Here is a 52661-nt window from a genome sequence, read left to right on the forward strand (position 1 = left end):
CCAATAATCAGCAATATGTAGTAGCTATTCCCCTTGTCTAAGTTCGGTAGGTACTAATACCGGTTGATGGAGTGTCCGATCCCAGTACGGTCCGCGTAGGGATGCCATCACCTTGGCGTAGTCCCCGGCAAGCAGCTGCGGATCACTGTTCTCAGGCATAGCTCTTAGGGACCAGTCGCACTCATTTTCGTCGATGACCTCGACAGAAACGCCTGCAACCTGCCCACTCCCAACACCTCGGCGCCCCCCGACCTGCCGGCAGTGGGACAGTAGTTCGGCGATACCCGCTTGCTCGCCAACGCAGTAAGCAGTGAGGGTCGCCCAAATGACTGGGTATTGGTAAATGGAAGTCTTAAACGGACCGCCAGCAATGTTTGGTTTCGCCGCTCGCAGCAGTAGAAAGCCCTCATCACGGTGCTTTGCCGCCGTTGTGATGTTGAGTCGCCCCGTCTGCATCGAATTCTGCGATTCAAGCTCCCTGGCGTAAGTGAATGCGGAAGCCTTGAACACCCAATCACCCTCGCCGGCGCTGTACTTATCCAGGGGCAGGTCATGATGGTAGTCCCTAGGGTTTATGCCTTCGCCAAACTCCGCCCTGGCCTGCTCCACACGAAGGGCGCCGAGCAGGGCGTCCAGGTGGAACAGGTCACCAGGTTCGACCATCGGGGTGCTCAGTCGGATGGTGACCTTCAAGAAGTCCATCAAGCCTCCTTGGCACTTGCAGCAAACTGCTCAAACTCCGCCTTGCTGAGGCTGTCGAGTTCCTCGGCGATCGCGTCGAAGTAGGGGGTAAGGTCCTGGCCGGAGAAGGAGTTTTGGCTCCAGATTTGCTGGCCATTCAGGGTTACGCCATCAATGACAAAACGGCCGTAGTCTTTAGCGTGTCCGCCGGCAATTCGTAAGTTGGTGATGTTCGACAGGGCAAGAAGAATGAGCCCTACCTGGGCCTTGGTAGGCTGATCGGCGTTGATGCGCCAGAGCCATTTCACACCGCCAATAACGACTTCGTGTGCGTTGAACGCATTGAGTCCACGCTTGGACTCGCTGGCCTCACCAGGCTCCTCGCCGCCTTCCTTACCAGCCTTCGCCTTTTTGGCCTTGGTCGTCGCCAGCAGGTTGGTAATCCAGTTATTGGCGGCCTGTGCCCCACCTTCAATGACCGCGGCATCCTGTGCTTCACCCAGCGCAAGCACCGGGTCGTTGCGCCGTGTCCAAACCACGTCGGTGATCTGGCCGCTGACAGAGTCGTTGATGTAGTCGGAGCCGATGATGCGTTCGGAATTGCCGTGGATCGGGTACAGGGTGTCGACCATGAGGCGGCCCTTGAGCATACGGGGGCCGCCACCGAAAAGGCCGATGAATGGGTGGGAGCGCAGCGCAACGGTTTCATCGAAGCTACTCGGAACGCCATCAGGGTTGCCCGTGGCGCTGCCTGAATATGCGGCAGCGTAAGCCCCGATGCTCAGCTGAGCAGCTTTATCGAGCAGGGCAGGCTGAATCACGTACTCCAGCATGGTTCGACGGAGGAGGTTGCGCATGGTGTTGCCCGGCACTACCGGAAGATGAACCGGCTTTGCGACCCCGTTCGAGTCTTCTGCCACCACTTTCAAGGTGCGGGCGCGAGTCACCGGGAACCGCGGCTTATCCAGCGAGGGGTTGAAGGTGCCATCGAGGCCGATGTAAGCGCCTTCAGGGGACGCAGAGAAGATCGGAGTGATGTTGCGAATGATGACTTCGATTTGCATGTGGTTGTCCCTTAAAGCTTCTCGATGATTTTGGCGGTGATGCATTCGGGCATTTCAGGCTGTGGGCGCTTTGAATGCATGACGTAGGCGAGTGCCCAACGCTCACCAGGTGTCAGGTTGAGCATGAAGTCTTGATCTGACTGGCTCAGCAGTTCTCGGCCGGCGGTAGTGAGAGAGCCGTGGTTCTGGTTGGCGGCCTTGCGATCCAGGAACAGTGGAGTGGTCCATTTCTTCAGGCCTTCGTTCATCGCATCGGATATCGCCAGGGCTTTGCGCACAGCCTCAGGCCGAACAGTGAACAGGTGATTCCCGTAACGAACACGGATGATCCGGTTGTCCAGGGTGATCGGTGTCCGCCAGCAGAGGTGCTGCATGGTCGAGGATGAGTGCATGACCAGAAATGGCGCCGGCGGGGGAGTGGTGAAGAGCCAGGCCTTGTTCGTGTCCTTGCTGATCTGGAAAACCCCGTCCAGGGTGATGAGCGCGTAGGAAAGCCCATTGAGCATGGCCTTCTTTCTGAGGATGACGCAGCGCCAGCAGATGCTTCGCGACGTGGCGGCAAGGCTGCGGGTGTCACTGAAGAATTGCCCGGCGTTCGACGGTGAGTAGAGGTCTCCTCGTGCGATCGGACGAGCGCAATGGCTGCAGGCTGTGGTCTCTTTACCCCAGCTCAACAGGCCGTTGTCCGGGCCGAGCTTGAACACCTGGTCTACGACATCACTCGGGTAGCGCATTGAAGGCCCCCGACAGTTGGTAGGTGGCATCGAAGTGGCCATTGCCCTTGCTCAGCATGTAGCCAGCAGTCCAGATGCCGCTAAACCAGGCGTGCACATCAAAAACAGCACCTTTCAATCCGAGGTGGGCGACCTGCGATCCTGGGTTCTGCTTTGCAGCAAAGGTTCCTTTGGCCCCCATGAATGCAACCTCCAGATTTGGCGGCAGCAGCACGCCAACGGCATCGGCCTGGCGCTGGATGGACCCCAGGAAAAGGCTTTCGATGTGACGCTTGCCAGCCTCGTCCGTCAGCAGCCGCGCAGCATGCTTTTCCTTCTTCTGCACAACCATGCGAGGAACTGTGTAACGCAACGCGTAGGGTCGAGGCTCAACCGCTAGGGACAGCTCCCGGGATCTCGACTTGATGATCTGCTCGGGCTTATGCCGGCAAAGGGCGGCATGAATCAGTGGGGCGGCATCATTGACGATGCAACTGCCAGCCTCGCCAAAACCAAGAAGGCAGAACCCGCCTTGGTACCGGCCGAATTGCACCGGCGGAAACTCAGTTTTCGAGATGCTGGTGCCGGGGATGTAGTTCATCAGCGTTGCAACCAGGGCAGGCTGAATTCCATTCATCAACTCCGCGACCATAGCTCGCGCTTGATCAGGGTAGATGCACTCGCCTAGATCGAAGAAGCACTGCAGAACTCGCATTAGGGTTACCTGTTGTTAATCTGTGCGTTAAATTAATAACACGTTTTAAAGTAGAGCAAGCCCTATGGAAGTAGTTCGAGTTGGCGCGGTGAATCCCCCTGCTGGAAATCGCAGCCAGTGGGCCAGAGATCAGTTATGCAGGGCGCTTGATCTGGACCTCGCCCCGTTGCCAGTCCCGATTCACGAGGTGGAGAGCTTCACGGCCACTATGAGCCCCGCGCTTAGCCTGCAGCTCAGAGATTTGGCCCTTAAGAGGGACCTAACTGTTCCTCGCCTGACGGCAGGGCTTCTTAAGGCTCTTGAGCAGCACCAGCAGGCAAGCCCTGGCGCCCAAGCAGAACCGACTGCCCATGAGCCGCTGATCATTGGGCAGGAGCATGTCCGGGACGTACTTCATCCCTTGCTTGAGAAGAGTGCTGCCGGGATGGAGGCGGGCAAGATTGTGTTTGCTGAGGCCGCAACGGGAACCGGCAAGGGCCGGATGATTGCCTCCCTGGCTGCCAATGCAGCTGCCAAGGGAGATACCGTGGTGATCAGTGCGCCACTGGCTGTTACCTGGCAGCTTGTCGAGGCTCTGAGCGCGATCCCTGAGGCATGCTCAGCCGGGATTACGATGTCACTTGGCCGACCCAACTTTGTATCGCCAGAGCGCGTCTCTGACTGGGCGTCGGACAATGGTCGCGAGAAGCTTCTGGAGTGGGTACAGGCCGGAGGAAAGCCCCTCACAAGCCGCACCATAGAGGCGAGCGCAGTGATTGATCACGAGCTTTGCTGGATGCTTGAGGATGCGCTGGCGCTGGCCGAGGACATGCCGGTCGATGCTCTGATGTTGTCCAGTGAGGACACTGATGATTGCCCGGCCCAGCAGCTCTACCGGTCGATGCGAGGCAATCACACCGAGGCGGGGATTGTCCTCTGCTCACACTTCATGTTGGCCAATCACGTTCGCTTAATGCACCTGCGAGGCCTGATCGAATCAGAGGAGGAGGAGGCTGCTTCCCTCTCTTTGCCGCAGACCATCGACACGCTCATCGTTGACGAAGCCCATTTGCTGGAACAGGCATTCGCCTCGATTTTTAGCCAAACCCTGCGAGTGAGGCCGTTACTTCGAGCTGTTGAGGGGCATGCGGCAAAAGGCAGAAAGGTCGCTCTTGCCGCCTTGAATGCGGTTGAGGATGCGATCGGTCGCGCCGTTCGCCAGTCTGAGAAGGCCTCAAGGGTAGGATGTCAGCTTGCTGATGTTCCAGAGGTCGAGGCCTCCCTGCGGACGGCGCTGACAGCCCTTGAAGGCATTAGCCTAAAAGCCATGGATAGCGGGCCGAAGATTGTCATCCGCTCAGCGATTCGAGCCATGAAAGATGCTTTGTCGGGCCGGACACGATTAAGCATGGAGCTGACCCCCATTCGTTACTACCCGATGCTGGTCTCCGGGCGGGCGAACCTTGGGTGGGCGCTTGAATCGCTCTGGAACTCATGTGTCGGTGCGACCCTGGTATCAGCCACGCTCTACTCCAGCGATGACAACCCGATGCTCACCAGGTGGAAGCTGGAGGTCCCGCCGGCTCGCGCCATGTACCTGCCCTCTGTTCATCCGGAATGGACTACTACCCCCGTGACCTACAGGCGGGCAAAGAACACCATTGCGCCTGAGGACAACACCCCTCAATGGGCCGACGAGACAAGCGAGCTGGTTCTGCAAGCGGCGGAACAGGCCGCCGGCGGCACCCTGGTGCTGTGCACCTCCTACCTGAACGCTGAGCAGCTGCGTGAGCGCCTGCAGGATAGGCTGGGTGAGCGGTTGGTGATTCAGTCTCGGTCTGCCAGTGCCTCGATGTGTGTTTCACAGTACAAGGCACTCTACCGAAGCGGGAAGCGACCAGTATGGGTTGGGCTTGGAGCTGCCTGGACCGGCATCGATCTGTCGGATGAACTGGTTGAAGCCGCAGATGATGCCATGCTGAGCGATCTCGTGATTACCCGGCTGCCTGTTGGCCTGAATAGGTCGCTCACGCACGAGCGGCGCCACGCCATTGCCGGCTTCAAGATCACGTCGCTAGAGGGGGCATGGGCCTTGCGGCAAGGCCTCGGCCGGCTTGTCCGGCGCCCAGGGGTGCAGGGGAAGAACTTGTGGGTGCTGGATGCGCGGCTCAGCAGTAAAGAGCCCTGGGTTGCCCCCTACAACAAGTTGCTTTCACGGTACCGGCTGGAGGCATGACCTTCTTGCCGGTGCTTCTTGCATGTCCGGCACCCTGTCTTAGGATCCTCTGCATCATTCCTTCTCTGATGCGGAGTTTCAGATGCTGGCGCTTGATTCGGTTGTAGCCCTGCTCGATGGCCTTGCTGGCGCAACCCTGGGGCCAGATCAGTTCTCTGCCGTGTGCCAGCTGGGCACCGCCACCACCGACAAAGCCAGCGGCTTGCTGGTGGGTACCTTGAAGACCGACCTCGGGGTGATGGAGTTGGCCATTTGCTGGGAGGCGTGGCCACAGGCCCGGCCTGAGCACGGCTGGATCGTTCGCGAAGCCCCGCACCGGAGCGGCGCCTTCACCCGCACCCCTGTTCCGGTGACTGACGATGGCGAGGCCCTGGATCCCTTTTCTGATGACCTCTCGGGGCTGGCCTATGACTTCTGGTCCTATCAGGACATTGACCGATGGATTGAGCTACACCTTTGGTGCTGGGGATTGTCGAGGGTGTGAAAGAGAGCCATGGGCAGAGGCTGTAGAGCTCTGCCGGGGCCTAGGTCTCTTCTTGATCGGCGTGTATCCATTCATGCGGGATGTAGAGAGTTACACCGTAAAACTCCCCAGCGATAACCGGTACTCCATCTGCGTTGTGCGGGCCTAGCGGCCTCACGGCGTGGACAATGTTGAATGGGGAGGAATGCTCCCCGTTCACTTCATTAAAACCGGGGTATCCTGCGATACCGTACGAGTTCCAAGCCTCGGACAAGTGGAAGCGCTCAATCTGGCCCGCTCCTACAGCGCCGGACGGGTAGATCAACTCACGACCTGCAGCGTGGATTGCCAGGTACTCCCCATCTGGGATCGTGAAGTCAATGAACGAGTCCTGCCCCCTGGTGCGGGTTAGCTCGGCCTTAAACTGCTTGTCGTCAAAGTAACTTCTGAGTTCGTATAGGCCATCGAGAGCCTTAATTCCTGGCGACTCATTGTTGACGATGCCTCGAAGGTGATACATGTCGCCTTCGTTATCCGACCCTGACCAGAATGCGCCTCTGTATAGAGCGCATGCGAGGAAGTCCAAGGCTCCTACGAAACGGGTCAAGTAGATGAAGCTGGATTTTTCCCAGAGGTAGGAACGAAGCGCATAGCTGCGGTGGCGGCCAAGCTCCAGTGCTCCGGCCTTGATCTCGTCCCCGATGTGACGGACATAGGTCATCATCCATGGAATGCTGTCCTTGCGCAGATAGAAAGGCTCTGCGGCAAGAATCCGCAGCGCCAGCTCGATGAACTCTTCTAGCGACTCAACGCGCTGCTCCTCGGCAAAGGCTTCATGGATGACTCGCTCTGGGTTCCGTCGAGTAGGCGAGGGCGCTGTCTCCAGCTTGTAAACCTGCAGCGGCTCAACCTCGCGCCACTCTCCGCTCATGCACTGATATCGCACGGTGCGTTCCTTCTCTGTCATCCCGGCGTTATCCATTCTGCTCATGCCTTCAACTGGCCCTGTTTCTGGCTTGCCTTCCCGATCCGCATCAGAATGTCGGTGTTCCTATGCAGGCGGCTGCGGATTCTGGCGATGTAGAAGGTCCCGATCGGAGTGGCGGCAAGCGACCACATGGCCGGGAGCAGAGTGATGGTCAAGACCAGCATTGTGGAAAAGGTTCCGCTCGCGAAAAGCATGGCTGACCAGCGCAGGCCGTTGTCCTTGATCTTGCGCAGGAACAGAAAGTAACAGGCGCCGATTGACCACACGTAGAGCATCGCCAGCATGCCGAGGGCGTCCGCGCTAAAGCGTTCATCCTGGGTGAAGCCCCAGATGAGTGAGGTCAGGGGCGTCATCGAGAGCAGGCCAATCGCGATGTCTGCTTTCATGACCTTTTTCCGGGTCGCCTCGACAAACTCCATGTCGACTTCTCTGCCGGGTTCGTTCTGCATGCTCATATTCACGCTTTATGCCTTCTCGACCGCCAGGTACAGGCGGTGGGACTTCTCGATATCGGTGGCGAGGGCGGGGTCGACCTTGGCCTCGTCGGCGAATTCGCGCCAGCGGCGTACAGCTGCAGCGACCTCCTCGATGACCTTCTTTGGATTGAACCGGGAAATCTGCTTGGCGACCTGCTGAAGGTCCTCAACAGTGAAGTCGTCCCGCTTGCCGTTGGCCGTCATCTGGTGCTTGCTTGTCCATTCGCCCTCAGGGTTATAAGACCAGCACACGTCATAGGCAGGGGCGAGCTTCCAGACGCCGTCCCTCCAGACCATGAACGAGATATTGCGGGTGTGGTCGTCCTGGTTGCGGGCGATGATGTTGAACACCATGCGGCGATACAGCTGGATTTGCTCGTCGCGGGTGAGCTCCAGGTCGCGGCAAACCATCAGTGCAGACTCGTAGCTGTACGTCCCCGGGGAGTTGTAGTCAGCTTCGTCCATGGCGCAGAGCGTCTGAACGTGGATCTTGTCGCCATCCTCCATGCGGTCAAACCGGCGCGTCATGAAGTGTGCACGCGGGCCTTCCTCCATCAGGCGGCATTCGGTCATATCCAGACCGGCAGCCTTGGCCATCAGGTGGTAAGCGTACTCAACTCGCCCGAAGCCTTTCGGGTCACCGAGTTCGCTGGCCTTGTCGCCAACGTCGAACTTCAACAGCCAGTAGCCGTAGCCCTCGGGAGCTGGGACCTGGCCAGAGCAGATCTCGCCTGTCTCGTCATTGATCGAGATGATCGCCTTGGCTCTGGCGCCGCCGGCGGAGGAGCCGATCTTGAACAATTGCTGCAGGGCTTCGTCGTCCTTGCCGGCAGCCGGGTCGATTTTGAGACCGTCGAGCTGTTCCTTGCGTTGGGAAAGTATCTTTCCTGCCAACTCGACCAGGGCATCAAGCTGGATCTTCTCGACCTTGTTGGCGGTCTTCACCGAAGCCGGCCTGTATTCCAGGGCACCCATACCGCGGCTACCGATATAAAGAAGTCGCTCAACCGGTGAGAAGGTTTTAGGGTCGCGGCCGGTCGAGGCCAGCCAGCTGTCGATCACCGCATTACCGAAGTCGTCGGGCAGGGAGTCGGACAGGCAGGGCGGGAGGCGTTTGAACGCCTTTTCAGCTAGGGTCGCGAACTCGTACACCTGGCCAGGCTCGGCCAGCATTGTCAGCGGTGCGATCTGGAGGCCGATGGTGCAGAAGGTTGGGTCGAATTCAAACGTACCCGTTGGTGCCGGCCGGGTTTCGTCCCAGAGCACGGTTCCCACCTTCTGGTCCCATATCCATACTTCAGCTGTCTTCGCCATCTTGGCTCCTGCGTGTCTTCTTCGGTATCAGTAGTGTTGAGCCTGGTGATCCCTTGCTCACATGGACCGCTGTGTTTCGGGCGGTGGCGCGGGCACTCCCGTAACCAACAGCCCTGATTCTGGTCAATGACTTCTTCGACTTAGCCACGGCAAGCGGGCTTACGGGCGGCGGCGTCATCAAGTGGGTCAGCAGGTCGAGGCTGCCCAGCGCCCGGAGGGTCGAGATAAGGGTCGCAATGGTGCCTTTGCCCTTTTCCAGCTTCTGCAGGGTTGGCGTGCTGATGCCGACCGAGTTCGCCAGGTCATCCTGGGTGATGTTCTTGCGCAGGCGACGCTCACGAATAGCCTGTCCTATCTGGACTGCGATAGCGTCGTCTGACATGCGCATTGTACGCATAACAGAAAGCTCCTTTTGTATTAGGTGCCTTGATAGCCTACAAGGAAAAGGAATGTTTGCTTTGCGGTGTAGTATACCCGCAGCAAGCTAGAACGGCCAATGCAAAGAAATATTTGTATACGAGGCTCTCTTGGCCTGCAAGGCAAAGATTCGTTTGTGTTGATATGGTGCGGAAATGGCTAGAAGGACGAGATTGCCGGATTGCAGTTTCTGCAATCGGTGAGAGGGTGGACTCATCGCGACCGGATGTGCGGTTGCAGCCGCCTAAACCACCTGATTACGGAGCCGCCCCATGAACACTGCAACCCAAATTCGTCTCGGCATGCGGAGCAGTACGTGCCCGGTCACCCACTCGCCATCGCCGAACGTAACGCGCAGCTTTGGGGCTGATTTCCACATCAGCTACAACCCGCGCAGTTCCGCGTACGGAAGCGATACCACGGCCATTGTTCTGCAGGAGCGGGTCTTCTTTGTGCTCAACGGTGATCATGCTGAGGCGCTGTGCACTGCATCGGCTGAGCATGGCGTTAAGGGCTGCATCGACTACTTCGCCGAGAACATCACTCGCGCAAACGACAAGAGTGAGCACCTGATGGCCGCCGGCCTGCACAGTGATCCCTTTAACCTATTGCCGACCACCCTGGAAGTCATCGGCCAGGAGGGCGTAGATCGCATTGCTGTAGCAGTACAGGCAGAGTTGTCGGCGGACCTGGGTCAAAGCTAGGTCCTTGAAGCGGCGATAACGCTATGCGTCAACACGCTACAATCCTTGGGGGCTGAGAGAAGTAGTCCGCTTCGGGCCATTAATAATGGGCGCTTAAACAACTGGATCACGCGTAAGGACTCGGAATGAATGGCCTATCAATAATTGGCTTAGCTATTTTGATTTTCATAGCCTCGCTCAAATTTGGAAGCGCTTTGCTCTTTATAGTTGCGCTTGCCGTTGGCTGGTTTGGAGCCATTCAATGCCCGCCGCCCAGAGGAGCGGATCGTGAGGGCTATCGCGGATGGCGAGCTGGCCATCGACGCCGGAGGTGACGGTTTTCTCTGGCAGCACGAGGATCTGCTTGTGCATTTTCAGAATGTCCGAACTGGACAAGAACTCAGAATCCAACAATGAGCCCGCCATGTGCGGGCTTTTTAATTTGTGGCGCAAGGTGCGAGAGGTCGATAGAAGCCGGTAGCAGACGGGCCCCAAAAATGGGCCGAATTAAGGTGTTGCATATTCGGAGAAGCGGGGAGAATGAATTCAACTCCCCGACTGAGCTACCCCCAACAGGGTTGATGCAATGACCGTTACCTGCGCCGACACCAAACCTTACCCTGCAGCCGATACCGGCTGCGGTGAAGGTGCGGGTACGACGGAGCGCATCAGCCGTGAGCAGCTACTTGCAGCACTGGTCACCGGTGGCAAGGATTTTCGCAGCTGGTGGCTCAAGTCGGGCGAGTTACTCACACAGCATGAAATCAGCGTCAAAGACCTGATGGAGGCTGCGTATATGGCCGGTACCGTCCGCGCTGGTGCTGCACCAGGGCAGTTGTCCGCTCCTCCCGTCCCTGCTGAGGGTCATTTTACGGGGGTGAAGCACTTCGACATCGAGCCCGAGGTGTTCAGCAATGCCGAGAACGGCGGTCGTTACGAGGTGATCGCCACTGCGATCGGTGAGGGTTCGTTCCAGAACGTTGAGATTTTGGTGTTCCGCTGCCTGGACACAGGCTTTTATCAGTTCCGGACACCGACCGAATTCGAGCAAGCCATGGTGCTGGCCGACTGCCCCAGCGGGGTCGTCAGCAGTGAGTGAGTCGCTGAATACCGCATCCACCATAAGCGGGTACTATTCCACCCGTTCGGTTGATTCGGGGTTCGCCATGGAGATAACACCATTCGGCCAGGCAGTTCGCTTGGCCCGGCTAAAGGTCCGCAAGCGTCTCAATGAGATGGCTGCGGCTATGGGGCTTTCAGATTCGTATCTGTCTGCCGTGGAGACCGGCCGCAAGCCGGTGAACGATGACGTGGTCAGCAGGGCTATCGAGTACCTCACCTCCCTGGACGGGAAGTTCGATGGTCGGGAACTGCGCGAAGCTGCTGACCTGACCCGGGGAACTGTCTCGATAGCGGGCCTGTGCCCCGAGGCCTCCGCCCTCATGGTCCAACTCTCACACCGATTCGCGGCCATGGGCCAAGAAGCGCAACTGGCCGAAGCCAAGCGGATCCAGCAGAAGCTGGGCATGGGTGAAGCCGCTCACAGGAGAACCGAAGCACATGTGTGACCAACCCAAGGCCCCGGTGATCGTGGCCCACATCACCTACATCGAGTGCCCGCACTGTGATACCCCGCAGCAAGGGTTCATCAACGACCCACGTGGCGGCAAGTTCACCTGTGAAGCCTGCCGGCAGGATTACCAGGTACCCGAAAACGCCGAAATTGACTTCGGCTGAGCCAATCCACCTGAAGGAATCACCGTGTCCAATTCGAACAAACCACTTCTGACCCAGTACCTGACCCCGGAAGAGGCGGCCCTGGTTGAGCACTTTCGCGCCCTGTCGCCAGATGACCAGGCCGGCGCTATGACCATGCTCGGCTCGATGGCTCAGGTCTTCCGCGTAAAGACACCTGACACGGCCCCCGGCCGCATGCTCCACTAAGCGCCCCTGATAACCCGGATCGGACATCCATGATGATGGATATGCAGTGCTCACACGCAGACAAGGCCGTTGGCTTTCTCCGCGAGATAGGCCTGTCCGTTGACATCGTGCCTGGGGCGACCGGATTCATCGAACACATTGCCATTGTCGAGGGCGGCCTGCAGGTCGACCCACGAGCACCCGCGTCCGGCCTGCTCCATGAAGCCGGCCACCTGGCCACTATCCCGACCAGGTTCAGGGGCTACATGAGCGGGAGCCTGGGCGCTGGCATGAAAAGGGCGTTTGAGGAGCTCGACCAGATGGGTCTTGAGCCTGATGACCCGCTTGCGCGGGCTATGGTGCAGTGCAGTGATCCAGAGGCGACAGCCTGGGCCTGGGCAGCCGGGAAGGCGCTCGACATCCCTGACGAAAAGATCGTGCAGGACCATGAGTACGAAGGGACTGGTGCCTGGATCCGTAAGTGCCTGGCCGCTCGCTCGTATCTGGGCATCAACGGCATGTCTCACGCTGGCTTTTGCGTCCTGCGGGCCACACCTTACCGGCCTCTGCCGGTGTACCCGGAGCTAGCGTTCTGGCTCCAGCCTTGAACCCTGAACCCGTTTAGCCCCTTTTGCCCGCTGATTGACGTACGGGACGGTGGTGACGCTGCCATTATCGCGGCTCATGATTGCGCCGTTTCGGTGTGGAGCGAATGGCCAGTTGCTGTCGACGATTGGTCTGGTGGGAATCCTCAGATTGAATAGCCCGTCTACGTCCGTTGAGATGTGAGGCGTGAGGTCAATGACGCCGGCCAAACGGTATTCGGGATTGAATGGCTCAGTACTGAACGCTAGTGCCAGAGGGTAGGTCTTGAATGCCGAGATCCAAAGCGGCTCGTGCTTGCCTCCAAACACCATGTGGTACAGGTCCGTCATCATCCCTTGGCGGTGGAAGGGATAGAGCCAGAGCAGGAATCGAAGTTCATCGTGCAGGCCAGCTTCGGGATCGAGCACAAACCTACGAAGTTGGCGAACTCTGTGGTGGCGACCGGATGTTTTGTCATCGAGCGCCAGCAAGTGGCCGGCTACCGCCCTCGCTACCTTCGGCTTTACCGGCAGGCTGGGATCAAGCTCGGCACCTCGCACAGTGGGCGGCGCTCCCTGGCTGCTCGCGTACTGGCTGCGACCGGCGATGTGGAGACGGTGCAGACCATCCTGGGCCACCAGCATCTGGATCACAGCAAGCCATACCTCAGCGTTGATCAGAACACCATACGCCGGGCATTCGAGCTGGCTTTGACTTAGGTTTCGCACCCTTACGGGGCGGGATTAAGGGGTTCCAAGCTACTGGAGTGTGGGAAAATGCTGGGACTTAGTTGGGATTTCGACCGTGGCCGTTATCCTCTGAGCATATTTCGCTGATCCACCTGATGACACGCTGGATTACGGCTGATCATGGCCTTGCGTTTCGGGCGACCCGTGAGACGCTGAACCCATAACGAATACCGAGGAAACCACCAGATGGCCACGAAGACCACCGGAGCTGAGCTGAGAGCGTTCTACAACGACGATGCCTATTGGCAGAAGTCGGATGACAGCAAGGGCGACGATATTTGGCACGAAGAGCTTGTGCTTGAGGTGAACGGGGTTGAGCAGTCCGATGACTACTCCATCAATGAAGACCTCAAAGATGAAGACCAAGTGAAGATCATGTACGGCCATGTGCTGTCCAGCCGCGACGACTTCGCTGATCGCAGCTTCGAGTCGTTCTTCAAGGCCTGGCGCAAGCAGCAAAATACGGTCTACCTCTCCGTCGCCGTACCGAAGGACAAACTGGACGCCGTGCGCGCTGCAATCCTCGCTGCCGGTGGCAGCGTCAAGTAACTGAGTTCGAGGATACCGACCTGCGATGAAAAAGCTAAAGCTCACTCAGGCCCAGCAGCGTGTAATGCACTGGCTCAGTCAGGGCTGGGGCGCTCGCGTGTCGAGCGGCGCTGCGGTTGAGGTCAACGGCGAGCGAGTCTGCAACGTCGATACCATGACCGTCCTGGTCCGCCTGGGGCTTGCTGAGCGCGAGTCCCGGCCTCCCTGCTGGATGGCAACAGCTGAGGGCCGAAAGCTGAGCCCCAACTACCGCCCCGACCAGGGCGAATGAAGTTCGAGGAAACCGACATGGAACAAGAGAACAAAGAGCAACAACCGAACGAGCCAGCGATTCACCGTGGTGAGTGGTTGGTTTTTGGCTTTGGCGCATTTGTTGTGAGTGGGCTTATTGCCCTGATGCTCCAACTGAAGATGCCTGATGCACCTATTTACCCGGTGATCTTGGGTGGCGCTCTGCTGATGATGTTCGGGTTTCTGCGCTCGGCAAAGCCCCGTGAAACTACTGGTAAAGACCAGCCTGAAAAGTAACGAGGAAAACGCCGCTGATCATCAGCCCGCCTCGTGCGGGCTTTGGCAGTACCAGGGTGCGGGTTTAACACCTTGAAATTTACGGAGAGCATAATGAAGAAGAAAGCGTATGGCTTGGGTGTATTTGGCTTCGGAATGGTTGCCGTTGGCCAGATGGCCCCTGGACAGTTGGATGACGCCCCTATAAGCGGCTGGCAGTTTGTTGTGGTCACTTTGCTTATGTGTGCGACCTTTTTTTGCGCCTACAAGTCCTTCGGCATGAAGGAGGATGTTGCGGACACTCCGAGTTAGTGGAAATCTCCATGGCTCTTGCCCGTAGCACGAATTTCATTGTCGGTAGCTCAGTGATCGGACTGCCGTTTCTGTGGTACGAGCACCCGATGGAAGTGCTCGGCCCGCAAATCTTCTATTCGCTGGCCGGATTGATATTGATCACCGCGCTCACTGGTTTTGCCCTCTGGGCAATCGACCGTGAATAGTTCAAGGAAACCGCGATGAAAGCCCAGATCTGGGAAAGAACCATAACTGAGGTTGAATGGCCGCCATTGCTGGCTTCCAAAGCGTTCATGGCGAATCTGATCAAAGCCATTGAAGACATGCTTGGCAAGAAGCTGCTGCCCGGAGAATCCTTGCTCATTAAGAACTGGCCGAAAGAGGCCCATGAAGCACTGCTGCCAATGCTGCCGGAGCGCCTCGCCGGCGGCTTTGATCTGTCGGCCTTCCGTGCCGATGGCTCATGCCCATATTTGGATGAGACAGAGGGTTTCAGGGTACTAACCGGCTATGAGGTTGCAGGTCCCGCAGGTTATGACGAAAGCCAATTGACGCCCTACGGAAGCTTCAAACAGCGCGGCCCCTATGCCGACATCGTCTCGATCTTACGCGTACCGCTACCCATTCGCCTTGACCGAACCCGTGCCCGTGTGCGGGTCGTGCCGGATGAAGGCGATCTAATTCTCATGGTCGGCCAATTTCGTTGTGGGCAAGCCTTACAACTAGAAAACGGCTCTTTTCGCGTCGAAGAAGAGGTCGACGGAGGTAAGACTACAGTGACGCTGGCCGATGGCGTGTCTCAGGATACTGCTGCTGATCTGCTGTTACAGATTGGCCGCCGCCAGGCCGTTGAATTGGCTCCCAGGGCTCAATAGGAAAACGCTGCATGTCTCGTTCTGACCCACAATTTAACTACCGGATTCCAGACCACCTGAAAGCACTACTGCTCGATTCGGCCAAGGCTAACAACCGCTCGATGACTGCCGAGCTGAATGCGATCCTCGAACGAACATTCACCCCCTCTCTACCGCAAGCGTGTGGCGAACAGGCTGACCTCAAGTCACTGGACAAAAAACTGAGTGCAATTTGTGCCCACTTGGGTATCGATGGCGAAATTTAAGAGAATCTGGGCTCAGCTGACCTTGCTGCTGAATAGAACGAGTTGATCGAGGTAACCTACGAACACGCATGCCGATCACGAGCCGTTCGCGGCGATCATTCAGCAGGGCCTCGCAGAGCGCTGCGCGAAGGGAGCGCTCGACAGGCATCCCGAGTACAACGCCCCGCTCTACGTTGTGAGCATGTGCCGGGAGTTGATCCGCGCTATCCACGATGCCGGCAATAGCACTGCAACGGTGGCCGAAGTCGTGCGCTTGGAAAGCACCTGCACTGGTGCTGATTACTGCCACAAACTCGCCATGCGCTGTCACAGCCTCGCGTTCAGCGCCGCAGCCTAGAAAAATATTACCGGTCATCGCCCTGGTCGCAGGGTTGGCCGGGGAGGGATCCGTGGCCTACCGCGGAGCAGCGTGGATCCTTACACCCATGGTTATTGCTTCCGGCGGGTGGTTTGTCGTGGCTCCCGCCCTTCGCTAGCGGGATTCGCCGCCGGATAGCCGGCACAAAGCCTTACCGGCGACTGCACACGATTTCACTCAGTAGTCAGGGGCGGCGGGTTGGTCTGGCCTTTTCCTTCCAAGTGCACTTGGGATAGTTGGTACAGCCGAAGAAGTCCCCGTAGCGGCCAGGAATCAGCTTGCGTAGGCCATCCTTGCAAGCCGGGCATGGCTCGGTACTGAGCGGCTCGCCATCACGACCCACGATCTGAAGCTCGTTCCTTTGCGCCAACTCGATCAGAAATGCAGATTGCCTGTTCTGGACCGTGAAGATGAAAACCCCGCGCCGCGCACGCGTCAGTGCGACGTAGAACAGCCTACGCTCCTCGGCGAATGGGAATTCCTCTGGTAGGGGCATCGCACACTGCAGTACCGGGTCGTCGGCGATCTCGCTGGGGAAGCCCTTCCGTCCTCTAATGACGTTCAGCATCAGCACGTAGTCGGCCTCAGTCCCCTTGCTGCTGTGCACCGTGTTGAAGCTGATATCGATGCCATGCCCACAGATCTGGGCGAGCTCGGGCATGTTGTCTGGGCGGTCACTGCGGTACCGGCCAAGCAGCATGATGGTCGGCTTTCGGGGCTGATCCCAAACGGAGTTGAGCTTGGCTGCTATGCGTGTGACGGTACCGGCCACCAGGCTGGAAAGATCATTGGGGTGCTTGGCCGCGAAGCACTGAATCGCCTTGCCGCTGACCGTTGATGCGGTCCTGACCTCTTTCGGGATCTGGATCGGGTTCTGCTGCACGAAGTTGCTGGAGACTCTGCAGATCTCCTCCGGACAACGAAATGTCTGGGTCAGCTTCAGTACGGTGCCGGAGCCATAGAACTGCTGGAAGTTGCGCATCACGCTCATGTCGGCGCCCGCAAATCTGTTGATGCTCTGGGCGTCGTCGCCAACTGCTGTGAGGAAGGTGTCAGGCCGCACGGTGATGGCCCGCAGTAACCGCGCTCTGGCCGCTGAGGCGTCCTGGTACTCATCAGCTATGACCAGCTTGTACGGTGACCGGTACCGGCCCGATTCGGCGTGCTCGATGGCCAGGTTGATCATGTCGTCGAAGTCGACGGTACCGGTTGCACTCAGCTCTGCCTGCCAGCGTTCGAGCACTTTGGCGTACAGGCTGATGATCAGCGGGCCGCGCACAGGGTCGACCTGGCTGGCACGAGTGCTGAGCTCTGCAGGCGAAAGCTGGTTGCCCTTGGCATGCTGCATGATGTTCCTGATGATCCGGGCGAGAGCCTCGAACTCCAGGGGAGGGCGCCCAGGCGGCTCTTTGCTGAAGTCGGGCTTCAGCGTGAGACCTCGGCTCTCCAGCGCCTCCTGCAGGGCCGGAAGCCCGGTACCGGCCACCAGGGTATGGCTGGTCGTCTCAAACAGTTCGGTACCGTGCTGCTGGTGCAGGGCCCGCTTCCACTCTACGCCCTCTGCATAGCCTTTGAACTCGCGAGGCGGGTTGCCGTTGGCATCCAGTGCAAAGTGCTCGTGGTACAGATCAATCTCTGGGTAGTAGAAATCCGGATGGTACTGGCTGTGTTGGGCGTCAGCTGTGTCGAATGCATAGGCCGGCTCGTACTGATAGTCCACGCCATGAAAGAACAGCCAGTCTGCAATTAGCTGCTCTTGCCGGCTCTTGACGGTTTCGCCGCGGCAGGTGATCAGTTCTTCATCTGTAGCGGATGTGCTGGCGCCTGAGGCGTTGCCGATCGGCTGGGCAAACACCCTACGGACCAGCATTAGGTTGGCATGGAAGGCCGGGTCTGATTTGCAGAGCTCGTTCATGATCTGCTCGACCTTGGCCAGGTCCTGGCCGCCTTCGAGCCATGCGGCTGGGCGGGGCTTGGCGCCGGTGGCTTCGCCGATCACCGAAAGCCCAAAACTGTGGAAAGTCCTGCAGGCAATCTGATCAGCGCCGGGGAAGGCCTTCAGACGCTTCTCCAGGCGCTCCTCCAACTCTTTGGCGGCATCGGCGTTGAATGCCAGCATGAGGATCTCGTCGGGCCGCACAAGCCCTGTGGCGATCGCATAGGCCGCCTTCGCAACCATTGTGGCGGTCTTGCCCGAGCCAGCTGCAGCAACCAGAAGTAACTTCGAATCGAAGCAGATCACGGCCAGCCGCTGCTCCAGGGTGAGCGGAGTGGACTCAAGCGTGTCGAACAGCGCGAGGTTCTTCTGCTCCTCAAACAGCGCCTCATTGAGCCTGGAAAGCGCCAGCGCGAGGCCGGCGGCGGGGCGTGGAGGAGGAGAGGGTAGGATGCTCGGAAACGCCTCACTGGCGCCCTTGATTGCCGGGTGGGACGCGACGGCGTCAACACTCAGTCCACAAGGCAGGTCTGCAGGTGGGTTTGTCTTGGCCAGGTGTTCGCCCATCCAGGATGGGTGCCAGCGATTCGGTAGCTGGCGGGAAACCTTGCTCGCCCATTTGCCGTACAGCTCAAGTGCTTGCTTGCCGGCTGTGGCGACCACTTTGTGTTGAAGGGCCTGGAAGGCACTGTGCCACCGGCCACCCTCTGTTTTGTCTATGCCATCAAGCTTGTGGCGTTCCCCGTCCAGGGTTTGGATAGTCAGCTCGGCCCACACGATCCCCGGCACCAGTTTGGCGGCGCCAATGTTGAGTAACGGCCAAGCAGACTCGTTCCCGTCGAGGATAAGCGTCAGGGTGTCGTCTGAAACGTAGGCTGTGAATCGGGGCGTGCGGGTGAGCTTTGCACCCATGAAGCTGTTCTTGAGGATCACGACGATGGCTGCTCGAACTTCCTGATAGCACAGAGAACATAGCCCGCCGGGGCGGGCAGTAGGAACACTCTGTCTGATTTACGCCGGGACGGCGCCAGGCTGGCAGGCGCTGGTGCCGGTGCCGGCGGAAACCGTTTCGCCGAATCGCTCAGAGGTAGAGAAGAGGGCTTTGCCGGGGTTCGACTTCTTCACGTAGTCGTAGATGGTCGCCTCGACGTGTGTCATGAGGTCGCCGTTGTCCGCCACAAGGCCAAGCTTTCGAAGGTCGCGCACCAGGTTGTCACAGGTCTCTCCTAGCACCGCGGCAAGATCCTTAGCTTGCTCGTGCGCACCGGCTGGGGCTTCTTGGGCGCAGGCCTTGAAGTTGCGCAGTGCCTTGTTCAGTTCGTCGCTCATGTTCTCGTCCTTGGATCCACGTTGCTGACTGTTCAGAGCTTTGCCGAGCGAAGCAGCGCCACTGCTTCCCACTCAGCTGCTTTGGCGAAACACCTGGCGGCCACTTCGGAGTTGCCATTGGCTTCCTCAGCGATGGCTAGCGCCCGCCATTTCTCGGCTCTCTTTTCGGCTGCCTCGGGCGTGTTCTCGTAGGCCAGCGCCAGAACGTATGGGATCAGGAGCAGCAATACGAGGGCTGCGCCAATCCATAGGTTTTCTACAACCATGCTTCCAAGCTGAGCAGTAGAAATCATCTGCCAGTCCTCCTTCGGTACCCGGGAAGGGTGAGTTCTGATTAGCCGCGCTTTTGGCGCGAGATGACTACAGCGACGCCCGTAAGCTGGGTCACCGTGCGGTATTTGGTCATGCTGGCCGGGCTGTAGAAGAACTTGCCCCAGGTAGGTCTGAGGATCATGCCGATTATGTTCAACAAGAGGTCGAAGAATCCAAACATGCTGAAGCTCGATTCGATGTACTGGTGCTCATGAGTGATGAGCACCGCATTCCCGCCGACCCGTGAAGACGCCGAGAGCAGCGAGTTACGGGCGTTGGCGAATCCCTTCTCAGCCGAGGTCACTTCACAAATTTCCCGCTCGACAGTGAAGCCGCCGGGGAAGTAACCGTCTTGGCTGTACATGACCTTGTTGGGGTACTCCATCTGCACCGGGTATGGTTCGCCGGCTTTGATCAGGATGATCTTCTCGGCCTGCACACCCTTGGGAGTTTGCTTGGGTCGAAACTCTACGAAATCATTTACGGACGGGGAGTGACCTGGCTGCAGGAACTTGCGATGGAAAAAGACGGAGTCGCCGTCCTCAGTGCGGATGAAACCGAAACCCTTGTCCTCGATGTACTTGTGGATCGTACCCTTCATGCGCTGGCCCGTATGGTTCGTCTCAAGTGGGGCAGCGTCGTATGCATGCCCTGATTTGCAACCATGATTCCATGGCGAAAAGCGTGTCAGCAGGTCAGTTAGGCCTTTTTTTGGGGGCAAATCGGGGCGTCGTCGTTTGGGCTTGAGGCCGGCATCAGACTGTTGTTAGCATGGTCTGGCGCTCAGGCAGGCGCATGACACCCGTTTTTAAAGCTGGCAACGGCACTGCCTTTTGAACTGATGACCGACTGTGACTCTGATCGGTCCGTATGTAGCGGAAACGGGTGACGCTGCGCAGCTGGGCCGGGAGACCGTCATGGTTATCAACGCCACACCTCCGTCCTCCGTGGGCGGCATTCAGCGCCTTGCCAAGTCCATCAAGCGTGAACTTGGGATTCCTCACACCAAAGCACTTGATGAGGCTGCCCGCCAGGCCGGCTTCAGTAACTTCCTGCACGCCAAACGCCAAATCAGCTCCGCGCCGGTCGCGTCCTTTCCGGTTTTCCTCACGGCCTACTGGTACGTGAAGGGCAGCGTTCCCCAGCGTGCGGGGCGCGAAACCGTCTCGATCACCTTGTCTCGCCCCTTGACCGACTTGCTCACTGCCAGGCAGGTCCCGGCTTGCCGCAATCTTTCTGGCTTCAAGATGGAGTTTGCCGACCACTTGGAGCTTGTGGGCGACCTGGTCGACAAGGAACGTGCATTGGAGGCTCTCGAAGGCGTTGCCAGGACTCTGCGCTTTGTTGACGCAACGGGGCTCATTCCTGCCTATACCCAGCCCCTGCGCGGCGCTATGCGCATCGCTGGTGCTCTTCCCAGCAAGGACCATTCCTCGTGGTGGGTTGAGCCTTCCACGAAGGAGTGGCTGGTGATCGATGAGCCCTATGGGAAGCGCGAGGGCAAAGACCGTACTGATTGGCTGCGTGACAATGGCTTGTTCAGCGTAGCCCCGGCTTGGGAGGGGCTCTATTTCCCCGGCAGCTGTATTCCCTACCTGGTCGGCCCGAGCCAGGACCTTCTCGCCAAGGTTCAGGCCCAGGTCGAATCTCTATCAGGAAAGCCAAGCGGGGTGGTGCCAGTGGCCTCCGATCGCTACTTCAGCCAGTTCACCAGTCCGGCGCGGGCTGAAAGCGGGAAGAAGCGCCGCTCCCGGCCTTCCCGGTCCTACGGTGACCACAATGGCGCCTCGCCCTACGGCGGCGGGCCAGGTGTTCGCTCGCAGTGGAAGCCCACCAGTCCAATGCCGCTGGCCACGCACACCAGCATTGGCCCTGTGCTTCACAAGCTCTGTAACAGCTCCCAGCAGTCCACGGGTATCACCCAGCGTGTTTACGAAAAGCTCAACAGGGCGCGCTCCACACTTGAGGACTGGGCCTTCATCGAGCACCGCAATGAGATTACCCGCGAGGATGAGGAGAAGCTGTACTACGGCCCTGGTGTTGCCGGGTACTCGACGCCTGATGAATTCCGCGAGGCTATCGAGTTTGTCCGTAACGGAGTCCTCAACGGCTATCAGGACTGCAAGCCGCGGCGGGACATGCTGGCGCTGCTCGATGGCGCCCTGAGCCAGGGAGCTCCTAAGGCGGGCAAGTAGGGAGCTCAGCCTTCAGTCGGGGTTATGCAGGCGACTAGCTGACCTCGATTGCGCTTTCCCAACTCCATGAGAGGCTGCCTCTGAACGAATCAGGGGTAGCCCACCAATGCCATTCAAGAGAAAGCCAGGACTCGGGCGTTACAACGAATCCCGCTCCGCCTGGTACGAAGCCTATCGAATAGCGCGTGTCGCCATCGGTGCTGGCCGGAAGCCTGATCACACCCAGGATGGGGTGCGTTGGAAGGCACAGCTCATCGTGGCCTATGAGCGTGAGGGGCAGGGTGACCAGTTGCTCCTCGATGCCCGCACCAAGTTGGGCATGCAGCGTCTGACAGATGAGATACTCCGCGACATAGCCAGCAAAGGTTGATTCAGTGGGATCCACACCATTACACCGGCGGCCGGGAGTCACCGTCGAGCAGCTGAGGGATAAGCGCAATGCACTCATTGCCAAGCTACATGCCCCTGAGCATGCAGATGGCGTTATTACGCGTGAATACGGTGACCATGACCCCCGTATTGCGCCTTTTCCGGTCTGTACTTGTGGTGCGCCAGGGGTCCTTGAACGTCTCGAAGGCGGCAAGTGGCTCGCTCGTTGTTCCAGTTGTGAAAAGCGTATCCGCGACCCACAGAAGCACGATTGGGAAGCCTGTCTACAGTGGTGCCTACTGAACCTTGAGCAGATGGACTATCAGAATCTGCCGCTGTTCGGTCTGAATGGCCTTGATCGGCAGGCCGCAAAGGTTCGCTTAACCTCGATCTATGACGACTTGCTCCTCCGGAGCCAAATCGCGACCCTCGACCTTTCTCTCAATCAGCGTACCCGCGAGCACCCGGCCCCTGGGCGGGACTTCTACGAGAAGATGTGTGCCTACCGCGACTGGGCAAAGTTCGCTCTGCGGCTGATCAAGGTCGCCAAGAAGGAAGAGCCATGACCACCGGAGCCATTCACCCAGCCATTCAGTGGCGGGAGCGATTTACCCAAGGCGCCAAGGTGCAGGCCTGGATCATCATTGAGGCCGAAGCCTGGGCTCAGCTGCAGGTTGCAGGGGAACTGGTATGCCCTGAGTCCTTTGCCGCTCCAGGTGAGGAGTTCCAGACCGCCTACAGCTGGATGAGGCAGCAGATGACCGCTGCCGGCGTCCTGCCACCGGGTGAAGGCCTCAGTCCATGGTGGGTGTGGGTGCAGCGGGCCGGTGGCCATTCAGCCCCATACCTCGAAGATCTTGCTGGTGTCAGGGCCCCGGTGGTCCTGGAGCTGGCGCTGCCAGCTTCCGACCTGGTTCTGTCCTGCTTCGATGCTTGGCATGCGGTGCTAAACCGCTGGTTTCTTTACCAGGACCAGGCAGAGAGCGACGAATTCGAAGCCTTGGAGGCAGCAGGCTCTCCAGATGCAGAATCACGGCTGCGGCATTCCTGGTTGAATGTGTTCGACCTGGGCCATCTGTACGGTGATGCTACGCCGCTATCCGCTCGGTCGGTGCAGGGTTGCATCTGGGCCTTACGGTTGGATCAGGTGACTCGGGTAGTCTCGCATTCAGAGCTAGAAACGACCGACGATGAGCCGGATTAGCAGCAGGTTGCTTTACTGCAGCCGTCTGGGATCATGACGATTCTTAACCCCTCCGAGAGGATGCGTCATGGCGCTTAATCAAGCCCAACAAGCTCACGTAAATGGCGCATTTCCAGAGTGCCGTTCGAAGATCGCCAAATACCTCGAAGAGAACGCAGAGGTTGTCGTATACCGCCAGAACGAGTGCGGTAGCGATGTCGAGCCCTATGCTGTGGCCCCCAAGGTAGAACATGACTTTTGGCTGGGCTGCTGGGACACGCCGGAATTGGCCGCGGCGCAAGCATGCGTACTGGGCCTGAGAGTGGTCGAAGTTACACCCTGATGTATGACATCAATTCACGAAGGAAAAGAAGTAATGGCTTGTACTGTTGAAATCAACCAACCCAACCAGATGATCATCGTTAACGGTGTTTCCATCAACGCCCCATTCGAGGAGTCGAGCATCGAAAGCGGGCACCCAGATGGCCCTGTCCTCCGGCATGGTGCAGTCAAAGCGGTGATCACCCAGGCAGATGCAGACAAGTTGATTGCCGCAGGCGTTGTTGACCGCCGCAGTAGTTCTACTGGCACAATCTGAATTGCGGGTTTGGTACGAAACGTCCACTGCCCACGATCAGTCCGCAGGAGGGTAGGGCTTTCCTGTTGGCAGCGCGGCTTCAGCCGCGCTGGTCCTTCTTCTCGGGCTCCCGCCAAGGCGAGCTCACCTTCCCCAGCGCCAGCTCCATTCTGCAGAGCTTTTCTACGTTCATTTCCTCGAACCCGGGTACCGGGTGCTGAAGGCAGTACTGGTACCGACCGTACAGCAGCGATCGATCAAGGCTGGCTGCCAGGGCGCTATACGCCGCCTCTACGTGTTTGGTCTGCATAGGGCGCAAGTTCAGGGCTGCGGCCGGAATCGCGTATGTGCCATCAACCAAACGGGCGTCCAGGTCCTTCGGTACCGCGCCGCTCATCAGGCTGACCGTCGCTTCTCCAGCCCCCACGTCCTCGGAAAAGTCCTTGAGGGCGAAGAAAGATTTACCGGTGACCACCTCCAGGGTGTGCACCTTGTGGAGCAGTGCTGCAACGCGCTTGTCCTCGTCGTCATCGGTGGAAAGCGCTATGGGGCTGCTTGCGCCGGTCCTCTCGAATAGGGCCTCCAGGGACCCGTCCCGCTTGGATGTAGCGATCCAGGCATCAAGGACAGGCAGGGTCATCTCAGCTCTGCGCTTCGGGTCGACCTCGGCCACGTAACTCTGCAGCAGGCCCCTGAGCCTTTTATCGAGCACCGCAGCTTGGCGCAGATCCCTGAGATAGCCCTGGCCTCGAAGCTCTGGGAGCTCAATGAGTGAGTCGGGAATCTCGACGGGCTTCAGTGCCGCACGAAAAGCAGCCAGGTCAGCAGCTTGCTGGGCTTCAGAGGTTTCAATGGTGTTGCGGTTCCACACCTCGGTGTAGCCGAAGAAACCGAAAACGGTGGCTCCAAGCAGAGCCATGAGGGCGGATTTACGGGTCAGAAGCATGCAGGACCTCCGGTGTCCTAACTGAACATTCTCATTGGAAACCGAGTTTATAGAGTCGCCCTGGGCGAATCCAAGAAATCACCAGGATGTGGGGTTGCATTACCGGCGGCCTGTGGAGAATAGAGATCAAAGGGAGCCAACAAGCGCAATCACGCCCGCCAGGCCCCGCCAGATTTCAGACGACCAGAAGGTGGCCACGACCATAACAGTGGGGCCAAAGGCACTTGCCGGCGGCCTGGAAGCACGAAAGTGCTTTCGCGGGGTGCGCAGAGTGTGCCCCGGGCCATAAGCTCCACCGGCCCGCAAAACAGCTGCAGGTGATGATGGCTCTGCGGATTGCTCCACTGAGTAGGCTCTGCCGAAAGGGGAAGGACTTTCCAACTCCACCGCCAATGGCGGTCCTTCCTGGGAACAGGAAGTCTCCCCGGTAGGGGCGAGGGGCCAGGCAAAACCCGCTGCCCACGTGACGGGCACAGAATCCCAAGACCCGGCCCCGTGCCGGGTTTTCTGTTTCTGCAGCCAGCCGGGGTTTCGCCCGAGGGTTGCATATCAGCGATCAGTGAGAAATTGGTCACCGTTAATTGCGAAACGGCCCATCGCTCAGTGAGAGGTTGGCCAGCGCTTGATGAGAATTTGCGGACTGCAGTACACCTTCCAGGAGCCCAGCAATGACGCTGAAAACCTACGATCTGAGTAAACCTCAGCAAGCCACTGAAGCACTGGCGCTGGCTATCCCGACCATGAAGGATGGCTTTACTGTCCGCACCGGCGCCGGTGATCTGGTAGTTCCGGAGGAGGACGCCATTCTGCTGATGCAGACTCTGGCGCACCTGGTGGGCCTGCGAGTGGCTGGGCCATCGGCTCAGCCGGTACCCAAGAAGCTTTACCTGGTAGGGACTGGGTTCTCTTGCGGCTCGGCCGAGAACGTCACAGTGGCCGGCATGAGCGCTGCATTTGAGCTCGCTGAGCGTAACTCCAAGCTGCCGGATGTAGTGGAGTCCAGCGTGTGGCTCGGCTGGTGCCCTCTGCGCACCTACAAGAACGGTGTCGTAGCCCGGGAGTTCGACGGCTCGCCGGCGTACTAGGGGGAGCCTCCACAAGGTTTTAGTCAGTTCCTGCTTGAATCAGGCTGCGAATTTCTCCAGCCTGACTAAGTCCTATTCGTGAGCCCTCCAGCATGACTCAGAAGCACCTTTCCTCACCGCTCTCCTTTGCGGCAGCTATTCAGGCCTTAGGTCAGGACATCGTCATTACCGGGGAGGGCGTTGAGGCTGAGGCTGATCGACTGTTCGTCGCTAGGCGCTGGGCTGAGGCACGTGACCTTTACGCCACCCTTGAGATCGATGGTCCTGAGCGTCGTGAGAAGCTGGCGCTGTCCATGTTGAGCTCCGGTCAGACCCCAAGTACCAGCCTTATGCAGGCTGGTATCGATGCAGCTTCGGCCGGCGGCCTTGGCCTGCACATATACTGCCTGGCTTATGACATGAGGTCGGGGAGCTCAACGCCGGAAGGGCTCAAAGCCTTGATGGCAATTTACATGCGTGCAAAGGAGGTTGAAGCCAGTCGAGAAACTCGAATCATGATGATCGCGAGTTGTGCGTTTCTGGCCGCACGGCCTCATAGGCAGTCACCCGAGCTGGTCGAACTACACCTTGCGGCGTGCGCCGACCTTGAAGCTCTTGAATCTCTGCATGCACCATCTTTGAGAATTCTGCCGCTGCTGGATGCATATCGCCGTGAGGTTGAGGACCAGGCAGCCTGCGATTCCATAAGGGCCGAGATCAGGTTGCTCCTCGATCAGATCGCAATTCCTACCTCGCCGATGCTGGCTATCCCGTTCAAGGCCGCTCATGTCTTGGGTGACCATGAAATTATGCGTTCAGTTACAGAAACGCTCTGCACGCGCTTTGCCGCTGACACGTTCCTGGAGCCTACGGTTTCAAACGCGGCGATCATCTACAACGCACCGGAGATTCTGGAGCTACTCCCTGTTGAGCTGAAGCAAACCAGCCTCGACCGCCCAGAGATCCGCTTGCTTCTTGCTCTGCATCAAAAGGACTCGGATGCAGTTCTTGAGGCCGTCGATTACTTGGCAGAAGCAACCGATTATGAGCCGCTGTCCCTCGCCGGCTGCGTTGTGGAGCCTCTTCACAACTATCTGCTCCATGGTGAAGACACATACGGGTTTGGTGCTTGGAGCACCATTTACTGCTGGCAGGCAAATTTTTCGGACCTACTCGTAGAACGACTTCCCAGCGGCCCTGGCCGGAAAAAGCACCTCATGTCCGTGCTTACCTATGCGAGCAATTCACTGACCCCAGAGGTTTTGATGGAGTTGGCTCAACTCTTCAATGACGATCCGTCCTATGCCATCTACATCGAGTTGCCTACTGAGGCCTATGAACATATCGCGCCCCAGACCCTCGCTCGGTTCTTGGTGGAAACTGCCCGCCAGTCACCGGACGAGGAGTTGTACTTTTACGATGAAGACTGGGCGTGGGATCGGTATCTGTCTGAGCTACGGCATGCCCTGCAGTCGATCGAGCCAGAGGAGCGGGCAGGAATTGAGGCGGTGATCGAACGTTGGGGTGTTCCTGTTCATCCGACCCTCTCTCAACGCCTGGCTGGCGCGTCCTTACCGGACTCGGTACGCAATGCCATTGCTGCACTCGAAACCAGCCTGGACAGCCTTGCCCCGGCACAATTGCCCTACCTGCAGCACTGCTTAAGCAGGATTGCTGGCGCTGTGCCTGACCTGGTATCGCCAGCGGTCACCAGCGACGTGTCAGTTCAGGCTTTCAACGACCTGATATCACCTAGCGTTCTGACCAAGGTTGGTGAGGATCGACTCCGGAAGTTGGCCAAGCGGTATGGCGCCGCCGGCGTTCTGCGAGGAATTGAGGCCCTGATGACTATGCCGGGGTTTGACAGCAAGGCAGACGGGTCCATTGATGCCCTGTCACGAAAGCTGGTCGAGCTCCAGGGCAGCCTACAGAATCGCCGTGCTTACCTGGCCGCGGTTCTCCGTAATCGGCTGCCGAAGCTGAACACTCATTGGTTGGACAAGCAGGTGGTCGAGGCAATGAGGCGCGGGGTCGACATCGAGCAGATGATCGATCTTGCCAAGGTGGTTACCAGCTGGGACATGTGGTCCGATGGTATCGAGGATTTGCAGCCGTATTGAGGCCGGGGAGCTGAAGGATGAAACGCATCGAAAGGGACTTTATCGCCCTGTTTAACTGCCTCTGGTTCCAGGACTTCCCTGTAACGGTTGAGGATCAGCTGGCGAGTCGATCGGACTGGACGATTCACCTCGGCTCCGTCGTCAGGCAATGCGCGAGTTTGCTGGGCGCCCGTGCGTTGTTCGAGCACGGTGAACGGACAGACGCTGCACTGCGTTACCCCAGTGGTGAGTACCTCACGTTCGTTGAGTGGGAGTGGGAGCTTGCCAACAGTGGAATCAACGAATTCGGCAAGCTCAGAAGAAGCTCTGACCGGGCCGTTTTCCAAACCTTTGTGGGGTACAGCAAGGTCAATGAGGTTGAGGGCACCCTGGAGAAAATCCAGGCAGAGTGGCAGCAGTGCTCTAAGCCGCTGCTGGTGTTCCTGATCACCTTCGAACTGTTTGGCGGAAATCGCTGCTTCGAGTCCCTCGATACCTACATTTTCTCCAAGGGGAAGTACCGCCGAGAGCGACGGCAGCCGGCGCTTCCATGGAATATCAACCGCAGGCAGTTCAACTCCGAGGATGACTAATCCGGCCAGAGCGAGTTGCATCTGGCGAAGTCGATGGGAATCTGGTCCTGAAACTAGCACCAGGGTGAGCCCTATGAGTCATGAATCCACTGTGAACGTACCCGGCTATGGCGAGAACGAAACACTTCGCGATCGATACGACGTGTACGTCCAGTGCGCCACCAGCCTAGGGCAATCGGTCAAGTCGTTCGAAGAGTGGCTGGATTCGTAGCAAAAGGCGTGCGCAGCCCACCAGGGTGTTGAATGCTTGGTTGAGCGTGTAGCATCGCTCGAAAGCCCGCTGAGGGCGCGCATCTTGATAATAGCTCGGTGCACAGCACCAGCATGGGCATTGCCCATCAGGGGAGGCTTTGTGAGTACTTTTTCATCGTTTGTTAAGACTGTCAGTAAGCGCTACCCGAAGGTTGACTTCGCAATTCGGATGGCCGGTTTCGTAGCCTGTTCCTTACTGATCGCCAGAGCGTTCCAAGGTCAAACGCATTGGGCGTTTGGTGCTATTGGTGGAGTAGTCATCATCCTCCAGCTGCTGATGTATTACTTCTGGCGAGACGACCGAAACCAGACTGGCGTCAATTGAGCAGGCGGCGGCCCAAGTGTTGCTCAGAGAGCGAGCCCAAGGAAGAACCATGTCCACCGACACTTTTTACTTTGCGATTCATCCATCCGGTGACCGCTCTACCATCCAGGTAATAGATCTGGCGTATGCAGTTGCGTATGAGCGCTCTGATTGGATGGCGGTCAACGGTGAGGACTTTACAGACCGAGACGAAGCCATTTTTCACGCCAAGGCCTTGGCCAAGAAATATGGCCTTCAGTACCTGCCTTTCTCCTCGCGCTATGACAAAGAGTTGAGTGAGCCGTCTCACCTCAATCTGAATCTCGACTAAGGCGCAGGCCGACTGTATGACCAGGTTCCAGAGTGCTAAAGAATTCGCTCAGCTACACCTTCGAGTGTTGGCTGCTGAGCTAAGGATGTGGCAGCGAGGCGGGCAGCTGCCGGCGGACGGGAAGTTCCGGGAGCTGGCATCTCTTTGCGAGGAGGGGGCTGCTGGGGACGAATACCAGGTCGCTGAGCAAATCGTCGTTCGCTGTGCCTTGGACCGGGTGATGGCTTGTTCCAGCGTGGATTTTGATGCGCTCTGGTCTCAGCACGGAATTGACGGTGAGTCGTACGACGTTGCTCGCCAGTGGCTGGACATCGGCCTGACGGCTCAGGTTGGTTAGTCCGGCCGAGGGCCTATGAACGCCTAAACCACCCCGCCCGAGGCGAGTCTTCGTGCAATCGAGTACAGCGCTTGGCGCTCCAGTTCCGAATCGGACTCATGCTGGAAGTCGCGCCATTCCCCCATGACTGCCTCGGCCTCAGGGTGCTTTTGAACCAGGGCCGGCCAGTGATTTCCTCCTGCTTTGACCACTGCGGTGATAGACCTGCCAGTTGCATAGAGAAGGCCCCAGCGCGTTGGTAGCTCTTCTGGTCGAATAAGCCCCTCAGGGCAAAGGTAGAAGCGGTAAACACCGATTCCGCCGACGTGACGCTCCGGTTTTCGCTGATCGGCCAGGAAGTCCGCTCTACTGACCTTCACCTCGATCATGGCGGAGCAGCTGCTGCGGAAACCCAACACATCCGGGCGCTCGCGCAAGCCCAGACTGGTCAGCTCTGTGGTCACCACACCGAATCCATTCTTCTTGAGCCAAGCGGCCCCTTTTTTTGTCAGCGCTGCGTGATCGGCGGAGACTGCCATCGAATCCAACCCTCGATCAGTGGGGCAGCATGCTGGAGCCATAAAGGGCATTCCAGGCCAGCAGCGCGGCTGCCGGATCATCAAGAGCCTGGCTGACCATCTCGGCCGCGCTCTGCCCAGTTCGGCCGCTCACCGCCTGGCCAAGGATAAGCAGCTTGCCCCCTATGCCAGCCTGGCTAGCAAGGGTCGCGTACTCGTACTCTTTGGCATGCCCGAACGTTGCGACACCGCTGAAGCTCTCGATGAGCATCGCGATTACCTGGTGCTCGTTCTCAGGTACCAGAATGGTCTCTCCGTCGAAGAACACCTTGGGTGTCTGGCAGCACGCCTCCATTGCTTCCATGTACTTCTCCGGTGGGATGGCCACAACGGCAGAAGGGAAAGCGGGGAAGTCGTTGCCGCAGCTGGTCGGTATGTCCTCCAGTCGCGGCGCCGGGCCGCTGATTGGCTGAATGTGCTCGACCTGACAACGGCTGCAGAAGTACTTGAAGTGGGTAGGGCCAGTGGACATGGAGTGCTCCGGACTAAGGCTGAGTGGTTTCGACCAGGGAATAACCCTCGTTCGGCCCGCAAAGGATGAAGGAGACGCCCCAGTACAGATGGCTCTGGATCAAGCTCTTCAGAACCCGATACTGCAGATGGTTGTCCTGTTGAAACTGTGCTGATCCAGGATGTGAATCAGGAAGCCAGTACTCCGGGCCGAAGCTGGCAAAGCTACTTCTGGCAGTCCGGATCAGACGATCAACCAGCTCCTCTTCTGCGAAGGTAAAGGTGAAGTGGATGTGGTCGTCACCTGCCTGGATCGGCTCGGCGCGAGCCTCAAATGAGGATCCAATCCCCAGGGCCTCGAAGGTTGAAAGAAGGTTCTTCTGCAGGGAATTCAGTCGGTCTGCCTGGCACATGTGCCTCACCTGTTGCTGGGCGTATTTGGAGTGGCTGTCAGGTTCCCATGGCACGGACCACCATTGGGACGGGTTTGACCCAGAAATGGGGGCAGACTTGGAGCCCCGCCGGCGGCACATACAGGGATGATTGCCAGAAGCGGCATGTGTCCGCGCTGGATAGGGGCCAACTGGAGATGCCAACCTTTGCCGAAACGGATGAGCAGCTACTTGAGTTGCTTGCTGGTGCTGAGCATTTCGGTATCAGCCGTGTACAGCGCCTAACCGGCCTCAACTTTCACAAAGCTGCAGGGCGGGTTGAGCTGCTGGCTTCAAAGGGGCTGATCCGCCCTGTTGAAGGTGCGCCATGGAAGTACTTGGTGGTAGAGATACTGCCGTGTGCCGGGGGTGACAGGGGTTGAGCTCTGGTAACAACTGGCAAGATCGCTGTGGCGTCCTGAAGGTCGTTCAAACAGACCGATACGGGTGCGGGATTGCATGCCTTGCTATGGTCACGGGTACCGCCTACGAGGAAGCGCGTGAGCGCTTCAACGAATATGGACTCGGGGTTCGGCGCAAATGTCGGCCTGCCTACTCAACCACGAGCAGTGAAATGGCTGGCGCGGTGGCCCGCACCGGCCTGCTGGTGCAGACCAGGCGATGGCGAGGGTGGACAGTCTCCATGGTCTGGGGATCCTCAAGGTGCGCGACGACTGGCGCGGAATGAAAGGCAAGTGGCATTGGGTCGTTGCGTTCAGGCACCAGGAGTTCGGCGTAGTCGTTTTCGATCCACACGAAACAGCGCCATGCTTCGAAAATATGCCTTTGGACGAGCTCTGCATTGACTTCAGGTTCTACGAGCCCAAGGGCGAGTGGCTCCAGGTTGAGCAGAGTTTCCCGCTGGAGTACAGCGGTACCGCGGGTGGCGCCAAGGGAAGATCTAACGTAGCGAACGAGGAGAAGACACTTTGACTGAGCGCACTACCTACCAGCAAAACATGGAGTTCATCGAGCAGACCGTTAAGCGCCTTGAGCAGAACGAAGTCGGCATCGATGAACTGGAAACACTGGCAACGGAGTTTTCCCAGGCCGTGAAGTTTTGCGGGGACCGAATCACCCGTATCGAGGGCGTGCTGCAGCAAACTCTGCAGGGCGATCGGGCGGGTAGCTGATGAGCGCGGCTGGGCAGCCTCAACATCAGACACTGAGCCGGTATCTCGCCACCTGTGAGGCAGCGATCAAGCGCGTGCTTCCAGAGTCGGCCTGGTGCGTGGCCGAGTTGTCCTCGTTTAGCCTCAAGCCAAACGGCACGGTCTTCATGGACTTGGTTGAGTCTGTGGACGGGAAAGAGGTGGCCAAAGCGGCTAGCTGCGTGATGTTTGCCAACGTGGCCAAGAACGTCCTCGCTCAATGGAAGTCCGTCGCCGGCGGCTTGCCAGAGGCCGGCATGAAGGTGCTGGTCAAGGTAAGGCCTGATTTCTCCACTCAGTATGGGTTCAGGCTTCATGTCGGCGGGATTGACCCCAGCTACACCCTGGGCGACATGCAGGCGAAGATCCAGGAGATCATCGGCCGGCTGAAAGAGCAGCAGCTGTTCGACAAGCAGCGAGTCCTATCTGGACCCTCTGGATTCTGGCGCGTAGGCGTTGTCTCACCTCACGAGGCGGCCGGCCTTGCTGACTTCCGTCAGGATGCGGACAAGCTCGAATCCGCTGCTGTTTGCTCCTTCGAATACTTCACCGCCACCTTCCAGGGGGAGGTGAGCTCCCAGAGCATTCGTGATGCCCTGAGAGCCCTCTACGAGCGCCACCAGATCGAGCCATTTGACGTTGTCTGCGTGATCCGCGGCGGCGGGGCCAAGACCGATCTTGCCTGGCTGAATGACTTCGAGCTCGCCCGTTGGATTTGCAGAATCCCCATTCCGGTCTTCACCGGCATCGGGCACCAGGTGGATGAGACCATCCTGGATCTGGTCGCTCACAGGCGCTTTGATACCCCGTCCAAGGTGATTGGCCACATCAAGGCCACGCTCAGTCATGAGGCTTCTAGTTTCCGTTCGAGCGTGGAAGCGGTGACCAATCAAATGCTGCGGCTTGTGTCGGTTCAGGCCCCTGCAGTCGACCGGCTCAATGCCCGGTTCGGCGCCGGTGCGCAGCGGATGCTTCATGTCCACCGGACCAGATGTGAACGGGCAGGCGCCTTGTTCTCCAGGCTGGCTACCAAGAGTGTCGCCGAACACCGTGAATGGCTGCAGTGGGTGCCAGAGGCATTCTTACGTTACTCATCCGCCGGCATTGGTGAAGAGAAAAGGGCCTGCGATCGCGCCGCCAGCGATTTCTCTCGGTTGGTCACGAGAAAGGCTGGGGAAGGGCGGGAGCGCCTCCGGCGTGCCCCTGAGGTTTTCGCCGGACATGCCAGCCGGCTTTGCGCGGCGCAGATTGCGGCGTTGCAGCTGGCCACAACCCAGGTCAGTAGCCGGGCACACGTGATTGTTGAGCGAGAGAAATCGCGATTGAGCACCGCCGACATGCTCTTCGAGAAGACCAACCCACTGACACTGTTAGGCAAGGGATTCGCGCTGGTGCGGGCGCCCGATGGCTCGATCGTTACCAGTGCTGACCAGGCTCGCAGGTCCGGTTCTCTTGATCTGGCATTTGCTGATGGCCACGTCGAAGCAACTGTAATCCCTCTGGACTGACTCTCCCATTCTGACTACGAAGGCGAGCCCTCCGTCCATGGTGTTCATGCTGAGGGTGATGGCATCATCTCGCCTGATGAGCTGGAAGATGGCGGCTTCGACTATGACAGCAGCGCCTTCGACAGTGACGCCGGCGGCTGTGATGGCCGTACTCTGGAGCAGACCTTGCTCGAAATTCTCAAGCCGGTGCTGGTCGTTCTCCCTGAGACTCCAGAGGATGCCGAAGACGAGTGATCGGCCTTGGTACAGTAGCCTCCTCATTTAGGATTTAGGCCGGAGTGACCTCCGGCCTGGCGGGGCGTGGAGCCGCAATCACCCAACCCACTACGTCCGTTCTGGACGCTGAAAGCTGCAACGTCTGCGTGTTATCGTTCGTGCATAAAGGCTCCTCAAAAGGCCCGTTCTTAAGGGCGGGGAGCCGTTGATACCGCTTGATCGAAAGGGGTGTATTGATGACGAACACAGCAGGCGCCCGAACACCATGGGGCATTGCTCAACGCTGTGAAGAAATGGCCCACGGAATCCTTCGCTACGAAACGGATTCTCACGGTGGCTACTGGCTCTCCCGAGACCGCCGCGATGTAGTCCTGGCCAGCCTAGGGTTCGAGAAGGAGTGGTGGGAGCAGGCCGATGAGGCCCGCCTTGTGGACTTCGTATTTGCTGAGGAGCTCGGCATCCTCAATCCCCACGAACCACTAAAGACCCTGGGCGAGCTCGTTAATGCCCTGCGGGCTGAATACGAAGCTCAGAAGGAGGCAGGTCGATGAGTAAGGTCCAGGCCTTTCTAGCTGAGAAAGACGCGCTCATCCTGGGCTTGAATGCTGAACCAATCCCCGCCAAGGTCATGTCCTGGCTTCAAGGGCAGGGCATTGTCGAGAAGCCTGTCCAGTCGCATTGAGCGTCTCGCCAAAGATTCACCCGAACTCTGCACCGGCGGCTTGCACTTCATGGCTTCCATGAGACGGTGGGTCCATCACCGAAACATGAACACCAGGGAGCCGCTCATGAGCGCAGCCACACACAACAAGCCGATGACTGTCCTGAAGGGCGGCCTGATCGACGAATACAACGCTGATGGTCAATACAACTACAGCGGGCACGTAGAGGCTCAGCTGCAGGCTTTGGAGAAGTTGAATGCGCCGGTGGCTGCCCCTCTGCGCGAGCGCTTCGATAAGCTTCGTGGCGGACGCTGGTCCGGTGAGGACCACGTCAACAAGGTCGCCAAGGACGTATCCGAGGCGCTGAACAAGTTGGCGCCGGATGGCCTGTACTTCGGTACGCCGCGCTACAACTCGAACATGGCCGGGTTCTGGCCGGCTGAATGGGAGCGGGCTGGCGGCCCAATGGATAGCGTTGCCCGCAGCCACGGCGCGTGTGTGATTGGCCATGCAGCCTAAGGTGCCCGCCATGCACGAGAAAGTGACTGCGTACCTGGCGGGGATTCTCTTTACGTGATCACTGGTAACCACTGCCGAGTGCTTACGGTTGATATGGCCTTGCTCGACGCGCTCTGTTGGGTGCGTCAGACAGTGTTCCCGGCGGACTTGGAGGCGGGTCTAATCGCTAATGGCGCTACTCCTGAGCAGGCTGAGGAAATAGCGTTCGCATTCAAGTTGACCCCTGATCGGGACATCCTCAAATTCTACGAGAGCTACGCCTATGCGCCGGGGAATGCTGAGTGGAAGGCACTCCTGGCGCGGGTAATACAGTCCAGGGTGAGCGAGTTTAGCCGCTACCCTGGAGCCTGATCGCGCCAGCAACTACTTCCCCCCCTGGAGCCTCTGATGGCCACGGCTGCAGGCTCAGGGGATTACCTTGATCTTGATTGTCTGCGGCATCCCTTCCAGCACTTTGAACTCCAGCGTCGCTCCGGGTGTGGGTGCGTCATTAACTGGGTTGACCGTTATAGAAACCGTTGCTGGGCTAGACCAGGCGCCGCTTGAGTCCTGTGCCCTATAGGTGAGGGATGTCGTGCCGTTCCAGTCGGCTGCTGGCTTAAACGAGAGGCTGGTCCCGACTATGGTTCCAGCACCAGCGCCGCCTGAAGGCTGAGCGACCACCTCAAACTTGGTTGGGGTGGGGGAGTCGATATCAGTGGCGCTGAGCGTGATCGTCGACGAAGTATCTTCTGCCATTGTCATCGATCGAGCAGCGACCACCGGTGCGTCGTTGACTGCTGAGACGGTTATGGTGACTTTCTGGGTGCCGGAGACGGCACCTTTGGAGTCCCGTACTCGATAGGTCAAGGTTGTCATCCCGTACCAGTTGGCCGCTGGTGTGAATCGCAAGATTGCACCGCTGATGGTTGCAGAGCCATGAGCTGCGTTTGGTGGGCTTACGATCTCCCATGTATGGCTGTCGCCCTCGTAGCTCAGATCCACGTCAGTCACGGTCAGCGTAATCTGGCCGGCCGTGTCCTCGGGTGTGGTCATCGTGCGGTCCGTGGTGCTCGGTGCGTCGTTGACCGCTGTGACGGTGAAGGTGACCGTGGCTGTGTTTGAAATTGCGCCCTTCGAATCGGTCGCCCGGTATTTGAGGGTAGTCTGCCCGTTCCAGTTCGCCGGCGGCGTGTAGGTGAGCTTGTTTCCACTGATTGAGGCTGATCCAGCGCCAGGGGATGAGACCAGGGCGAAGGTGTGCGAATCCCCCGCGTCGGGGTCAGTAGCGGTCAGGGTAATAGAAGTGCTGCTGTCTTCCTGAAGAGATGCTGAGCGGTTAGCTACTGCCGGCGCTGTATTAGGGGATTTTAAATAAGAGATTGTTCCGTCACTGAAGTTGGCTCTATATATTTCGCCATTAACAATTGCAATTGGGGCTACTGCCTGCGGCCGGTTAGTGCTTGAGGGAATAACTTGAGTGACTACCCCGTTGATAATTACGTTCGGAGGCGCCAGTGCCTCCATGTACCCTGGAATTTTTTCTGTTGTAAGTACGCCGTCAAAATTGGGACTTGAGCAAACTGTAAACGCGTAGTTTGTGGTGTGGTTTGATGGGCTTTGCTGGGTAGAGCGGGTAAAAGTGTACTTGCCAACAGTGGCAGTGGAATACAGTGGTGGGCTGCCAGTTATAGATGAAACGTGAGTATAAACTTTGTCCTGAATGACAATTGGGATGGTGAACCCGCTTACCGTCACGTAAACCTCGTTGTAAAAATAGCCGCCGGCCGACCAGCCGTCATTCAGAATTAAATAGCTGCCTGTGTCTGAGTATTTGCAGATGGCATAGGCCTGGGTCGTCGCAAGGCAGAGCCAGATGAGGGCGATCCGGAGTACCGTGATTGCGGGCTTCGAGGTTTTTGAGATGTGCATGCTGGCAGCCATTAGTTTCTTCGTCTCATTTGTATTGTCATGGCAGCAGGTGAAGAGCGATCTCCCTGGCTGCAAGAGCAATCTATTAGCGAAAAAACAAGCGCCACTGGCAGTTCGGTCCGCTTTAAGGGGCGGACCGGCCTGAAACCGACAAAATAATACTTTTTTCATACTAAAGAACTACACGCCCATATAGCTAAAATGAATGGGTCAGTGATTTCTAATATCGGGCTCTGTTGAAGATGCGTTCAGCCTTCTTTGGACCTAACCCGTGGATGGCCCTGAGATCCTCGATCGAAGCGTTTACGAAGGCATGTACCGAGCGGAAGTGGTTCAGGATCTTGATGGCTGTTGTAGGGCCGACGCCTGGTAGACCCTCGATAGCGAAAAGGGCTTCGCCGCGGCCGGGAGCAACCTTGCCACGTCGAAAGGCAACGTCGTACCCCAGCCCGTTCTGCGCATGCGTGCCCATGCGATACAGCAGGCCGGCCGCGGCAGCGTCTCCTTCACGTACATGACGTTGCAGCCGACGATGGCCACCAGGTAGGAGATTGCGCCGTCGATAGCTTCGCGTGAGATGGCTTATCTGGTGCCGTATACATCGCCCTTGATGAAGCCCTGGGCGGTCTTTCTTTCAACGGCTATATCGGCGCTGAGGACGTAATCGCCTGTTTCCAGTTCAACGACCTGCACCTTTGCCCCCATGGCCTTGAGGCGCTCCAGGATCCCAGAGCGGGATTCGCGCATGTCGGCAAGAATCGTCACGTCAGTTTCGGACATCTACGTTGCTCCGTGCATGTGCTGGGGGCGTAAATCCTTGATTTTGGTGGTGGGACTGGCCAGCACTGAGGAAAGTGCGAGGTATGCAGCTGCCCGTCGCCGGCATAAGACTCGATCACACCACGTCAACGGGACTCAAATTTTGTTATGCAAGGATTGGGTGCTCGTGCGGGTAGCGCTGAGTATGCATCGAAACAAGCCTTCCTACCTGTTCGGCTAGGTCGTTCTCATCCAGGACATCTGGTGAGCCCACCAGCATGGGCTTGAAAATGCGAGTATTGCGAGGAGCAACCCAGTCACAGATCAGGAAATGCAGGCCGCTAACCTGGTTAAGTGGGGGCATGATCTCCCATGTTTTAGTGTGACAGGCATACTCCAGAAGGAGCTGGTGAAGGGTAGGAATTTCTCTGAAGCGCTCTTCATTACTGCTCAGTCTGTCGAAACTGGATATACAGGATGTCAATGCGTCGACAGGTGAAACCCCTACTTGTCTGGGGCGGGTTTTCGGGTTGGTGCACGCACGATAACCCTCAATGGAGACTTGGGAGATCACACGGATGCCCTCTGTGGGGCTGATTGAGTACAGCCACAGAGGCGTTACGGTATTGCCTCCTCCGTCCACATGAAAATGGTGGCCTGCATTTTTGAGGGACTGCTCAAAACGGTTCTTTGCTGCCTTTTGAATATCGTCCAAGAGTCATAGTCCTTTCAGTTATGTGGGCGTGTTGGAAGTCACGCCTCACCCTCTCACGCCAACCCAGAATGCAACTGGTGGGCGTCCTAGGTCGGCCGGCGACTAGGGCGTTATGAGTCCGGCAAGTGGAAGGCCCTCTGTCAGCACCAGGGTGTATGTGCCGTGTGGATCCAGCATTTGGATTCCACTCTGTCCATCCGGCCCGACCAGGTCGGAGGGCATCACAACGCTGGTCTTGCCCCCACAATTTATGAGTGCGCCCGGAGTTGAGAGGAGGCGCCTATCGACCCATTTTGTCGGTACAGAAACATCACAGCGGCCTGCCAGGCGTTCGGCGAATGGCTTATTCGGGAAGCCTGGCACGGAGATAGGGAGCGTCACGGGGCCGTGCAAATCGTCGGCAGCCGTTCTGACCTCGAAGCTGATGGCAGTGCCGGCCGGGACGACCGCCTCCGCGGGGAAAGTTACTTCTGACCCGAGCTTGAGCTCATAAACTTTGCTGGCGCCCAGTCCTACCATCACCAGCAAAGCGCTTGCTGGCAGCATCTTTTTCCATATCGACATGCGTGCACCATCTCTGTTGGTTTGACCAATGGTCATGTGAATGTCCATGCGACCATTTTCACCCACCCTAATGCAATGCAAGGTGGTAAGAGTCTCTCTGGAGTGAAGGCCGTCGCCTTCCGTTGCATTACAGGGAACTGGGGCATGCTGAAATAGTCGATCTGAATGCTTCTGTCATCTGCAGGCGTCGATCGAAGTTTGGGCCTTAATCCGGGCCAAAATAGCCACCCCTTTGCCAATGGGTCGGTAGCATTGGCACTCATGGTGGCGCCAACTGAGCACCGGCGCCTGGGTCGATAAGGAAGGTCCTAAGTGAACACTCAAACAACATCTCAACAGCAGAACCCGCCTTTGGTTGAGGTGCCGGCACACCAGGTGCTCCAGGGTGCGCCGCGTGAGTACAACAGCCGCGAGGCTGACAAGTTCGTTGTTCGGATGCCCGATGCCCTGCATTCCAAGCTGACGCAGCTTTCCACGGACAATTTTCGCAGCTTGAACTCTGAGGTCCTGGCTGCGATTGAGCTGGGATTGAAGAAGAACGTTCGCACTCAGATCATCTTCAGCCTTCTCAAAGAGTCGCCCTTGGCCGCTGAGGTCGAGGCGGCAGCCAAGGCCGTTGATCTGACCTCCGGCCGGATACGCAAATTCATTCTTCGGCTGCCTGACGACTGGCGTGGGGCAATCACATCCGTCGCGCCCGCATCGAGCATGAATGCCTGGGTCGTTGATTGCCTTCGCGAGTGGGTCACCACACAGCATCAGATCGAGCTGCTGCTTACTTCCAAAGGCCGTGGGGCTGCGTAAGCTGACCCTACGGTAATCTTCGCCATTGCGGCAGGGCAGGCCATCCGGTGCTGGTGCCCTGGTCAGCTAGGAAAGAAGTCCCGAATATCCGCGAAGGTCTCGTGCAGGAATGTGCCGGTAAAGGCGAGATTGAGGTCCTGCAGGTTGAGCATCGTGACGTGACTTTGCTCAGGCGGAATTGCTGGATTGCAGAAGTAGGGCGTGTCGGCCATGTTGAACATCAGGCGACAGGCCATTGGGCGGGCGCTATAGACGCTGCATGAGCCCTTCTTAAGGAAGGGGCAGGGTTTCCGGAAGTAGTGAGCTGTCTCTTCACGAGAATGCCTGGCTGTGACCTTTGCCAGCTTCCTCCCACTCGCCTCGGCGAGCATCTGTGCCTCTGTGTGGCTGATCGTTGTGGGGATGTGACAGCAATGACTGCACTTTGCCCTGCAGGCAGCGTAAGGCGTGGCTGCCTTACTGAGTTTGTCAGCCACCTTCAGGGCCTTAGCCAGCCTTCCCTTGCTTGAAATCGGCAGCTGCAGAGCCGCAAGAAACTCGTCCCGGTAGCCGTGCAGCTGCCCGGTAGCGTTTAGAAGGCTAAGGTTTCTGTCTGCTTGCTGCTCTACCTCTGCAGGAGAGGGAGGGAGCTCGACGGCTGATATCAAAACAGGGGTCTGGGTCATTCCGGGCGTTACAGCGGTTTGGGTGAGCGTGCTTCCCTCTGGCGAGGGAAGGGGCAGTAGACATGGAGGGTAACCGATTACAGCATGATGCCCTTGACCTTTTGCTGGCGACCTTGAGGTTGTTCGGCGGCGTTAGGCAGACTGGGCTCGATCCACTGGCATACAGGCGTTCCAGCCACTGTTTGGCAGTTCGGGACGATAATAACCTGTTGGGTAAACACCTGGGTCGATTGGCCATTTCCCGATTGCTTGCTCGGCTGGGGGGTTGCAGAGCAGCCAGTCGCCAGGGCTGCTGCCATGATGATCTGAGCGAGAGCGATGCGGGACAGGGTTTTCATGCTAGTGATCCTCTGAAGGGCGGAAGGCGTTGCGCCTCGATATGAACAGGCTCGCATGTTTTCCAGGTATGCAAGCTGGCACTGGCTGCGGTGCGTTGACCGACTCTCGGGGATGAAAAAAACCGGCCACATGGGCCGGTCTGTTTCACTTGTGAGCCTGGACTGGCTCAACGATGAGCTTCATCGCTTCAACCCTGGTCACCTTGACCATCTCTCCGGCCTGCACGTCAGGGCCGCTCGCTGGCCAAACACCGTCGCCGGCGCGGACCCGGCCGTGGCCATTCTTGATCTCCTCGAAGACCTCGAACGTACGGCCGATGAGCTTCGATTCAGGAGCGTTCAGCGATTGCTCGGCATACCGCCGAGGCATGCGCTTCAGCGCCTGCTTGCCGACGATCCCGTTCACAACGGAAAGTATGCCCAAGAGGAACAGCTGAACCTCCCAGCCAATCGCCGGCGCCACGGCGATTACCAGGCCCAGCAGGAACGCTGCAATGGCGATCCAGAGCAGGACCCCGGTGGCCAGCATCAAGTCGACGATGAACAAAGCGACGGCGAAGGAGAACCAGTCCCAACAGGACAGGTGGTTCAAGAAGTCGGCCATGGTCAGCCCTTCTTCTGGCCGTCGAAGGTGGCCCGGACGATTTCGCCGATGCCGCCCACGGCGCCGATCATCTGGCTGGCTTCCAGCGGCATCAGCACCACCTTGCTGTTGTTGGCGGATGCCAGCTTACCCAGGGCATCGATGTAACGCTGAGCAACGAAATAATTCACGGCCTGGACGTTACCGGAGGCGATTGCTTCGGACACCATGCGAGTGGCTTCAGCTTCTGCCTGTGCGGCACGTTCACGAGCCTCGGCTTCGAGGAATGCCGACGCACGTTCACCTTCAGCTTCGAGGATCTGAGCCTGCTTCTTGCCTTCGGCGGTGAGGATCGCTGCCTGGCGCATACCTTCGGCCTCCAGGATCTGGGCACGCTTGATCCGTTCAGCCTTCATCTGGCCAGACATGGCGGCCATCAAATCTTCCGGAGGGGTAATGTCGAGAATTTCTACTCGGGTGATTTTGATACCCCACGGCGCAGTGGCTTCATCAACGATGCGTAGCAAACGTTCATTTATGCCGTCGCGCTGGCCCAGCATGGCGTCTAATTCGAGCGACCCCAGCACGGTCCTGATGTTCGTCATGATCAGGTTTCGTATTGCATTGGTGAGGTTGTTCACCTCGTAAGCGGCTTGGGCTGCGTTGATGATCTGGAAGAAAGCGATAGCGTCGATTTTCACCGTGGCGTTGTCCGCGGTGATCACTTCTTGGGGCGGGATATCGAGCACGTTCTCCATGACGTTGAGCTTTTGCCCGATGCGGTCCATGAAAGGAACGATGATGTTCAGTCCGGGCTTGAGCGTGGTGGTGTAGCGGCCGAAGCGCTCGACAGTCCACTGGTAACCCTGAGGGACCACTTTGAAGCCCATGAAGACGATGAAGATCGCCAGGGCCACGAACACGACGATGAAACTTCCAGCTTGCATTGAGTACTGCTCCATACGGTGGTTTCTGCGGGGATTATTGCAAGGCCAGCGTTTGAGCAACGCTCAATCTGGGCCTATCCGGGGGACGAACTGCCGGTGCCATTCGGGTGAGTGGCACCGGCTATAGGGCTACAGAACGAAAACCTGCAGGGTCTTCTTCACTGGAACGTAGAAGCCTGTAGGCCCGGCGGTGACTGTTGAGGACGTGCCATTAAGCGGGTCATGGAGTGTTGCGGTACCCGGCAGCGGCAGGGTTACGCTGGCGTACCGCCGCAGAAGTTAATTCTGTCGCTGCCTGCAGCTCGGAAAGCGGAGTAGTGCTGTCGAGCAGCGCCAAGTCCGAGCTGGAGTGGGCGGTACCGGAGAAGTTCAGGCGCTTGTAGAGCTCCTTCAGGAGGTTCTCGTTTGGCTGGTATTCCAGCTCGAAGCACGGGAAGACCACGTTATTGAAGCGGCGGCGGCGATCACCGATGGACAGATCGCTGTAGCGGATGCCACCAAATACCTGGAGGTCGTCATTCTTGAAGCGGGCGATTGCAGTGATGCGCTGCTGGCCATCAATCAGCCAGCCAGACATAGGCAGATCTCCCTCGTCGTTGTAGTTGCGGCCATTCACCACGTAGTGACCGGTCCCCAGACCAAGGAAGATGCCTTCGACAAAAGCCACCTGCTGGCGCTCAGACCATACGGCCGGGCGCTGCCATGGCGGAAGCACCAGATTGAGCAGCTGACGCTCGGCCTCAATGGTGCGATCAGCGCTGGTGCCTTCCCAGAGCATCTCGATGGAGTAGGCACGCTCAATGCCGCGAAGAATAGGGGCTGGTAGGGTGGCGTAGGCCATCACGAACTCCGGGTAACAGGACTAGATGACTCAATCCTGCCAGAGGCCCTGAATATGCAAGAGCCGATTGGGTCCCTGCTGGGGGCGGGGCATTTCCATTCCGGACAACGAAAAATGGCTCTTTGACATCATTACGCACTAAGCTTGGATTTTTCCAAGTCATCAAGGCAAACAAGGAAGGTGCCTATGCCGCTTTTTCCAGCCCCAGCTCAAGCTCTGTTTCTCGTTCTTATCGCCAGCCTTGGTGGGTGCACCTGGTCGCCAGCGATCAAAAGTTGGCCTGTACCTCCGGAAAGGATTGTGTCCTACGGCGCTCCTGACCTTACTCCTACCGCAGGTTCTTCATACGTGAAGATCACAAGACTCAAGACGCACGTCGAAGGCCTGCGAGATCTAGTGGTGGAATCGCGGCTGGACCGAATGAACCGAGATTGGGCATCCAGTGACTTCACGTCCCTTGGGGTGGTTGGGGCCGTAGCTGGGGCCATGGCAGACCAGACAGGACTCCTGAATACCGGTGCCGGGATGTCGGTACTCGGTCTAACCGCACGAGAGCGATATCAGTACGGGGCTCAGCAGGCTGCATACGCCGGCGCTCAGACTGCACTGGACTGCGTGCTGAGCCAGATAAATTCTACGAACGATGCCGAAGTCGAATGGGCTGGCACCCAAACGGGAAGTAAGACAACTGCGCAGGCCGCTCATGCCTTGCCAGATGTTATCTACAAGGCCACCAAGAAGGTTCAGCAAAGTCTGATTACGCGCCTGGGGTCCATTTCAAGCGAGCCAATCAAGGGTTCTGAATTCGATGATGTTTTCAGATCGCAACGGTCTGCGTACACAAAGAAAAACGAAGCCTCTGAACAGCTGCAAACACAAAGCCAGAAGGACCGGGTGACTATCGCCTTAAAATCCGACACCCAAAAGATGCAGGCGCTGGCAAAGAAGGATGACGGGCAGAAGTCCAGGATCGATGCCGAGATGATGCGAATCACAGCTGAGCGCCAGCTCGTACCTCTGCACCTGCAAGAAATGGTTGGGTTAAACATCGTTGGCATGGAGTCTAAGATCGCCGAGTGCACGGCGGGGTATTGACCCTGTTTAAGATGGATTACTGCTCATGGAGGGGGAAAAGATGCTTCGCCTGATCACGCTGAGTTTCATTGCATTCGTCCTGGTCGGATGCGCAGTCACGGCTACTAAAACTGCCTCGAAGGCGGAACCCAAGTGGTTCGGTAGCGATAAGCAGATTCGGATCACGATGTACTCTGACGGTGCTTCCTGTCCTGGTGAGTGCGACTCGCATGTTGTATTTGATTCCAAGCTGAACGGAACCCAGTTTGCTCATTTGCCAAACACCCAGGCTTCTAAATGCCGCGTCGGCGAGCAGTGCGAAATCTGCTTGTTGAGTAATCGGCGCCAATGCCTGGAGGTCATGTATCGGGGTGGGGGACCCGATAAAAACACGTTCGATTTCACCCCGGCCTTCTTTCAAGAAATTTGTGCAGCAACACCCACCCAAGAAATCCTGAACGAACGCTGCAAGCAGATGCGTCGGGCTGAGGCATCTCTCTCAGGGCGCACGAATTGCATTACGGCGCCGGCCAGCCCTGAGTGTGCGACAGTCATGCTTAAGGCTCGAAATGACCGAGCTGCAGATCTACCACTCTATGAGCAGTGTTTAAGCCTCGGCCAGGCCAAGTTCAATAAGCAGCAGCCGAAGGCCGCACAGCGCTCCTTGGAATGCGCTTACGAAGCCTATGGCACGGGTGGCCCGAACAGCCGAGGAACTCGATGGCGCAAGCTCTTGCCGGGGGCGTGCCGAGAAGGAACTTTTGTCGGTCGCGACGGGCTTGATTGTTGCTCGGGCGTGAAGCTTACAGATGCTTGGCTTGGTTCTGAGTGCAAGGCCTTCTATGTGCCGCCAGCTAGAACACCTTCCAGGTAGAGATAGGCCGCGTAAAGGTGCGGAATTGACGCTTGCATCTCTGGAGGTGCCGGTAGTTTGAAGAGGCCTAACACAACAAGGACTCTTCATGAGCGTCATGTCATTTCGGCAGTCGCGCCTGGCTCGCGCCACAGCGGCTGTCACTCTCGTTTCTATGTTGTCCGGATGTTTGCCGCAAAACCTCAAGGAAGGTGCCGGCAAAGCAATGGACTCGACTTCCTCGATCACTCAGGGCGCCGGTGACCTCTTCGCCAGCATCTCTGGCGTAACGGCCACGGTATCCGACCTGACAGGCGTTCAGCTGCCCGGCACGACCAAGGGCGGCGAGCTCAGAACGTGGACCAGCGATGACCTTGCGGCAGCGGAAGAAGCTCGCAAGGTGATGCTTGGCGAGCAGCTCGATGACCTTCCGGTCTATGACCCCCTCAAGGCGGGCGAGGCCCAGCGCTACAAGGCGAAGATCGCTGCGGTTGCCGCTAAGTACAAGGGCCGCAAGTCGCTCAATCCGGAAGAGATGAAGGAGGCCTATGAGGCGATTCTGCCGGTAGTTCGCTATCTCGCGAAAAGCCGTGCCTACCAGGAATCGGCCAAGAAAGTGCCTTCCATCACCCGCAACCCGAAGGGCCACGCTTCGATCGTTGTTCCCGCGGGCATGACGATGAACGTATCGTTGCTGACCTACTGCAACGACCATGGTCTGCCGGCGCCGTGGAGCGGTTCCAAGATGCAGCTCCGCAGCTCAGCGCCCTATATGCCGGAAGATCTCCGGCCGCTCTACAAGGACCTGCACGAATACGCCGCGACCCACCCGAACGCCCACTACCTGATGCAGTCCACTGTCTGGTGGCTCCGGGACACCCCCTGCAAGCAGGAGTCTCTTTCGGACAGGCAGAAGGCCATGATCGAGGCGGCCCACCCTGGCGGCCTGCAGGAGCTTCAGTCTTACTGCATGACCCAGAAGGTGAAGGGCTATGCACTTGATGCAGCCAAGCGCTTTATCCCTGGCGGAAGCTCCGCGAGCAGCATGCTCTCGGAATACCAGCAAGTGATGTCGTCGGTTAATGACTACCAGACGAAGGCCCAGGTCTTCCTGAACAGTGACCTGACCAACCCGAATGATCTCCTCAAGCTGGCGCAGACTTCTGGCCTGACCAACAAGCTCGGCGCGAACAGCCTGCTGTCGGACCCGTCGATCAGAAAGTACGCCCCGCTGATGCAGCAGTCGGGTCTGATCAAGGCCATGATCCCGCACAGCGATGAGGACAAGGCTATTGCCACATCCCTCTCTGTGATGGAGGAGCTTGGTCGCCAGCTCGGTGAGCAGCAGGGTGCTGATCGCGGCAGTCTGGCCAACTACTCGAAGCTGCCAAATGGTCTCTACGTTGAAGCCAAAACAAACGGTGGCGCCAGCCACGCGTACGTCAAAATCCGGAACACTGGTACTGAAGACCAAGTGTTTGATGGCAGCGAGTACGTACTGACCACAGTTGATGACCGTGAAGCCGGCCATTCGAATTATCGACCCACCCAGCGTCTGAGCATCGGGCCGATGGTTCCGGAGAACATTGGACCGAACGAGAGTGATGCCAAGCGGCGCTATACCCCAGGAAACGATAAGGCCGCTATGGACGCCCTGAAAGGCGCCAAGGACCTCGAAGCTACTTTGGAAGGGGAGGAGGACCCTCAGGCTAAAGAGCAGTGTGCAGAGCGCGAGAAGGCCTATCCGGGCAATGGCACGCTGAGCTTCGGCGACTTCGGTCTCGGGATCATCCGTGATGTCGTGCAGGCGGTGCCTTTTGTTGGGAACGCGGCTTACGGATACAGTGCGCTTACCGGAAAAGACTGGCTGACTGGGTCAAAACTGCCCCCAACTGATCGGCTTATTGCAGCCTTTTCCGCTGTTGTGCCTGGTCTGGCAATAGCAAAAGGGCTGGCTGCAGGCGCGAGAATTGGAAAGGCTGGTACTGTCGCATGGAATGCATACAAGGAGGCTAGTCGCGATGTCGTCCGCGGCGCTGCCGCGTTGAAGGCAATGGAAGGAAGTGTGGCCTTCCTGGGCAATGACGCCTGTACTGTCTGGGGTGCTGGGGCCGCGACTTTAGCAAACGGGCTTTGTGGGAGCACGTCGACTGCGAAATGCATTGTCTACCAGGGCATTGCGTCGGCGGTTGGGAATTCTCCACAGGTTCGGTTAGAAGACATGCTTGAGTCGGGTCCAGGGTTGGTGGAACGCGGGACGCAGTCGTTTATCCAAACTGCTAAAGGCTGGTTCAAGTAGCGCCGTGCGATCTGGACCTAAAAAGGGGGCAAATTGCCCCCTTTTTTATGCCGAATAACCATGATCATGCTCGGAGCTCCTAGATTCCACACGAGGCTTCCATGTCCGATCATGACCGCAACGACCTCTTCACACGCGATTACGGGTCCCCATTGCTGGTGCCTGAAGAGTGTCCGCACCTCATCTGGTTCGACGACACTGAGAAGGCGCCGCTGGTCTTTGTAGGGGCCGGCGCCAGGCCTGCAGCTCTACGCACCTGGGAGCAGCAGTCGAAGCAATGGAACGGTAGTCTGTTCGTTCGAGTCGCCTCCAACAGCCGAGATGATCAGTTCCCCTCAGCTATTGCCACTGATCTGAAGCTCCCGGTTGAGCAGAAAGAAACCATGCTGCGCATGTCATCCATGATCGAGCGCCTGGCGGGCGAGGTAGAGCGGCTCAATGAACTGGTCAGGGACGATATCGACGATGATTTGGAGGATCCAGATCTGGAGAAGGAATTGTGCGAGGAAACCGACGAGCTTGTGATGGAGGCTCGGGAGTTTGTTCGTAGAATTGACCGGCAGCTGTCCGCGTGATCGGTTGCTAGTCCCTGTAGTTGTAACTGGCGGCGGTATCCGTCAAAGGTGAATAGCGTGAATGCGATGACCAAAGCAGCCTCGATCAGGCCCCTTACTCTTCCCCTACCAGAGGTCTGCACCGATGACTTCGCGGCTGGCTGGGCGCTGGCCGATGGTCACATCTTCAATGGTGACGCGCTGCAGGGCGTACCACCCGCGACCTGGAATGAAGAGAAGGCTGTGGGCTACCAGCACAGACTGGCGGCGGAGCTCCAGCCAACTGAAGCCCTCCGTGGCATGTGAGCCTAGCCGGCGGACAAAAAGACCCATGTCCTGTTGGTCATGGTCTCGGTTATCGGGCATGAGGGCCTATTAGCTCCAGGGCGAGCAGGAACGATCATTCCACTTCCGATAGCTGATGCGTCTGGCACGTAGAGAAACGCCGGGCATCCCTCAGGTTTAAAGCGTGTTGCCCCCGTTATGTGGCCGTCGATATCGCCTTCAACCACTGTTCTCTGTCCGTGATTGACGGTGACAAGGGTGACCTTGCCGTTGCCCTGGTAGGCATAGTGGCCGTCAGTATTGGGAATGGTGGGCCCTGAGTCAGTACAGGCCGCGATATGGCCGACGACAGCAAGCATGCAGAGGTTTCGCAGTGTGCGCATTGAGAGCTCCTATGAATGGAGTCCCCATCCTATGAATTTGCTCGACCTGACGCATCCCAAAACGGGGTCGCTTACTACTAGCCGGCAGGGCGCCTGCTTAAGTAGAATTTCAGGATCTTCGATTCTCCACTTCCAGCATGAGCTGAGAGTGAGAAAACCTAGCTGGTGGTCACCAGCACTTTCAAAACCCTCGCGGGGCTATCCCGTTTGGGGTTGCTCCGCGGACCTAAACCGAGGAGCTACACCATGATGAATCGCACCATTTCCTTCACCCTTGCTGGTAGCACTGAAGCTGAGCTTGAAAGCGCCTTTCAGGAGGCTCTCAAGCACCTGCAAGCGGGCTGCAGTACTGGTTTCGATCGAGACGGCTCTTCGAGCTTTTTCTTCGAGACTGCCGATGGCAAAGCTGCTTCTGTCGAAGAGGTAGGCCAGTCCACCCTGCAGGCCGGTCCGGATAGTCTGGCTGCATTTGTTGACCAAGTCGCTGGCCTCAGTATCTGGGACTACGACAAGGACGACGGCCAGCCATACAGCGAAACGGAAGAGCCTGAGGACGGCTACATGGACTCCCACAACTGCCTGATGGGTCTCATCGAGCAAGCGCGGGATGTAAGTCGTGGGCTGATCGCTGTTTCCCGATCACAAAGTGATGGGGTGAGTCATGCCTGATCCGCAGATCACCGTGGCGGCTAACTGGGCTATCGAGGCAGTATCCCGCCCCGATCTTCCGAGGCTGATCGAACGAATGAACCTGAGGCAACTCAGGATCTTCGACGACCTGGTGTCGAGGATGACAGTCGACGTTGGGCTTACTCTCAGGTTTGCGCCAGAGGCTGAGCATGCGTCGATAAAGCTGCGACTCGAACAGAAGAATGCTGATATAGCTAAGGCTGCAGAGCTTCTTCACCAGGCGATTTCCCAGCGACAGTAGTTCGGCATTACAAGCCTTGGGGGCTATCCCTCCAGGGGAAAGCCCATGCCCCAAGTCTGGGATTGGTCTCTTGCTGAGCTTTGAGGTATGAAGGCCCGCGAAAGCGGGCCTTTTTCATTTCCGGGATAGCAAGAGTGCTTACGAGAGGCTGTAGTATCTATTCATGCTGCAGGCTGCGCCTCCTGCAGTGCTTGGTAGGCCTTGCCATTCCATACTTGAAGGTTCTCGGCAGACACCGGGCCTGACACGCTTCTCGCGGCCTCCTGCAGGGCCTTGTCGACGCTTGCCGCACAGATCATCACGAACCCATAGCGCCCCTTGTAGCGGTAGCTGTTAAGGCCTGAGGCAGCCAGTGGCAGTTCATGGGTGGCTGGAAAGGCAGATGCTGCGGTGCGAGAGAGTGTCATGCGTGGGCTCCCTCATTCTCTCCCACGAGAACGACGCAGCTAAGGCATCTCTGGCTCATGTCCGCCGACACATCGAGTTGAATCCCGGCTACTACGGCCCCAGGCGCTGGAGTGTGCCGCACTGAGCTCCACCAGGGTCTGCGTGTGCAGTCCCTTAGAATCCGATCGAGACACCTCGCAGAAGTTACTTTTGCATTCGAAAAGGCCCGCAGAAGCGGGCCTTTGTCGTTGATGGTGTTTACGTCACCTTGCGGTCTCGGACAAAGCTAGCTACCCGGCTGCAGTCACGATGATAGAGCCGGGCCAGTTCCTGCTGGGCTTGTTTCAGGCCGCTGCGCTTATGCTTCATGACCAGCTTCGCCTGCAGGTCCAATACCTCGGGCGATTGGAAAAGGGGCTCAACGTCCAGAACACCGATTGCACCTGGAGTGGGCTCTTCATCCGTATTCATCTCGACGTGGTTGTGATTCGCACCTACCACCTGCAGGCCAAGCTTCTCGAATATCTCAACCTTCTCGATGGGGCACGAGAGGCCGATATGCGGGTAAGCCTTACGTAGCTCATCCATCAGAGCTCGCGCCACACCTTGACGGCGGGCATGTTGCGCCACCGCGATGTAGGTGATGCCGCATGCGTCTGTCGATCCCCGTAAAGGCAAGTAGTGAACAAAGCCTGCCACCTCCGCCGGCGAGCAGTCGGACATGGCCACGATCAGCTCCGACCGGGCCTCGGCCTGAGGATCCATGCTCTTCAAGTAAACGCCCAACTCTGCAGTCAGGGTCACTTCATAGATGGGGTAGAGCGCATTGCTCGGGGGGATGCCAGACATGCTGAGTGAACTGGTGTTCTCGATGGTCAACGCCAGGACTTGATCGGTGATGTGATGGTGGGGTGGGGTGGTGTAGCGAACTGTCTTGCACATGTCCGAGCCTTCGTTGTCGTAAAGCACCTTTTTCCCATGGGTCTCGAAACATGCAACCGGGTGCCGTGTTTGGTCTGCCCCTCAAAATGGGCCTAACTGAACGACTTAGGCAGTTTTGCTCCTGTATTTTATGACCTATGTCTAGGTTGTCGCAGGAGAGCTGACTATGGGGCTGCCCATTAAGCCGAAGTCAACCATTCACCAAGTTATTCGTAGGTCTCTTTGTGTGCTCATGGATAAGGTAATTTCCGAAAGTGCATATATGTTTCAATCAGAATAATGGTTCTAATAGGAGCGTTATGATTCTAAGTAAGACTGATGGTTTTTCCGGGGTGCTACTTTCATTTATTTTATCATCAGGATTAATTATTTCGAGCAATGCAGAGGCTGCAACCTGCAGTTACCAGCAAGGCACCAATCGTTGGAGCATTGTATCCTGCGCTAATGGGTCGAGCTCGGAAACAGTGTTTCGTGATGGTGCGTTAATTACGATGATAGGGCAGTTAGGTAGCGGGGTTTCAAGGTCAGGTAGTAACTATATTCATAATGGCGACCTTATTACAAAAGGCGCTTATGTCAGTACAACTACCTCAACTAATGATTTGGCCTGTGGGGTCGGCAAAGTCACAACGTCAATGCACTATCAGTTGTGTGTTGGGTCTACAAATACTCCGCCTGTGGTCGGTAATTTGGCGTTGAGTTTAAATGAGGACTCTAGTAGAACCATAACGCTAACTGCTTCTGATTCTGACCCTGGCGATACGCATTCTTTCGGCGTGGCATCTGGGCCATCTGTTGGTTCTGCTTCAGTAAGTGGGAACAAACTCACCTATACACCGCCGGCGAACTGGAATGGCGTAACATCGCTTACGTATGCTGCGATTGACTCTGGTGGTGCTTGGTCGAACGTAGCAACAGTCAGCATTACTGTCGTTCCGGTCAATGACATTCCTTCTGTTTCTAATCGAACAATGTCGCTAGCTGAAGACAACTCTTCTTCGATAACACTCACAGTGACCGACGTTGACTTGAGCTATGAGGGAGACAGCCACACCTTCAGCGTAGTATCCGCCCCGGTTAATGGATCGGCGGTAATTTCGGGCAAAGTCCTGACCTTCACTCCGAATGTAAACTGGTTTGGAACTACTACGCTTACATACCGAGCCGTGGATAGCAAAGGTGCGGCATCATCACCAGCGACAATTACGATCACGGTAACAGCGGTGAATGATGCGCCATCGGTGCCGGATCTTGTCTTGGATGTGAAACGAAACACCAGCGGAAGCCTTTCCCTTAGTGCCGAAGACGTTGACCCTACTGATACGCATACCTTCCAGATTGTCAGCGCCGGGGAGCACGGCACTGGTTCTATTTCAGGGAGTACTTTCTCTTTTACCCCGACGTTTAATGTAAGCGGAACATCGGTGTTTACCTACAGGGCGAGAGACAGCGGTGGTCTTTATTCTCTTGCAGGGACCATAACTGTTGTCGTCGCTGAGCCTGTGGGGCCTGTTCTCTCCGTAGGCTCGATTACCGCGCCGGAGAATGGCAGTGGATCTGTTACGGCAGTGGTTACGGACGAAGATCCTGGGGATACATACGTGATTAAAGTGCTTTCAGATGAAGGCTACGGAACCATCACGGTCAATGGGAACGTCATTACATTTGTTCCATTGCCGGGGTGGAGCGGT

At 57.8% G+C, this 52661-nt stretch carries 69 protein-coding genes and 1 pseudogene (1 of these 70 cut by a window edge); 41 read left to right on the forward strand and 29 right to left on the reverse strand.

Translation table 11 applies throughout. From position 1 onward, the window contains the following. Window positions 1-24: 24 nt before the first annotated feature. Genes P7A97_RS08140 through P7A97_RS08155 form a run of 4 tightly spaced genes read right to left on the reverse strand, consistent with a single transcriptional unit; the run spans window position 25 to window position 3173 of the window. Window positions 25-702, reverse strand: coding sequence for a hypothetical protein (locus P7A97_RS08140; protein WP_277689429.1), 678 nt, complete (start codon window positions 700-702; stop codon window positions 25-27). After that, window positions 702-1745, reverse strand: coding sequence for a type IV CRISPR-associated protein Csf2 (gene csf2 / locus P7A97_RS08145; protein ID WP_277689430.1), 1044 nt, complete (start codon window positions 1743-1745; stop codon window positions 702-704). The genes P7A97_RS08140 and csf2 overlap by 1 nt, the downstream gene beginning before the upstream one ends. Window positions 1746-1756: 11 nt before the next feature. After that, complete coding sequence (locus P7A97_RS08150; RefSeq protein WP_277689431.1) at window positions 1757-2479, reverse strand: hypothetical protein; 723 nt, start codon at window positions 2477-2479, stop codon at window positions 1757-1759. Then, entirely contained in the window at window positions 2463-3173 is a 711-nt protein-coding gene (locus tag P7A97_RS08155) for a hypothetical protein (RefSeq protein WP_277689432.1), read from the reverse strand. The genes P7A97_RS08150 and P7A97_RS08155 overlap by 17 nt, the downstream gene beginning before the upstream one ends. 64 nt (window positions 3174-3237) lie before the next feature. On the opposite strand from P7A97_RS08155, the gene P7A97_RS08160 reads away from it, so the two are divergent. Both P7A97_RS08160 and P7A97_RS08165 read left to right on the forward strand, forming a co-directional pair. Beyond that, entirely contained in the window at window positions 3238-5388 is a 2151-nt protein-coding gene (locus P7A97_RS08160; protein WP_277689433.1) for a helicase C-terminal domain-containing protein, read from the forward strand. Window positions 5389-5470: 82 nt separating this feature from the next. After that, on the forward strand, window positions 5471-5872 hold the full coding sequence (locus P7A97_RS08165; protein ID WP_277689434.1) for a hypothetical protein: 402 nt from the start codon (window positions 5471-5473) through the stop codon (window positions 5870-5872). A gap of 40 nt (window positions 5873-5912) precedes the next feature. On the opposite strand, the gene P7A97_RS08170 is transcribed toward P7A97_RS08165, so the two are convergent. The 4 genes from P7A97_RS08170 to P7A97_RS08185 are packed head-to-tail and all read right to left on the reverse strand — an operon-like array spanning window position 5913 to window position 9026. Further along, complete coding sequence (locus tag P7A97_RS08170) at window positions 5913-6833, reverse strand: hypothetical protein (protein ID WP_277689435.1); 921 nt, start codon at window positions 6831-6833, stop codon at window positions 5913-5915. 5 nt (window positions 6834-6838) lie between these two features. Then, on the reverse strand, window positions 6839-7288 hold the full coding sequence (locus P7A97_RS08175) for a hypothetical protein (protein ID WP_277689436.1): 450 nt from the start codon (window positions 7286-7288) through the stop codon (window positions 6839-6841). A 15-nt stretch (window positions 7289-7303) separates the two neighbouring features. Next, a complete protein-coding gene (locus tag P7A97_RS08180; RefSeq protein WP_277689437.1) occupies window positions 7304-8629 on the reverse strand; it encodes a type II toxin-antitoxin system HipA family toxin in 1326 nt (441 codons plus the stop codon). Continuing rightward, a complete protein-coding gene (locus P7A97_RS08185; RefSeq protein WP_277689438.1) occupies window positions 8613-9026 on the reverse strand; it encodes a helix-turn-helix transcriptional regulator in 414 nt (137 codons plus the stop codon). The genes P7A97_RS08180 and P7A97_RS08185 overlap by 17 nt, the downstream gene beginning before the upstream one ends. A gap of 292 nt (window positions 9027-9318) precedes the next feature. Between P7A97_RS08185 and P7A97_RS08190 the strand changes: the two genes are divergently transcribed. Continuing rightward, window positions 9319-9750, forward strand: coding sequence for a hypothetical protein (locus P7A97_RS08190; RefSeq protein WP_277689439.1), 432 nt, complete (start codon window positions 9319-9321; stop codon window positions 9748-9750). Between the two features lie 201 nt (window positions 9751-9951). On the opposite strand, the gene P7A97_RS08195 is transcribed toward P7A97_RS08190, so the two are convergent. Beyond that, window positions 9952-10101, reverse strand: a complete 150-nt coding sequence (locus P7A97_RS08195; protein ID WP_277689440.1) for a hypothetical protein — start codon at window positions 10099-10101, stop codon at window positions 9952-9954. Window positions 10102-10315: 214 nt separating this feature from the next. Here P7A97_RS08195 and P7A97_RS08200 point away from each other — a divergent pair, with 214 nt between their 5' ends. The 13 genes and pseudogenes from P7A97_RS08200 to P7A97_RS08260 all read left to right on the forward strand — a co-directional run bounded on the left by P7A97_RS08200 (window position 10316) and on the right by P7A97_RS08260 (window position 15456). Then, window positions 10316-10828: a hypothetical protein gene (locus P7A97_RS08200; RefSeq protein WP_277689441.1), complete on the forward strand. Its 513-nt coding sequence runs from the start codon at window positions 10316-10318 to the stop codon at window positions 10826-10828. Continuing rightward, window positions 10821-11297 (forward strand): helix-turn-helix transcriptional regulator, encoded by a 477-nt coding sequence (locus tag P7A97_RS08205; protein WP_277689442.1) that lies wholly within the window; start codon window positions 10821-10823, stop codon window positions 11295-11297. The genes P7A97_RS08200 and P7A97_RS08205 overlap by 8 nt, the downstream gene beginning before the upstream one ends. Beyond that, entirely contained in the window at window positions 11290-11466 is a 177-nt protein-coding gene (locus P7A97_RS08210) for a hypothetical protein (RefSeq protein WP_277689443.1), read from the forward strand. The genes P7A97_RS08205 and P7A97_RS08210 overlap by 8 nt, the downstream gene beginning before the upstream one ends. A gap of 24 nt (window positions 11467-11490) precedes the next feature. Further along, window positions 11491-11673: a hypothetical protein gene (locus P7A97_RS08215; RefSeq protein ID WP_277689444.1), complete on the forward strand. Its 183-nt coding sequence runs from the start codon at window positions 11491-11493 to the stop codon at window positions 11671-11673. A 29-nt stretch (window positions 11674-11702) separates the two neighbouring features. Then, window positions 11703-12260 carry a hypothetical protein gene (locus P7A97_RS08220; protein ID WP_277689445.1) on the forward strand — a complete coding sequence of 186 codons (558 nt, stop codon included), beginning with the start codon at window positions 11703-11705 and terminating at the stop codon, window positions 12258-12260. 495 nt (window positions 12261-12755) lie between these two features. Continuing rightward, window positions 12756-12956: pseudogene (locus tag P7A97_RS08225) on the forward strand (site-specific integrase); the annotation flags it as partial. Window positions 12957-13172: 216 nt separating this feature from the next. After that, complete coding sequence (locus P7A97_RS08230) at window positions 13173-13535, forward strand: hypothetical protein (protein WP_277689446.1); 363 nt, start codon at window positions 13173-13175, stop codon at window positions 13533-13535. Between the two features lie 25 nt (window positions 13536-13560). Further along, window positions 13561-13806 (forward strand): hypothetical protein, encoded by a 246-nt coding sequence (locus P7A97_RS08235; RefSeq protein ID WP_277689447.1) that lies wholly within the window; start codon window positions 13561-13563, stop codon window positions 13804-13806. 17 nt (window positions 13807-13823) lie between these two features. Then, the gene (locus P7A97_RS08240; protein WP_277689448.1) at window positions 13824-14063 is read left to right on the forward strand and encodes a hypothetical protein; all 240 of its coding nucleotides are present in this window, start codon (window positions 13824-13826) and stop codon (window positions 14061-14063) included. A gap of 93 nt (window positions 14064-14156) precedes the next feature. Further along, complete coding sequence (locus P7A97_RS08245) at window positions 14157-14354, forward strand: hypothetical protein (RefSeq protein ID WP_277689449.1); 198 nt, start codon at window positions 14157-14159, stop codon at window positions 14352-14354. Between the two features lie 11 nt (window positions 14355-14365). Continuing rightward, entirely contained in the window at window positions 14366-14542 is a 177-nt protein-coding gene (locus tag P7A97_RS08250; protein ID WP_277689450.1) for a hypothetical protein, read from the forward strand. A 15-nt stretch (window positions 14543-14557) separates the two neighbouring features. Beyond that, window positions 14558-15211 carry a hypothetical protein gene (locus P7A97_RS08255; protein ID WP_277689451.1) on the forward strand — a complete coding sequence of 218 codons (654 nt, stop codon included), beginning with the start codon at window positions 14558-14560 and terminating at the stop codon, window positions 15209-15211. 11 nt (window positions 15212-15222) lie between these two features. After that, window positions 15223-15456, forward strand: coding sequence for an Arc family DNA-binding protein (locus P7A97_RS08260; protein WP_277689452.1), 234 nt, complete (start codon window positions 15223-15225; stop codon window positions 15454-15456). A gap of 542 nt (window positions 15457-15998) precedes the next feature. On the opposite strand, the gene P7A97_RS08265 is transcribed toward P7A97_RS08260, so the two are convergent. From P7A97_RS08265 to P7A97_RS08280, 4 genes are all read right to left on the reverse strand, one after another. Continuing rightward, entirely contained in the window at window positions 15999-18683 is a 2685-nt protein-coding gene (locus P7A97_RS08265) for a UvrD-helicase domain-containing protein (protein ID WP_277689453.1), read from the reverse strand. A 78-nt stretch (window positions 18684-18761) separates the two neighbouring features. After that, window positions 18762-19079: a hypothetical protein gene (locus tag P7A97_RS08270; protein ID WP_277689454.1), complete on the reverse strand. Its 318-nt coding sequence runs from the start codon at window positions 19077-19079 to the stop codon at window positions 18762-18764. A 32-nt stretch (window positions 19080-19111) separates the two neighbouring features. Beyond that, window positions 19112-19372, reverse strand: a complete 261-nt coding sequence (locus P7A97_RS08275; RefSeq protein WP_277689455.1) for a hypothetical protein — start codon at window positions 19370-19372, stop codon at window positions 19112-19114. A 41-nt stretch (window positions 19373-19413) separates the two neighbouring features. Then, window positions 19414-19992 (reverse strand): cold shock domain-containing protein, encoded by a 579-nt coding sequence (locus tag P7A97_RS08280; protein WP_277689456.1) that lies wholly within the window; start codon window positions 19990-19992, stop codon window positions 19414-19416. A 316-nt stretch (window positions 19993-20308) separates the two neighbouring features. Between P7A97_RS08280 and P7A97_RS08285 the strand changes: the two genes are divergently transcribed. Continuing rightward, on the forward strand, window positions 20309-21586 hold the full coding sequence (locus P7A97_RS08285) for a DUF5623 domain-containing protein (protein WP_277689457.1): 1278 nt from the start codon (window positions 20309-20311) through the stop codon (window positions 21584-21586). A 34-nt stretch (window positions 21587-21620) separates the two neighbouring features. On the opposite strand, the gene P7A97_RS08290 is transcribed toward P7A97_RS08285, so the two are convergent. Further along, window positions 21621-21971, reverse strand: coding sequence for a hypothetical protein (locus tag P7A97_RS08290; protein ID WP_277689458.1), 351 nt, complete (start codon window positions 21969-21971; stop codon window positions 21621-21623). A 298-nt stretch (window positions 21972-22269) separates the two neighbouring features. On the opposite strand from P7A97_RS08290, the gene P7A97_RS08295 reads away from it, so the two are divergent. From P7A97_RS08295 to P7A97_RS08310, 4 genes are all read left to right on the forward strand, one after another. After that, window positions 22270-22521 carry a hypothetical protein gene (locus P7A97_RS08295; RefSeq protein WP_277689459.1) on the forward strand — a complete coding sequence of 84 codons (252 nt, stop codon included), beginning with the start codon at window positions 22270-22272 and terminating at the stop codon, window positions 22519-22521. After that, on the forward strand, window positions 22518-23159 hold the full coding sequence (locus P7A97_RS08300) for a DUF3841 domain-containing protein (RefSeq protein WP_277689460.1): 642 nt from the start codon (window positions 22518-22520) through the stop codon (window positions 23157-23159). Before P7A97_RS08295 ends, P7A97_RS08300 begins: the two co-directional genes overlap by 4 nt. 67 nt (window positions 23160-23226) lie before the next feature. Continuing rightward, window positions 23227-23481, forward strand: coding sequence for a hypothetical protein (locus P7A97_RS08305; protein WP_277689461.1), 255 nt, complete (start codon window positions 23227-23229; stop codon window positions 23479-23481). A 33-nt stretch (window positions 23482-23514) separates the two neighbouring features. Beyond that, the gene (locus P7A97_RS08310; RefSeq protein WP_277689462.1) at window positions 23515-23736 is read left to right on the forward strand and encodes a hypothetical protein; all 222 of its coding nucleotides are present in this window, start codon (window positions 23515-23517) and stop codon (window positions 23734-23736) included. 79 nt (window positions 23737-23815) lie between these two features. On the opposite strand, the gene P7A97_RS08315 is transcribed toward P7A97_RS08310, so the two are convergent. Next, the gene (locus tag P7A97_RS08315) at window positions 23816-24661 is read right to left on the reverse strand and encodes a hypothetical protein (protein WP_277689463.1); all 846 of its coding nucleotides are present in this window, start codon (window positions 24659-24661) and stop codon (window positions 23816-23818) included. A gap of 668 nt (window positions 24662-25329) precedes the next feature. On the opposite strand from P7A97_RS08315, the gene P7A97_RS08320 reads away from it, so the two are divergent. The 5 genes from P7A97_RS08320 (at window position 25330) to P7A97_RS08340 (ending at window position 29304) form a co-directional block, all read left to right on the forward strand. Then, a complete protein-coding gene (locus P7A97_RS08320) occupies window positions 25330-25746 on the forward strand; it encodes a hypothetical protein (RefSeq protein WP_277689464.1) in 417 nt (138 codons plus the stop codon). A 92-nt stretch (window positions 25747-25838) separates the two neighbouring features. Beyond that, window positions 25839-27845, forward strand: coding sequence for a hypothetical protein (locus P7A97_RS08325; protein WP_277689465.1), 2007 nt, complete (start codon window positions 25839-25841; stop codon window positions 27843-27845). A 17-nt stretch (window positions 27846-27862) separates the two neighbouring features. After that, window positions 27863-28417, forward strand: coding sequence for a hypothetical protein (locus tag P7A97_RS08330; RefSeq protein ID WP_277689466.1), 555 nt, complete (start codon window positions 27863-27865; stop codon window positions 28415-28417). A gap of 73 nt (window positions 28418-28490) precedes the next feature. Next, on the forward strand, window positions 28491-28628 hold the full coding sequence (locus P7A97_RS08335; protein ID WP_277689467.1) for a hypothetical protein: 138 nt from the start codon (window positions 28491-28493) through the stop codon (window positions 28626-28628). Window positions 28629-29043: 415 nt separating this feature from the next. After that, window positions 29044-29304, forward strand: a complete 261-nt coding sequence (locus P7A97_RS08340; RefSeq protein ID WP_277689468.1) for a hypothetical protein — start codon at window positions 29044-29046, stop codon at window positions 29302-29304. Window positions 29305-29664: 360 nt separating this feature from the next. Here P7A97_RS08340 and P7A97_RS08345 read toward each other — a convergent pair whose 3' ends face one another. From P7A97_RS08345 to P7A97_RS08355, 3 genes are read right to left on the reverse strand one after another with little or no spacing between them, the layout of a single operon-like run. Then, window positions 29665-30159, reverse strand: coding sequence for a hypothetical protein (locus P7A97_RS08345; RefSeq protein ID WP_277689469.1), 495 nt, complete (start codon window positions 30157-30159; stop codon window positions 29665-29667). 16 nt (window positions 30160-30175) lie between these two features. Continuing rightward, a complete protein-coding gene (locus P7A97_RS08350; RefSeq protein ID WP_277689470.1) occupies window positions 30176-30670 on the reverse strand; it encodes a hypothetical protein in 495 nt (164 codons plus the stop codon). Window positions 30671-30683: 13 nt separating this feature from the next. After that, the gene (locus P7A97_RS08355; RefSeq protein WP_277689471.1) at window positions 30684-31061 is read right to left on the reverse strand and encodes a hypothetical protein; all 378 of its coding nucleotides are present in this window, start codon (window positions 31059-31061) and stop codon (window positions 30684-30686) included. 681 nt (window positions 31062-31742) lie between these two features. Here P7A97_RS08355 and P7A97_RS08360 point away from each other — a divergent pair. From P7A97_RS08360 to P7A97_RS08385, 6 genes are all read left to right on the forward strand, one after another. Further along, a complete protein-coding gene (locus P7A97_RS08360) occupies window positions 31743-32012 on the forward strand; it encodes a hypothetical protein (RefSeq protein ID WP_277689472.1) in 270 nt (89 codons plus the stop codon). Then, the gene (locus tag P7A97_RS08365) at window positions 32009-32212 is read left to right on the forward strand and encodes an exodeoxyribonuclease VII small subunit (RefSeq protein WP_277689473.1); all 204 of its coding nucleotides are present in this window, start codon (window positions 32009-32011) and stop codon (window positions 32210-32212) included. The genes P7A97_RS08360 and P7A97_RS08365 overlap by 4 nt, the downstream gene beginning before the upstream one ends. After that, window positions 32212-33738, forward strand: coding sequence for an exodeoxyribonuclease VII large subunit (gene xseA, locus P7A97_RS08370; protein WP_277689474.1), 1527 nt, complete (start codon window positions 32212-32214; stop codon window positions 33736-33738). The genes P7A97_RS08365 and xseA overlap by 1 nt, the downstream gene beginning before the upstream one ends. A gap of 452 nt (window positions 33739-34190) precedes the next feature. Then, window positions 34191-34505, forward strand: coding sequence for a hypothetical protein (locus P7A97_RS08375; protein WP_277689475.1), 315 nt, complete (start codon window positions 34191-34193; stop codon window positions 34503-34505). Continuing rightward, the gene (locus P7A97_RS08380; protein WP_277689476.1) at window positions 34502-34636 is read left to right on the forward strand and encodes a hypothetical protein; all 135 of its coding nucleotides are present in this window, start codon (window positions 34502-34504) and stop codon (window positions 34634-34636) included. Before P7A97_RS08375 ends, P7A97_RS08380 begins: the two co-directional genes overlap by 4 nt. A gap of 106 nt (window positions 34637-34742) precedes the next feature. Further along, window positions 34743-35135 (forward strand): hypothetical protein, encoded by a 393-nt coding sequence (locus tag P7A97_RS08385; RefSeq protein ID WP_277689477.1) that lies wholly within the window; start codon window positions 34743-34745, stop codon window positions 35133-35135. 405 nt (window positions 35136-35540) lie between these two features. Here the strand turns inward: P7A97_RS08385 and P7A97_RS08390 are convergent, their stop codons facing one another. The 4 genes from P7A97_RS08390 to P7A97_RS08405 all read right to left on the reverse strand — a co-directional run bounded on the left by P7A97_RS08390 (window position 35541) and on the right by P7A97_RS08405 (window position 39120). Continuing rightward, entirely contained in the window at window positions 35541-37058 is a 1518-nt protein-coding gene (locus P7A97_RS08390; RefSeq protein ID WP_277689478.1) for an Ig-like domain-containing protein, read from the reverse strand. 570 nt (window positions 37059-37628) lie between these two features. Next, window positions 37629-37826 (reverse strand): ERCC4 domain-containing protein, encoded by a 198-nt coding sequence (locus P7A97_RS08395; RefSeq protein ID WP_277689479.1) that lies wholly within the window; start codon window positions 37824-37826, stop codon window positions 37629-37631. Between the two features lie 145 nt (window positions 37827-37971). Further along, window positions 37972-38520, reverse strand: a complete 549-nt coding sequence (locus tag P7A97_RS08400) for a hypothetical protein (protein ID WP_277689480.1) — start codon at window positions 38518-38520, stop codon at window positions 37972-37974. 102 nt (window positions 38521-38622) lie between these two features. Continuing rightward, entirely contained in the window at window positions 38623-39120 is a 498-nt protein-coding gene (locus tag P7A97_RS08405) for a hypothetical protein (protein WP_277689481.1), read from the reverse strand. A 276-nt stretch (window positions 39121-39396) separates the two neighbouring features. On the opposite strand from P7A97_RS08405, the gene P7A97_RS08410 reads away from it, so the two are divergent. Further along, a complete protein-coding gene (locus P7A97_RS08410) occupies window positions 39397-39888 on the forward strand; it encodes an Arc family DNA-binding protein (RefSeq protein WP_277689482.1) in 492 nt (163 codons plus the stop codon). Window positions 39889-39950: 62 nt separating this feature from the next. Here P7A97_RS08410 and P7A97_RS08415 read toward each other — a convergent pair whose 3' ends face one another. The 5 genes from P7A97_RS08415 to P7A97_RS08435 form a co-directional block, all read right to left on the reverse strand. Further along, window positions 39951-40553 (reverse strand): YkgJ family cysteine cluster protein, encoded by a 603-nt coding sequence (locus P7A97_RS08415; RefSeq protein ID WP_277689483.1) that lies wholly within the window; start codon window positions 40551-40553, stop codon window positions 39951-39953. 77 nt (window positions 40554-40630) lie between these two features. Further along, complete coding sequence (locus tag P7A97_RS08420; RefSeq protein WP_277689484.1) at window positions 40631-40891, reverse strand: hypothetical protein; 261 nt, start codon at window positions 40889-40891, stop codon at window positions 40631-40633. Between the two features lie 145 nt (window positions 40892-41036). Next, the gene (locus P7A97_RS08425) at window positions 41037-41495 is read right to left on the reverse strand and encodes an NfeD family protein (protein WP_277689485.1); all 459 of its coding nucleotides are present in this window, start codon (window positions 41493-41495) and stop codon (window positions 41037-41039) included. 2 nt (window positions 41496-41497) lie between these two features. After that, on the reverse strand, window positions 41498-42421 hold the full coding sequence (locus tag P7A97_RS08430; protein WP_277689486.1) for an SPFH domain-containing protein: 924 nt from the start codon (window positions 42419-42421) through the stop codon (window positions 41498-41500). Window positions 42422-42641: 220 nt separating this feature from the next. Beyond that, a complete protein-coding gene (locus P7A97_RS08435) occupies window positions 42642-43262 on the reverse strand; it encodes a DUF262 domain-containing protein (RefSeq protein WP_277689487.1) in 621 nt (206 codons plus the stop codon). A 186-nt stretch (window positions 43263-43448) separates the two neighbouring features. Between P7A97_RS08435 and P7A97_RS08440 the strand changes: the two genes are divergently transcribed. From P7A97_RS08440 to P7A97_RS08470, 7 genes are all read left to right on the forward strand, one after another. After that, on the forward strand, window positions 43449-44357 hold the full coding sequence (locus P7A97_RS08440) for a hypothetical protein (protein ID WP_277689488.1): 909 nt from the start codon (window positions 43449-43451) through the stop codon (window positions 44355-44357). Between the two features lie 40 nt (window positions 44358-44397). Next, window positions 44398-45210 (forward strand): hypothetical protein, encoded by an 813-nt coding sequence (locus P7A97_RS08445; RefSeq protein WP_277689489.1) that lies wholly within the window; start codon window positions 44398-44400, stop codon window positions 45208-45210. 88 nt (window positions 45211-45298) lie between these two features. Beyond that, on the forward strand, window positions 45299-47488 hold the full coding sequence (locus P7A97_RS08450; RefSeq protein WP_277689490.1) for a pre-toxin TG domain-containing protein: 2190 nt from the start codon (window positions 45299-45301) through the stop codon (window positions 47486-47488). A gap of 101 nt (window positions 47489-47589) precedes the next feature. Then, window positions 47590-48063, forward strand: a complete 474-nt coding sequence (locus tag P7A97_RS08455; RefSeq protein ID WP_277689491.1) for a hypothetical protein — start codon at window positions 47590-47592, stop codon at window positions 48061-48063. A gap of 57 nt (window positions 48064-48120) precedes the next feature. Further along, window positions 48121-48348 (forward strand): hypothetical protein, encoded by a 228-nt coding sequence (locus P7A97_RS08460; RefSeq protein WP_277689492.1) that lies wholly within the window; start codon window positions 48121-48123, stop codon window positions 48346-48348. Between the two features lie 608 nt (window positions 48349-48956). After that, the gene (locus P7A97_RS08465) at window positions 48957-49379 is read left to right on the forward strand and encodes a hypothetical protein (protein ID WP_277689493.1); all 423 of its coding nucleotides are present in this window, start codon (window positions 48957-48959) and stop codon (window positions 49377-49379) included. Further along, the gene (locus tag P7A97_RS08470; protein WP_277689494.1) at window positions 49372-49641 is read left to right on the forward strand and encodes a hypothetical protein; all 270 of its coding nucleotides are present in this window, start codon (window positions 49372-49374) and stop codon (window positions 49639-49641) included. Before P7A97_RS08465 ends, P7A97_RS08470 begins: the two co-directional genes overlap by 8 nt. A gap of 161 nt (window positions 49642-49802) precedes the next feature. Here P7A97_RS08470 and P7A97_RS08475 read toward each other — a convergent pair whose 3' ends face one another. Further along, on the reverse strand, window positions 49803-50048 hold the full coding sequence (locus P7A97_RS08475; protein WP_277689495.1) for a hypothetical protein: 246 nt from the start codon (window positions 50046-50048) through the stop codon (window positions 49803-49805). A gap of 238 nt (window positions 50049-50286) precedes the next feature. Beyond that, window positions 50287-50997, reverse strand: coding sequence for a GNAT family N-acetyltransferase (locus tag P7A97_RS08480; RefSeq protein WP_277689496.1), 711 nt, complete (start codon window positions 50995-50997; stop codon window positions 50287-50289). Window positions 50998-51269: 272 nt separating this feature from the next. Between P7A97_RS08480 and P7A97_RS08485 the strand changes: the two genes are divergently transcribed. Further along, on the forward strand, window positions 51270-52661 hold the 5' portion of the coding sequence (locus tag P7A97_RS08485; RefSeq protein WP_277689497.1) for an Ig-like domain-containing protein. It continues 204 nt past the right edge of the window; 1392 of the gene's 1596 nt are visible here — the first part of the coding sequence; its start codon is at window positions 51270-51272; the stop codon falls past the right edge of the window.

This window comes from Pseudomonas sp. GOM6 (assembly GCF_029537485.1).
Classification (GTDB): domain Bacteria; phylum Pseudomonadota; class Gammaproteobacteria; order Pseudomonadales; family Pseudomonadaceae; genus Aquipseudomonas.

Bases quoted from the DNA above. Each gene is read 5' to 3' on its own strand.
- P7A97_RS08455 (WP_277689491.1), top strand. From the start codon at position 47,590: ATGTCCGATCATGACCGCAACGACCTCTTCACACGCGATTACGGGTCC.
- P7A97_RS08430 (WP_277689486.1), bottom strand. From the start codon at position 42,421: ATGCAAGCTGGAAGTTTCATCGTCGTGTTCGTGGCCCTGGCGATCTTC.
- P7A97_RS08195 (WP_277689440.1), bottom strand. From the start codon at position 10,101: ATGCACAAGCAGATCCTCGTGCTGCCAGAGAAAACCGTCACCTCCGGC.
- xseA (WP_277689474.1), top strand. From the start codon at position 32,212: ATGAGCGCGGCTGGGCAGCCTCAACATCAGACACTGAGCCGGTATCTC.
- P7A97_RS08310 (WP_277689462.1), top strand. From the start codon at position 23,515: ATGGCTTGTACTGTTGAAATCAACCAACCCAACCAGATGATCATCGTT.
- P7A97_RS08140 (WP_277689429.1), bottom strand. From the start codon at position 702: ATGGACTTCTTGAAGGTCACCATCCGACTGAGCACCCCGATGGTCGAA.
- P7A97_RS08470 (WP_277689494.1), top strand. From the start codon at position 49,372: ATGCCTGATCCGCAGATCACCGTGGCGGCTAACTGGGCTATCGAGGCA.
- P7A97_RS08165 (WP_277689434.1), top strand. From the start codon at position 5,471: ATGCTGGCGCTTGATTCGGTTGTAGCCCTGCTCGATGGCCTTGCTGGC.
- P7A97_RS08220 (WP_277689445.1), top strand. From the start codon at position 11,703: ATGATGATGGATATGCAGTGCTCACACGCAGACAAGGCCGTTGGCTTT.
- P7A97_RS08305 (WP_277689461.1), top strand. From the start codon at position 23,227: ATGGCGCTTAATCAAGCCCAACAAGCTCACGTAAATGGCGCATTTCCA.
- P7A97_RS08190 (WP_277689439.1), top strand. From the start codon at position 9,319: ATGAACACTGCAACCCAAATTCGTCTCGGCATGCGGAGCAGTACGTGC.
- P7A97_RS08175 (WP_277689436.1), bottom strand. From the start codon at position 7,288: ATGCAGAACGAACCCGGCAGAGAAGTCGACATGGAGTTTGTCGAGGCG.
- P7A97_RS08440 (WP_277689488.1), top strand. From the start codon at position 43,449: ATGCCGCTTTTTCCAGCCCCAGCTCAAGCTCTGTTTCTCGTTCTTATC.
- P7A97_RS08375 (WP_277689475.1), top strand. From the start codon at position 34,191: ATGACGAACACAGCAGGCGCCCGAACACCATGGGGCATTGCTCAACGC.
- P7A97_RS08340 (WP_277689468.1), top strand. From the start codon at position 29,044: ATGTCCACCGACACTTTTTACTTTGCGATTCATCCATCCGGTGACCGC.
- P7A97_RS08270 (WP_277689454.1), bottom strand. From the start codon at position 19,079: ATGAGCGACGAACTGAACAAGGCACTGCGCAACTTCAAGGCCTGCGCC.
- P7A97_RS08330 (WP_277689466.1), top strand. From the start codon at position 27,863: ATGAAACGCATCGAAAGGGACTTTATCGCCCTGTTTAACTGCCTCTGG.
- csf2 (WP_277689430.1), bottom strand. From the start codon at position 1,745: ATGCAAATCGAAGTCATCATTCGCAACATCACTCCGATCTTCTCTGCG.
- P7A97_RS08170 (WP_277689435.1), bottom strand. From the start codon at position 6,833: ATGGATAACGCCGGGATGACAGAGAAGGAACGCACCGTGCGATATCAG.
- P7A97_RS08420 (WP_277689484.1), bottom strand. From the start codon at position 40,891: ATGAAAACCCTGTCCCGCATCGCTCTCGCTCAGATCATCATGGCAGCA.
- P7A97_RS08240 (WP_277689448.1), top strand. From the start codon at position 13,824: ATGGAACAAGAGAACAAAGAGCAACAACCGAACGAGCCAGCGATTCAC.
- P7A97_RS08275 (WP_277689455.1), bottom strand. From the start codon at position 19,372: ATGATTTCTACTGCTCAGCTTGGAAGCATGGTTGTAGAAAACCTATGG.
- P7A97_RS08380 (WP_277689476.1), top strand. From the start codon at position 34,502: ATGAGTAAGGTCCAGGCCTTTCTAGCTGAGAAAGACGCGCTCATCCTG.
- P7A97_RS08435 (WP_277689487.1), bottom strand. From the start codon at position 43,262: ATGGCCTACGCCACCCTACCAGCCCCTATTCTTCGCGGCATTGAGCGT.
- P7A97_RS08155 (WP_277689432.1), bottom strand. From the start codon at position 3,173: ATGCGAGTTCTGCAGTGCTTCTTCGATCTAGGCGAGTGCATCTACCCT.
- P7A97_RS08450 (WP_277689490.1), top strand. From the start codon at position 45,299: ATGAGCGTCATGTCATTTCGGCAGTCGCGCCTGGCTCGCGCCACAGCG.
- P7A97_RS08405 (WP_277689481.1), bottom strand. From the start codon at position 39,120: ATGACCATTGGTCAAACCAACAGAGATGGTGCACGCATGTCGATATGG.
- P7A97_RS08345 (WP_277689469.1), bottom strand. From the start codon at position 30,159: ATGGCAGTCTCCGCCGATCACGCAGCGCTGACAAAAAAAGGGGCCGCT.
- P7A97_RS08245 (WP_277689449.1), top strand. From the start codon at position 14,157: ATGAAGAAGAAAGCGTATGGCTTGGGTGTATTTGGCTTCGGAATGGTT.
- P7A97_RS08395 (WP_277689479.1), bottom strand. From the start codon at position 37,826: ATGTCCGAAACTGACGTGACGATTCTTGCCGACATGCGCGAATCCCGC.
- P7A97_RS08300 (WP_277689460.1), top strand. From the start codon at position 22,518: ATGACCACCGGAGCCATTCACCCAGCCATTCAGTGGCGGGAGCGATTT.
- P7A97_RS08415 (WP_277689483.1), bottom strand. From the start codon at position 40,553: ATGACCCAGACCCCTGTTTTGATATCAGCCGTCGAGCTCCCTCCCTCT.
- P7A97_RS08445 (WP_277689489.1), top strand. From the start codon at position 44,398: ATGCTTCGCCTGATCACGCTGAGTTTCATTGCATTCGTCCTGGTCGGA.
- P7A97_RS08355 (WP_277689471.1), bottom strand. From the start codon at position 31,061: ATGTGCCAGGCAGACCGACTGAATTCCCTGCAGAAGAACCTTCTTTCA.
- P7A97_RS08255 (WP_277689451.1), top strand. From the start codon at position 14,558: ATGAAAGCCCAGATCTGGGAAAGAACCATAACTGAGGTTGAATGGCCG.
- P7A97_RS08285 (WP_277689457.1), top strand. From the start codon at position 20,309: ATGGTTATCAACGCCACACCTCCGTCCTCCGTGGGCGGCATTCAGCGC.
- P7A97_RS08180 (WP_277689437.1), bottom strand. From the start codon at position 8,629: ATGGCGAAGACAGCTGAAGTATGGATATGGGACCAGAAGGTGGGAACC.
- P7A97_RS08250 (WP_277689450.1), top strand. From the start codon at position 14,366: ATGGCTCTTGCCCGTAGCACGAATTTCATTGTCGGTAGCTCAGTGATC.
- P7A97_RS08295 (WP_277689459.1), top strand. From the start codon at position 22,270: ATGGACTATCAGAATCTGCCGCTGTTCGGTCTGAATGGCCTTGATCGG.
- P7A97_RS08320 (WP_277689464.1), top strand. From the start codon at position 25,330: ATGACGCTGAAAACCTACGATCTGAGTAAACCTCAGCAAGCCACTGAA.
- P7A97_RS08235 (WP_277689447.1), top strand. From the start codon at position 13,561: ATGAAAAAGCTAAAGCTCACTCAGGCCCAGCAGCGTGTAATGCACTGG.
- P7A97_RS08335 (WP_277689467.1), top strand. From the start codon at position 28,491: ATGAGTCATGAATCCACTGTGAACGTACCCGGCTATGGCGAGAACGAA.
- P7A97_RS08210 (WP_277689443.1), top strand. From the start codon at position 11,290: ATGTGTGACCAACCCAAGGCCCCGGTGATCGTGGCCCACATCACCTAC.
- P7A97_RS08465 (WP_277689493.1), top strand. From the start codon at position 48,957: ATGATGAATCGCACCATTTCCTTCACCCTTGCTGGTAGCACTGAAGCT.
- P7A97_RS08185 (WP_277689438.1), bottom strand. From the start codon at position 9,026: ATGCGTACAATGCGCATGTCAGACGACGCTATCGCAGTCCAGATAGGA.
- P7A97_RS08350 (WP_277689470.1), bottom strand. From the start codon at position 30,670: ATGTCCACTGGCCCTACCCACTTCAAGTACTTCTGCAGCCGTTGTCAG.
- P7A97_RS08385 (WP_277689477.1), top strand. From the start codon at position 34,743: ATGAGCGCAGCCACACACAACAAGCCGATGACTGTCCTGAAGGGCGGC.
- P7A97_RS08390 (WP_277689478.1), bottom strand. From the start codon at position 37,058: ATGGCTGCCAGCATGCACATCTCAAAAACCTCGAAGCCCGCAATCACG.
- P7A97_RS08280 (WP_277689456.1), bottom strand. From the start codon at position 19,992: ATGAAGGGTACGATCCACAAGTACATCGAGGACAAGGGTTTCGGTTTC.
- P7A97_RS08150 (WP_277689431.1), bottom strand. From the start codon at position 2,479: ATGCGCTACCCGAGTGATGTCGTAGACCAGGTGTTCAAGCTCGGCCCG.
- P7A97_RS08160 (WP_277689433.1), top strand. From the start codon at position 3,238: ATGGAAGTAGTTCGAGTTGGCGCGGTGAATCCCCCTGCTGGAAATCGC.
- P7A97_RS08200 (WP_277689441.1), top strand. From the start codon at position 10,316: ATGACCGTTACCTGCGCCGACACCAAACCTTACCCTGCAGCCGATACC.
- P7A97_RS08260 (WP_277689452.1), top strand. From the start codon at position 15,223: ATGTCTCGTTCTGACCCACAATTTAACTACCGGATTCCAGACCACCTG.
- P7A97_RS08425 (WP_277689485.1), bottom strand. From the start codon at position 41,495: ATGGCCGACTTCTTGAACCACCTGTCCTGTTGGGACTGGTTCTCCTTC.
- P7A97_RS08230 (WP_277689446.1), top strand. From the start codon at position 13,173: ATGGCCACGAAGACCACCGGAGCTGAGCTGAGAGCGTTCTACAACGAC.
- P7A97_RS08475 (WP_277689495.1), bottom strand. From the start codon at position 50,048: ATGACACTCTCTCGCACCGCAGCATCTGCCTTTCCAGCCACCCATGAA.
- P7A97_RS08325 (WP_277689465.1), top strand. From the start codon at position 25,839: ATGACTCAGAAGCACCTTTCCTCACCGCTCTCCTTTGCGGCAGCTATT.
- P7A97_RS08315 (WP_277689463.1), bottom strand. From the start codon at position 24,661: ATGCTTCTGACCCGTAAATCCGCCCTCATGGCTCTGCTTGGAGCCACC.